General features: G+C 40.0%; 53 protein-coding genes, 3 tRNA genes and 1 riboswitch (2 of these 57 cut by a window edge). Of the genes, 33 read left to right on the plus strand and 23 right to left on the minus strand.

The window, feature by feature from the left end; translation table 11 throughout:
• A protein-coding gene (katG, locus tag V6R21_RS08115; protein ID WP_334242554.1) for a catalase/peroxidase HPI crosses the window boundary here: on the plus strand, window positions 1-408 show its 3' portion. It extends 1,788 nt beyond the left edge of the window; the window shows 408 of its 2,196 coding nt (coding positions 1,789-2,196); the start codon falls outside the window, past its left edge; its stop codon occupies window positions 406-408.
• Window positions 409-910: 502 nt separating this feature from the next.
• Here the strand turns inward: katG and V6R21_RS08120 are convergent.
• On the minus strand, window positions 911-1,645 hold the full coding sequence (locus tag V6R21_RS08120; RefSeq protein WP_334242556.1) for a carbon-nitrogen hydrolase family protein: 735 nt from the start codon (window positions 1,643-1,645) through the stop codon (window positions 911-913).
• A gap of 109 nt (window positions 1,646-1,754) precedes the next feature.
• Here V6R21_RS08120 and V6R21_RS08125 point away from each other — a divergent pair, with 109 nt between their 5' ends.
• Window positions 1,755-2,666, plus strand: coding sequence for an AraC family transcriptional regulator (locus V6R21_RS08125; protein WP_334242558.1), 912 nt, complete (start codon window positions 1,755-1,757; stop codon window positions 2,664-2,666).
• A gap of 82 nt (window positions 2,667-2,748) precedes the next feature.
• Window positions 2,749-3,894, plus strand: coding sequence for a chromate efflux transporter (gene chrA, locus V6R21_RS08130; protein ID WP_334242560.1), 1,146 nt, complete (start codon window positions 2,749-2,751; stop codon window positions 3,892-3,894).
• 768 nt (window positions 3,895-4,662) lie between these two features.
• On the opposite strand, the gene V6R21_RS08135 is transcribed toward chrA, so the two are convergent.
• Complete coding sequence (locus V6R21_RS08135; RefSeq protein ID WP_334242562.1) at window positions 4,663-5,430, minus strand: helix-turn-helix domain-containing protein; 768 nt, start codon at window positions 5,428-5,430, stop codon at window positions 4,663-4,665.
• A 385-nt stretch (window positions 5,431-5,815) separates the two neighbouring features.
• On the opposite strand from V6R21_RS08135, the gene V6R21_RS08140 reads away from it, so the two are divergent.
• Window positions 5,816-6,661, plus strand: coding sequence for an SIR2 family NAD-dependent protein deacylase (locus V6R21_RS08140; protein WP_334242564.1), 846 nt, complete (start codon window positions 5,816-5,818; stop codon window positions 6,659-6,661).
• Window positions 6,662-7,316: 655 nt separating this feature from the next.
• Window positions 7,317-8,054, plus strand: coding sequence for a CPBP family intramembrane glutamic endopeptidase (locus tag V6R21_RS08145; protein ID WP_334242567.1), 738 nt, complete (start codon window positions 7,317-7,319; stop codon window positions 8,052-8,054).
• Window positions 8,055-8,478: 424 nt separating this feature from the next.
• Here V6R21_RS08145 and V6R21_RS08150 read toward each other — a convergent pair whose 3' ends face one another.
• On the minus strand, window positions 8,479-8,604 hold the full coding sequence (locus V6R21_RS08150) for a hypothetical protein (RefSeq protein ID WP_334242570.1): 126 nt from the start codon (window positions 8,602-8,604) through the stop codon (window positions 8,479-8,481).
• Between the two features lie 243 nt (window positions 8,605-8,847).
• Here V6R21_RS08150 and V6R21_RS08155 point away from each other — a divergent pair, with 243 nt between their 5' ends.
• Both V6R21_RS08155 and V6R21_RS08160 read left to right on the plus strand, forming a co-directional pair.
• On the plus strand, window positions 8,848-9,480 hold the full coding sequence (locus tag V6R21_RS08155; protein ID WP_334242572.1) for a hypothetical protein: 633 nt from the start codon (window positions 8,848-8,850) through the stop codon (window positions 9,478-9,480).
• Between the two features lie 181 nt (window positions 9,481-9,661).
• Window positions 9,662-10,135, plus strand: coding sequence for a hypothetical protein (locus tag V6R21_RS08160; RefSeq protein WP_334242574.1), 474 nt, complete (start codon window positions 9,662-9,664; stop codon window positions 10,133-10,135).
• Here the strand turns inward: V6R21_RS08160 and V6R21_RS08165 are convergent.
• Window positions 10,122-11,228, minus strand: a complete 1,107-nt coding sequence (locus V6R21_RS08165) for an IS4 family transposase (RefSeq protein WP_334240753.1) — start codon at window positions 11,226-11,228, stop codon at window positions 10,122-10,124. The two genes, V6R21_RS08160 and V6R21_RS08165, sit on opposite strands and share 14 nt — an antisense overlap.
• 613 nt (window positions 11,229-11,841) lie before the next feature.
• Here V6R21_RS08165 and V6R21_RS08170 point away from each other — a divergent pair.
• The 4 genes from V6R21_RS08170 (at window position 11,842) to V6R21_RS08185 (ending at window position 15,168) form a co-directional block, all read left to right on the plus strand.
• Window positions 11,842-12,582, plus strand: coding sequence for a hypothetical protein (locus tag V6R21_RS08170; protein ID WP_334242576.1), 741 nt, complete (start codon window positions 11,842-11,844; stop codon window positions 12,580-12,582).
• 522 nt (window positions 12,583-13,104) lie between these two features.
• Window positions 13,105-13,515 (plus strand): hypothetical protein, encoded by a 411-nt coding sequence (locus V6R21_RS08175; RefSeq protein WP_334242578.1) that lies wholly within the window; start codon window positions 13,105-13,107, stop codon window positions 13,513-13,515.
• Window positions 13,516-13,914: 399 nt separating this feature from the next.
• Window positions 13,915-14,490, plus strand: a complete 576-nt coding sequence (locus tag V6R21_RS08180) for a hypothetical protein (RefSeq protein WP_334242580.1) — start codon at window positions 13,915-13,917, stop codon at window positions 14,488-14,490.
• Window positions 14,491-14,778: 288 nt separating this feature from the next.
• Window positions 14,779-15,168 carry a hypothetical protein gene (locus V6R21_RS08185; RefSeq protein WP_334242582.1) on the plus strand — a complete coding sequence of 130 codons (390 nt, stop codon included), beginning with the start codon at window positions 14,779-14,781 and terminating at the stop codon, window positions 15,166-15,168.
• Between the two features lie 80 nt (window positions 15,169-15,248).
• Here V6R21_RS08185 and V6R21_RS08190 read toward each other — a convergent pair whose 3' ends face one another.
• The 3 genes from V6R21_RS08190 to V6R21_RS08200 all read right to left on the minus strand — a co-directional run bounded on the left by V6R21_RS08190 (window position 15,249) and on the right by V6R21_RS08200 (window position 17,991).
• Window positions 15,249-16,223 carry an aldo/keto reductase gene (locus V6R21_RS08190; protein ID WP_334242584.1) on the minus strand — a complete coding sequence of 325 codons (975 nt, stop codon included), beginning with the start codon at window positions 16,221-16,223 and terminating at the stop codon, window positions 15,249-15,251.
• A 116-nt stretch (window positions 16,224-16,339) separates the two neighbouring features.
• Window positions 16,340-17,209 (minus strand): helix-turn-helix domain-containing protein, encoded by an 870-nt coding sequence (locus tag V6R21_RS08195; RefSeq protein ID WP_334242586.1) that lies wholly within the window; start codon window positions 17,207-17,209, stop codon window positions 16,340-16,342.
• Between the two features lie 17 nt (window positions 17,210-17,226).
• Window positions 17,227-17,991: an arylamine N-acetyltransferase family protein gene (locus V6R21_RS08200; protein WP_334242589.1), complete on the minus strand. Its 765-nt coding sequence runs from the start codon at window positions 17,989-17,991 to the stop codon at window positions 17,227-17,229.
• 256 nt (window positions 17,992-18,247) lie between these two features.
• Here V6R21_RS08200 and fabG point away from each other — a divergent pair, with 256 nt between their 5' ends.
• Window positions 18,248-19,000: a 3-oxoacyl-[acyl-carrier-protein] reductase gene (fabG, locus tag V6R21_RS08205; protein WP_334242591.1), complete on the plus strand. Its 753-nt coding sequence runs from the start codon at window positions 18,248-18,250 to the stop codon at window positions 18,998-19,000.
• A 76-nt stretch (window positions 19,001-19,076) separates the two neighbouring features.
• On the opposite strand, the gene V6R21_RS08210 is transcribed toward fabG, so the two are convergent.
• A complete protein-coding gene (locus V6R21_RS08210) occupies window positions 19,077-19,871 on the minus strand; it encodes an SDR family oxidoreductase (RefSeq protein ID WP_334242593.1) in 795 nt (264 codons plus the stop codon).
• Window positions 19,872-19,969: 98 nt separating this feature from the next.
• On the opposite strand from V6R21_RS08210, the gene V6R21_RS08215 reads away from it, so the two are divergent.
• The gene (locus V6R21_RS08215) at window positions 19,970-20,515 is read left to right on the plus strand and encodes a 2'-5' RNA ligase family protein (protein ID WP_334242596.1); all 546 of its coding nucleotides are present in this window, start codon (window positions 19,970-19,972) and stop codon (window positions 20,513-20,515) included.
• 38 nt (window positions 20,516-20,553) lie between these two features.
• Here the strand turns inward: V6R21_RS08215 and V6R21_RS08220 are convergent, their stop codons facing one another.
• The 3 genes from V6R21_RS08220 to V6R21_RS08230 all read right to left on the minus strand — a co-directional run bounded on the left by V6R21_RS08220 (window position 20,554) and on the right by V6R21_RS08230 (window position 21,508).
• Window positions 20,554-20,970 carry a gamma-glutamylcyclotransferase family protein gene (locus V6R21_RS08220; protein ID WP_334242598.1) on the minus strand — a complete coding sequence of 139 codons (417 nt, stop codon included), beginning with the start codon at window positions 20,968-20,970 and terminating at the stop codon, window positions 20,554-20,556.
• Between the two features lie 90 nt (window positions 20,971-21,060).
• Window positions 21,061-21,276, minus strand: a complete 216-nt coding sequence (locus V6R21_RS08225) for a hypothetical protein (RefSeq protein WP_334242600.1) — start codon at window positions 21,274-21,276, stop codon at window positions 21,061-21,063.
• Entirely contained in the window at window positions 21,257-21,508 is a 252-nt protein-coding gene (locus V6R21_RS08230; protein WP_334242602.1) for a YgjV family protein, read from the minus strand. The genes V6R21_RS08225 and V6R21_RS08230 overlap by 20 nt, the downstream gene beginning before the upstream one ends.
• A 175-nt stretch (window positions 21,509-21,683) precedes the next feature.
• Between V6R21_RS08230 and V6R21_RS08235 the strand changes: the two genes are divergently transcribed.
• The 5 genes from V6R21_RS08235 (at window position 21,684) to V6R21_RS08255 (ending at window position 26,176) form a co-directional block, all read left to right on the plus strand.
• On the plus strand, window positions 21,684-22,163 hold the full coding sequence (locus V6R21_RS08235; protein WP_334242605.1) for a thioredoxin family protein: 480 nt from the start codon (window positions 21,684-21,686) through the stop codon (window positions 22,161-22,163).
• A gap of 508 nt (window positions 22,164-22,671) precedes the next feature.
• On the plus strand, window positions 22,672-23,967 hold the full coding sequence (locus tag V6R21_RS08240) for a peptidoglycan DD-metalloendopeptidase family protein (RefSeq protein ID WP_334242607.1): 1,296 nt from the start codon (window positions 22,672-22,674) through the stop codon (window positions 23,965-23,967).
• 187 nt (window positions 23,968-24,154) lie between these two features.
• Window positions 24,155-24,607 carry a MarR family winged helix-turn-helix transcriptional regulator gene (locus V6R21_RS08245; RefSeq protein WP_334242608.1) on the plus strand — a complete coding sequence of 151 codons (453 nt, stop codon included), beginning with the start codon at window positions 24,155-24,157 and terminating at the stop codon, window positions 24,605-24,607.
• Window positions 24,608-24,832: 225 nt separating this feature from the next.
• Complete coding sequence (locus V6R21_RS08250) at window positions 24,833-25,444, plus strand: YceI family protein (RefSeq protein ID WP_334242610.1); 612 nt, start codon at window positions 24,833-24,835, stop codon at window positions 25,442-25,444.
• A 327-nt stretch (window positions 25,445-25,771) separates the two neighbouring features.
• The gene (locus tag V6R21_RS08255) at window positions 25,772-26,176 is read left to right on the plus strand and encodes a hypothetical protein (protein ID WP_334242612.1); all 405 of its coding nucleotides are present in this window, start codon (window positions 25,772-25,774) and stop codon (window positions 26,174-26,176) included.
• A gap of 63 nt (window positions 26,177-26,239) precedes the next feature.
• Here the strand turns inward: V6R21_RS08255 and V6R21_RS08260 are convergent, their stop codons facing one another.
• Window positions 26,240-28,645 carry a TonB-dependent receptor gene (locus tag V6R21_RS08260; protein ID WP_334242614.1) on the minus strand — a complete coding sequence of 802 codons (2,406 nt, stop codon included), beginning with the start codon at window positions 28,643-28,645 and terminating at the stop codon, window positions 26,240-26,242.
• A 122-nt stretch (window positions 28,646-28,767) separates the two neighbouring features.
• Window positions 28,768-28,857, minus strand: a riboswitch (TPP riboswitch).
• A gap of 174 nt (window positions 28,858-29,031) precedes the next feature.
• Here V6R21_RS08260 and porZ point away from each other — a divergent pair.
• Window positions 29,032-31,233, plus strand: a complete 2,202-nt coding sequence (gene porZ / locus V6R21_RS08265; RefSeq protein WP_334242616.1) for a type IX secretion system anionic LPS delivery protein PorZ — start codon at window positions 29,032-29,034, stop codon at window positions 31,231-31,233.
• Between the two features lie 131 nt (window positions 31,234-31,364).
• On the opposite strand, the gene V6R21_RS08270 is transcribed toward porZ, so the two are convergent.
• Window positions 31,365-31,721, minus strand: a complete 357-nt coding sequence (locus V6R21_RS08270) for a hypothetical protein (protein ID WP_334242618.1) — start codon at window positions 31,719-31,721, stop codon at window positions 31,365-31,367.
• 466 nt (window positions 31,722-32,187) lie between these two features.
• Between V6R21_RS08270 and V6R21_RS08275 the strand changes: the two genes are divergently transcribed.
• From V6R21_RS08275 to V6R21_RS08305, 7 genes are all read left to right on the plus strand, one after another.
• The gene (locus V6R21_RS08275; RefSeq protein ID WP_334242620.1) at window positions 32,188-33,543 is read left to right on the plus strand and encodes a Na(+)-translocating NADH-quinone reductase subunit A; all 1,356 of its coding nucleotides are present in this window, start codon (window positions 32,188-32,190) and stop codon (window positions 33,541-33,543) included.
• A 75-nt stretch (window positions 33,544-33,618) separates the two neighbouring features.
• A complete protein-coding gene (locus V6R21_RS08280) occupies window positions 33,619-34,809 on the plus strand; it encodes an NADH:ubiquinone reductase (Na(+)-transporting) subunit B (protein WP_334242621.1) in 1,191 nt (396 codons plus the stop codon).
• Window positions 34,796-35,524 (plus strand): NADH:ubiquinone reductase (Na(+)-transporting) subunit C, encoded by a 729-nt coding sequence (gene nqrC / locus V6R21_RS08285; RefSeq protein WP_334242623.1) that lies wholly within the window; start codon window positions 34,796-34,798, stop codon window positions 35,522-35,524. Before V6R21_RS08280 ends, nqrC begins: the two co-directional genes overlap by 14 nt.
• An 82-nt stretch (window positions 35,525-35,606) precedes the next feature.
• Window positions 35,607-36,254, plus strand: coding sequence for an NADH:ubiquinone reductase (Na(+)-transporting) subunit D (locus V6R21_RS08290; RefSeq protein WP_334242625.1), 648 nt, complete (start codon window positions 35,607-35,609; stop codon window positions 36,252-36,254).
• A 91-nt stretch (window positions 36,255-36,345) separates the two neighbouring features.
• Window positions 36,346-36,960, plus strand: coding sequence for an NADH:ubiquinone reductase (Na(+)-transporting) subunit E (nqrE, locus tag V6R21_RS08295; protein WP_334242627.1), 615 nt, complete (start codon window positions 36,346-36,348; stop codon window positions 36,958-36,960).
• Window positions 36,961-37,187: 227 nt separating this feature from the next.
• Window positions 37,188-38,030, plus strand: coding sequence for a hypothetical protein (locus V6R21_RS08300; protein WP_334242629.1), 843 nt, complete (start codon window positions 37,188-37,190; stop codon window positions 38,028-38,030).
• A 344-nt stretch (window positions 38,031-38,374) separates the two neighbouring features.
• The gene (locus V6R21_RS08305; RefSeq protein WP_334242631.1) at window positions 38,375-39,283 is read left to right on the plus strand and encodes a hypothetical protein; all 909 of its coding nucleotides are present in this window, start codon (window positions 38,375-38,377) and stop codon (window positions 39,281-39,283) included.
• 61 nt (window positions 39,284-39,344) lie between these two features.
• Here V6R21_RS08305 and V6R21_RS08310 read toward each other — a convergent pair whose 3' ends face one another.
• From V6R21_RS08310 to V6R21_RS08335, 6 genes are all read right to left on the minus strand, one after another.
• Window positions 39,345-39,605, minus strand: coding sequence for a hypothetical protein (locus V6R21_RS08310; RefSeq protein ID WP_334242633.1), 261 nt, complete (start codon window positions 39,603-39,605; stop codon window positions 39,345-39,347).
• Window positions 39,606-39,755: 150 nt separating this feature from the next.
• Complete coding sequence (locus tag V6R21_RS08315) at window positions 39,756-40,175, minus strand: T9SS type A sorting domain-containing protein (protein WP_334242635.1); 420 nt, start codon at window positions 40,173-40,175, stop codon at window positions 39,756-39,758.
• A gap of 163 nt (window positions 40,176-40,338) precedes the next feature.
• On the minus strand, window positions 40,339-40,836 hold the full coding sequence (locus V6R21_RS08320; RefSeq protein WP_334242637.1) for a hypothetical protein: 498 nt from the start codon (window positions 40,834-40,836) through the stop codon (window positions 40,339-40,341).
• 239 nt (window positions 40,837-41,075) lie between these two features.
• Entirely contained in the window at window positions 41,076-41,870 is a 795-nt protein-coding gene (locus V6R21_RS08325) for a (Fe-S)-binding protein (RefSeq protein WP_334242639.1), read from the minus strand.
• Window positions 41,871-41,948: 78 nt separating this feature from the next.
• The gene (locus V6R21_RS08330; RefSeq protein ID WP_334244917.1) at window positions 41,949-43,283 is read right to left on the minus strand and encodes a (Fe-S)-binding protein; all 1,335 of its coding nucleotides are present in this window, start codon (window positions 43,281-43,283) and stop codon (window positions 41,949-41,951) included.
• 453 nt (window positions 43,284-43,736) lie between these two features.
• Window positions 43,737-44,690, minus strand: coding sequence for a tryptophan 2,3-dioxygenase family protein (locus V6R21_RS08335; RefSeq protein WP_334242641.1), 954 nt, complete (start codon window positions 44,688-44,690; stop codon window positions 43,737-43,739).
• Between the two features lie 229 nt (window positions 44,691-44,919).
• Here V6R21_RS08335 and V6R21_RS08340 point away from each other — a divergent pair, with 229 nt between their 5' ends.
• Window positions 44,920-46,254 carry a type IX secretion system plug protein gene (locus V6R21_RS08340; RefSeq protein ID WP_334242642.1) on the plus strand — a complete coding sequence of 445 codons (1,335 nt, stop codon included), beginning with the start codon at window positions 44,920-44,922 and terminating at the stop codon, window positions 46,252-46,254.
• A 64-nt stretch (window positions 46,255-46,318) separates the two neighbouring features.
• Here V6R21_RS08340 and V6R21_RS08345 read toward each other — a convergent pair whose 3' ends face one another.
• Both V6R21_RS08345 and V6R21_RS08350 read right to left on the minus strand, forming a co-directional pair.
• Window positions 46,319-47,143 carry a BT1926 family outer membrane beta-barrel protein gene (locus tag V6R21_RS08345; RefSeq protein WP_334242644.1) on the minus strand — a complete coding sequence of 275 codons (825 nt, stop codon included), beginning with the start codon at window positions 47,141-47,143 and terminating at the stop codon, window positions 46,319-46,321.
• Between the two features lie 116 nt (window positions 47,144-47,259).
• Window positions 47,260-49,506 (minus strand): hypothetical protein, encoded by a 2,247-nt coding sequence (locus tag V6R21_RS08350; RefSeq protein WP_334242646.1) that lies wholly within the window; start codon window positions 49,504-49,506, stop codon window positions 47,260-47,262.
• Window positions 49,507-49,808: 302 nt separating this feature from the next.
• Here V6R21_RS08350 and V6R21_RS08355 point away from each other — a divergent pair, with 302 nt between their 5' ends.
• Window positions 49,809-50,528 carry a lysoplasmalogenase gene (locus tag V6R21_RS08355; RefSeq protein WP_334242648.1) on the plus strand — a complete coding sequence of 240 codons (720 nt, stop codon included), beginning with the start codon at window positions 49,809-49,811 and terminating at the stop codon, window positions 50,526-50,528.
• A 17-nt stretch (window positions 50,529-50,545) separates the two neighbouring features.
• Here V6R21_RS08355 and V6R21_RS08360 read toward each other — a convergent pair whose 3' ends face one another.
• Window positions 50,546-52,249 carry a caspase family protein gene (locus V6R21_RS08360; protein ID WP_334242650.1) on the minus strand — a complete coding sequence of 568 codons (1,704 nt, stop codon included), beginning with the start codon at window positions 52,247-52,249 and terminating at the stop codon, window positions 50,546-50,548.
• 290 nt (window positions 52,250-52,539) lie between these two features.
• Here V6R21_RS08360 and V6R21_RS08365 point away from each other — a divergent pair, with 290 nt between their 5' ends.
• From V6R21_RS08365 to V6R21_RS08385, 5 genes are all read left to right on the plus strand, one after another.
• Window positions 52,540-53,253 (plus strand): VC0807 family protein, encoded by a 714-nt coding sequence (locus tag V6R21_RS08365; protein WP_334242652.1) that lies wholly within the window; start codon window positions 52,540-52,542, stop codon window positions 53,251-53,253.
• Between the two features lie 273 nt (window positions 53,254-53,526).
• Window positions 53,527-53,599 (plus strand) — tRNA-Gly (locus tag V6R21_RS08370).
• A 233-nt stretch (window positions 53,600-53,832) separates the two neighbouring features.
• Window positions 53,833-53,905, plus strand: a tRNA-Gly gene (locus V6R21_RS08375).
• Window positions 53,906-54,033: 128 nt separating this feature from the next.
• Window positions 54,034-54,106, plus strand: a tRNA-Gly gene (locus tag V6R21_RS08380).
• A 275-nt stretch (window positions 54,107-54,381) separates the two neighbouring features.
• The gene (locus V6R21_RS08385; RefSeq protein ID WP_334242653.1) at window positions 54,382-55,032 is read left to right on the plus strand and encodes a CAP domain-containing protein; all 651 of its coding nucleotides are present in this window, start codon (window positions 54,382-54,384) and stop codon (window positions 55,030-55,032) included.
• Between the two features lie 529 nt (window positions 55,033-55,561).
• Here V6R21_RS08385 and V6R21_RS08390 read toward each other — a convergent pair.
• A protein-coding gene (locus V6R21_RS08390; protein WP_334242655.1) for a PD-(D/E)XK nuclease family protein crosses the window boundary here: on the minus strand, window positions 55,562-57,671 show its 3' portion. The gene runs 848 nt beyond the window's last position; the window shows 2,110 of its 2,958 coding nt (coding positions 849-2,958); its start codon lies off the right edge, out of view — the gene reads right to left on this strand; it ends in the stop codon at window positions 55,562-55,564.

Below are 57,671 nucleotides of genomic sequence, written 5' to 3' on the forward strand. Positions count from 1 at the left end.
GTTTCTGCTGAAGCACTGTTGATAGACAAAGCGCAGTTGCTGACCCTTTCTGCACCTGAGATGACAGTCCTTATCGGAGGTATGCGTATGTTGGGTGCCAACTTTGGAGGTACTAACTATGGGGTGTTTACAGGTAAAGAGAATACGCTGAGCAATGATTTCTTTGTCAACTTGCTTGATATGGGAGTTGAGTGGAAGAAAAGCGGGGATATCTATGAAGGGTATGACCGTGAAACAAACGAAAAGAAATGGAGAGCTACTCGTGTAGATCTCGTGTTTGGTTCCAACGCAGTTCTTAGGGCTATTGCAGAGGTGTATGGTTCTGCGGATGCTCAGGAGAAGTTTGTGAAGGACTTTGTAGCAGCATGGGCTAAGGTGATGAACCTTGACCGTTATGATTTAGCTTAGTCACAAAACCAGTAGCTGGTTTTATTTAGAAAGGGTGACCATCACAATGGTCACCCTTTTTTCGTCCTTTTAGGACTGAAAATATCATTTGCATGATGAAGGACTAAAGTCCATCGCTGATATATTTTGTTCCTTCAGGACTTTTGCCCTGAAAGGAAGGCATAATCCATAGTTCACGTTAAATAGAGAAGTTCATCTCCTTTGGAGTTGGATAAATGTGATTTACTTACACCACAGGCAAAAGCCTACGGTTACTATTGTTCAATCCCTTCGGGATTATTTTCTCTTACAGCAAACACCGTTTCTGAAGGAAACAAACAAAAATAGCCACAGGTGTGAGCCTGTGGTACATTGTTCCATGTCTTCCTAACCCCAATAGGGGTTGAATGGGTGATGCCTATTAATTAGGACAACTTAATTATCCCATTGTAAAGGAGCGAACCTTTTTTAAGTACTGAAAGGGAAAGGTATGGTAGCATTGAATCTCAATCCATTTCATCGGTTAGCGATTTTCAGCAACTATGTTAGCCTCTTTGGTTTCGGTATCAAATACAATCATCCCTTCCTCTTCAGTACCAAGCTGAGCCAGTAGCTGACCGTCCTTGTTCCAAACCGAAGACTTACCTGCACATGCATATCCACCAGACGTGCCAATAAAGTTTGCCATCATCGTGGTCATCTGGTATTGCTTGGCGATGTCACCCAACTTCTCCAGATCGGCGTCAACCCCGCTTACAGCGTTCAGTACACTGGCTACGTAGGCAGTAGCCTTGTTCTGTGCAGCCATTTCGTGGTGTTCCTTATTGGAAAGCTCATAGCAGATGGCAGGTGCAACGGTTTCAGCACCAAAGGGAAGCGCCAGTGGGTTATTGGCTGCTGTAAAAACGGAAGTTTCAGTCGGGTATAGGAACTGCTTTGAATAGGTGATGCGCGCCTGGCTAGGACGGAATATAATCATGCTGATAAACAAATTGTCTCCGTCTCTTGTTGGTAAGCCTGCTCCAACCGTAACCTGATATTCATTGCTTAACGCTTGAATAACATCCAGTCGCTTGTCGTCTTGGTTGGTGGCGATGGAACTGGCAAGTTCAGGCTCATACCCACTTAATGAAAGCTCAGGGAACACCACCATGTCGGCACCTTGTTGGGCTGCCTTTTTGATCCAGCTTACATGTTGGGTGATGTTTTTTTCAATGTCTCCTTTTACGGGCTCCAGTTGTACAATGGCAAGTTTCATTTTTGGCTTCTGTTAATTTAGTCTGATTGTGAAATCACATAATGGCTAGGAAGGTATAGGTCCCCCAAGCCGCTACGAAATTATCGAATGAAAGGGAATTAACACCAAGATGTTGAATGAATTATTCAGGTTGGTTTTACCTTTAGGTACTGATAATAGAGGGAGATGTATTTCAAAGCAGCAGACAGATAAAGCAATGGAGAAAGCGGTTAAGATAAATGACAAGTTGAGGCATGGGGCACCCCTGAAAGTGGCCCCATTCAGAAAGCATATCCGCAAGACGGAACCCCATAAGCACAATAGTTATTTCGAGATCATTTTCCTGTCAAAGGGAAGCGGTAGCCATACCATTGATGGACGTCAGTACCCAATCAATCCGCCTATGCTGTTTTATATCCGTAAAGAGCAGGTCCACTGTTGGGACATCACCACTGAGCCGGAAGGTTATGTGTTGTTGCTTAAGAAAAACTTTTTGGATCAGTGTCTTGATCGGGCATTGGATGAGCTGGTATTGAAAGCCAGTGCTGTTACAGCCGCTACAGTTACCAACCCAGACCCTATCGTAAAGCTGTTTGATTTTTTGATAGAAGCCAATAACGTTGAAAGCCCCTATCAACAGACCATATTGGAAGGATTGCTGAAAGCGTTGCTTGGCAGTTGCCTTAGCCATTCCCAAACAATTGACCCGCTTCAGGAAAGAAAAAACACGCTATTCAATGCTTTCAGAAAGGCATTGGAAGAAAACAGTTATGAGCAGCGAGATATTCAGTACTACGCCGAAAAGCTGAATACATCACCACAGAACCTGAACCATGCCTGCCGTTTGGCGGTAAATCAATCTGCCTCCGCATTTGTAGCAGAAACCATGATCAGTGAAGCCAAGCGCATGTTGCTCTACACAGACCAATCTGTAGCCCAGATCGCTTTCCAGCTTCACTTTGCAGACCCATCCCATTTTGGCAAGTATTTCAAAAGGCATACAGCGCTGACCCCATTGGCTTTCCGGAAGATGCATGCATAAGACCATTCTATTTTCAAATCGACCATAATACCTATAAAGCATGTTCTAAATTTGTAGCAATTGAGAATGAATAGAACAGGACATGTTAGAAGAAAGAATAGACAATAAGGAAAGACTGAAGGAAGTCGGGAAGTTATTTTTCAAGTTGGGATGTATCGCCTTTGGTGGTCCTGCTGCCCATATTGCCATGATGGAGGAAGAGGTGATCAGCAAAAGGAAATGGATGGACAGGCAACACTTTTTGGACTTGATGGGCGCAACCAACCTGATACCCGGACCCAACTCTACAGAGATGGTGATGCACTGTGGGCATGAAAGGGCAGGCTGGAAGGGAATGGTAGTGGCAGGGCTGGCTTTTATATTTCCGGCAGTTATGATAACCGCCGTATTTGCATGGCTATATCAGCAGTATGGTCAGTTGCCAGCCGTAGCACCTTTTATATATGGCATAAAGCCAGCGGTAATCGCCATTATCCTGTCTGCCATGCTCAAGCTGGGTCAGAAGGCATTGAAGCATACTCAGCTTTGGGTGCTGGCAGGGCTGACGGTATTGGCATGTGTACTGGGAGTCAATGAGATTGCCGCCATGTTTTCCTGTGGTGTGATAGGGGTGTTCCTGTATTATATACAAAGTTCCGGATCAGCCTCTCCCAAAAGTTTTGTTCCGTTGCTGGCAGTTCAGGCAGCCTATGCACTACAGGAAAGCATGACGCTGAAAGTATTTTGGCATTTCCTGAAGATCGGCAGCTTGCTATATGGAAGCGGTTATGTGCTGTTTGCTTTTCTGGATGCCGAGTTGGTTGCCAACGGATGGCTGACAAGGCAGGAGCTGATGGATGCCGTAGCGGTAGGACAGTTTACCCCCGGACCCGTACTTTCTACAGCGACATTTGTAGGTTGGCAAATGGGAGGCGGACCGGCAGGGGCATTGGCCGCAACGGTAGGAATCTTTGCACCATCTTTTATACTGGTGGCTATCCTTAATCCATTGATGGGAAAGGTAAGGAAGTCAAAACCCATTTCAGCATTCTTGGATGCCGTAAATGCCGCAGCAGTGGCGGTGATTGCAGCAGTAATGATAGAGATGGGGCAGGAGACGCTGACCGATTGGCGAACGATTGCAATTGCCCTGATCAGTATAGCCGTTACGCAGTATTGGAAATCACTGAACAGTGCCTATGTGGTAGTGGGAGGTGCATTAATAGGTTATGTACTTCATTTGATTTAGGTAAAGCAATACCCAATTTAATGTGTGATGTAGGATCACGGCTAGGTCGTGGTCTTGCAGACCATAACCAAATCCTGTTGGTATGATTGAATACAACCTAGCTGTGTTTTTACTTGATAACATTAGAGGTTTCGCTGCTACAGAGCTTGTCATCATAAGAAAGGACTCACTACAAAGGTTTTGCTGCTATGGAGCTGTTCTTTTATAATGTGAGTTATGGATTAGCATTATTTCGTCCTTTTAGGGTGTGGTGTTGTATTAGTTGTTATTACATGAAATCCTTTCAGGGCATAAGTCCTGAAGGGACAAAATATATTAGCGACGGGTTTTAACCCGTTGTCATAAAAAGATCCATTAGCCCTGAAAGGGCGGTATAAAAATGAGCTACTAAACCAAGTGTCCTGCATGCTGTCAAATGAAGGTTTCTGTCCTAGGCATAAATCCATCACACATATTAAACATCACTAAATCAAGCAGAAGCTCTGCCGCAAAAAATTTACTACGGAGAACCCCGCCCATTCAGAAGTAAACGCAACACTTCTGTAGGGATGACCCCATATGGTCAACCTAAAAATTATATAATTACCAAACGGTTGTGGAATTTCATTCAAAAAAGGGGAAAAGTTAGTTCAAAAAATTACAGCTGAGCATTTCGGCTGTGCTCAATATCCACATGTACAGTTACTGAGCATTTCGGATACGCTCAATGACCACACATATGGCTGCTGAACGGAGCCGAAGCACATAGATACTGAGCTTGCTAAAGCATCACGCAGCCCAACCTGGACCACTGCGGCACTTTACCTCCACAGCAGCAGTATCAACCGCTATTGGCTTAGGCTGCTGTATTTCCCTATACAGCAAGATGCCCTCGTCTTGTGCTTGCGCTTTAGGTATAGCTATCTTGACCTCAATAGCACACTCCTGCGGTTTTTTCTTATACAGCCACCACCAGTATTTGGGCATTCTGATATAAGGGCGCTCACGATAGGGCTTCTGCCTGATAGACTTGCCCGTTCCTGTAGGAAAAGAAAAGTAATTGTGCCGCCCAAACCGGTAACGCTCAGAATTCTCACAGTACATACCCCACCAGTCACGTTTGCGATGCAAATTGAGCCAAGCTTTCCTTACCTTATGGTTGTAGTCATAGCGGCTACGGTAGCTACGCATGTCATGCCACCACCAAACACGTTTGCGGGGCTTTCGTACCTCCAACCGATCCCTCCAAGTCCACTCAGCAACGCCTACAAACCGTAAACTCAAATGGTAGGAACGCTTATAAGTACTGATACCACCCTTGGGCATAGGCTGTGGCTGTCTGTTCCTGTAAGACTTTATACCTGCTTCCATCCTGCGCAGATGGGCTTTGCGGTTCGCTTGAAAAGCAAGATAGCGACCATCTGCCTCACTATTGCGCGCCACCTCACGACTTACCGTAGAACGGTGAACACCAAGCGCACGGGCAATGGCTGCCAATGACTTGCCAGCTTCCAGCATAAGACTGATCTGTCTGCGGTGTTCGTTGTGGAGACGCATTTATTCGTTGAGGATTGAGACGTTTAGATGAGTTTACAAAAAATTGTTGAGAATAGGAAGAAGGAGCTAACCGTTGATTATTCGTTTATTAAACGTTTAATCCACGGTTAGGTAAGCAGCTTTGATTATCTTATCAAATGGATAAAAGAAAGGATAGCCTTTAGAGATATAAAAGAACGCATCGTGTTACCGGTCTATAACCTTCTATATAAAGGTAATATGTCTGCAAAGAAGTTTTGTACAATATTGATATATGCTGTAGCTTAATGGAGTTTTTGACACAGTGTGTATATCAACCATGGTGCTTTTACCCCCTGATTTTACGGAATATATACCACTGTGCACTATATACAATTGTTATCATCAACTTGACTTATAAAACTGAATGGATTGGAGTAGGTTAGAAAATGATATAAAAGTCGCAATAGCTTCAAAACAGAAAATAAGCTTTTTAGTAGGTGCTGGCCTAAGTGCGGAAAGTGGTATTCCAACCTTTCGAGGAAAAGATGGCTTTTGGAAAGTCGGATCAAAAAACTATCAACCCGAAGAGATTGGAACTTACAGAATGTTCTGTTTGAACTCCGAGGAAGTTTGGAAGTGGTTTTTATTTAGAAAGACTATTTGCAAGAATGCTCAACCTAATGAAGGGCATTTGGCTCTAGTAGAAATCGAGGATTTATTGAATGATCAATTTGCTCTAATAACTCAGAATGTCGATGGATTACACAAGAAAGCTGGCAACTCTTTAGAAAGAACTTATTATGTACATGGTGATTTGGATTTTGTAAGATGTGGTGATGAGTGCACTTCAAATTTATACCCTTTTCCCCAAGGTATTTCCGACAAGAAAAGAGGAGATCGAATAACAGAACAAGAACAGAAATTACTGAAATGTCCAAATTGTGGTGAAGACCTCAGACCACATGTGCTATGGTTTGATGAAACGTACAACGAAAAATATTATAAGTTTCAAACAGTACGTGACATAGCTGACAACACGGCATTACTATTCATTATTGGAACTTCCGGTGCAACTTATCTTCCAACTGAGTTTGTGGATAGGGTTAGTTTCTTCAACGGTGGAATAGTTGATATTAATCTTGATGACAACAACTTCACTGAGTTTATCAAATCCTACGATAAAGGATACTTAGTAAGGGACTCTAGCAGTCAAGTGTTACCGAAAATTGTGGAGCTGATGAAAAAGATGATAACACTAGGTAAAAAGTAATAGCTGCGCAAAGCCTTGCGAGCAAAAGGCCAAGCTACTACTTTTACCAATGTACGTTATAAGCCATTCGGAAAGTCCTGCGTTTTGGTGGAGAGGTGGCAAGCAAGGAGATAAGTAATGGCAGCCGCAAGGTGGTTTTTAAAGAAAAAAATAAAGCTTAGCTTTTCTGCGCCAGACCCGAAGGGTTTGGTTTTTTACTTTCAGCCTGAGGCTTAGAGAAAACCTGTTTTCGGAAAGCGGAAGGTAGCAGGTGAAAAAAAGCTGATAACCTGTCAGCGTATGCAGAAAAGCTAACGTAATTAAAGGACAAAAACCACCTTACGCCGATAAATGAACAGCATCTCCTTAGCAAAGGTGTAGCCCCAAAACAGGTTTCGTGCCGGCTTGTCCATTGGAGAAACGGCCGATAGTTTAGCCACAGCCTCAAACTCCATCCGTTTCATTTTTTAATAACTCCCTACTAGCGTAAAGAAAAAGCCGGATCGAACAAAGTAGCAGGAGCAGGAATTCCCGACGGTATCTGTTTTACTTTCACACACTGTGCCTCACCAAAGAAGCGCTGTAAAACAGCTTATAACATGCGCCATCGGTTTATTAAATCTTGGATTAGTACTATCTTGAGAAAGATCAAGCTTGAACAAACGATAGCTTGTTGTTGGCGACAATACTGAAAATGACCATAGTATACAATACAATTATTACTTTAATATCCTGGCTAATTATTTATCTGATTGAAAAACGGAATATTTTTAAAGCATGGATAGAACCGACAAAAAAGCGATTTAAAGAATTCATTAAAGGGTTTTCCTTAATGGCTATTTTATGTGTGATTACGCAATTAATTCTCTCCATGTCAAGTAATATAACATGGAAATTGTCAAACGATTTAAACATTAAAAAACTATTATCTTCTATCTATTATGATATAAACTCAGTGCTGTTCGAAGAGTTTCTATTCCGAGGTGTACTGCTATATTTGCTAATTAAATACTTGAATAGTAGAAGTGGTGTTTTAATATCATCTATTGCTTTTGGTATTTATCACTGGTATGCGAACGGAGTTTTAGGCAACCTTCCTGCAATGACCCTAGTTTTTTTGGTAACAGGATTTATGGGTTATGTTTTCGCTACTTCGTATGACAAGACAAAATCGTTAATCTTGCCAATAGGATTGCACTTAGGCTGGAACTTGACTAATCACAACATCTTTTCAAACGGACCAAATGGAATAATGATCCTTCAGGTTAATGGACAGCTCGAAGTTTCAAATTCACATCAACTGATTTCATTTGGTCTATACATGATCACAATTACAGGAGCATTGCTTTTTGTAAAATCAAAATACATTACAAAACAAGAAAGAACTATCGCCAACAATGTATATAGCAAATAGGGCGTTCGGTGGTTACCCAAAGTTCAGTGCTATTTACAAACACCGCCAAATCGTTGATTTGGCTTTTAAGAATGAATAAGTTAAAAACAAAATACAACGCTTTGGCTCGGAGCTAGCTTGAAAGGACTTTGCTTTCTATAGCCCTACATGCCATATACTAATCGTTATAAGCCATTCGGAAAGTCCTGCGTTTTGGTGGAGAGGTAGCAAGCAAGGAGATAAGTAATGGCAGCCACAAGGAGGTTTTTGAGTAAAAAATAAAGCTTAGCTTTTCTGCGCCAGACCCGAAGGGTTTGGTTTTTTACTTTCCGCCTGAAGCCTTGAGAAAACGTGTTTTCAGAAAGTGGAAGGTAGCAGGTGAAAAAAGCTGATAACCTGTCAGCGTATGCAGAAAAGCTAACGTAATTAAAGGACAAAAACCACCTTACTCCGATAAATGAACAGCATCTCCTTTGGCAGAAGAGTAGCCCCAAAACTGGTTTCGTACCGGCTTGTACATTGGAGAAACGGCCGATAGTTTAGCCACAGCCTCAAACTCCATCCGTTTCATTTTTTAATACTCCCTTCTAGCGTAAAGAAAAAGCCGGATCGAACAAAGTAGCAGGAGCAGGAATTCCCGACGGTACCTGTTTTACTTTCACACACTGTGTCTCGCCAAAGAAGCGCCGTAAAACGGCTTATAACATGCGCTATCAGTTTATTAAATCTTGGATTAGTACTATATTGAGAAGGATCAAGCTTGAACTAACAATAGCTTGGTGTTGGCAACAATAAGGAAAGAGAGACTTTTACCATGAGGAATATTTTAATTAGTGTACTTTTATTAACAACTATTCAGGTTTTTTCTCAGAATCTAACTACAGAAGATTATAGAATACTTGAGACTGTTATATGTAATGAATCAAGTAAAAAGATAAAAGTTGAGTCAATGTGCTTTTATTCTATTAGTAAGTTTGATTTTTATCAAGACAGCTCTTTTCTGGATAAGGAAAAACTAGAAGGAAAAATTAGAATAGGACATACTCCATTGATTGAAAAGTATGATAAGATACCTTATGTAACCATTTTGAATCATATAGATTTAGATACTTCTCAGATTAATAAGTATCTTGACATAAAAGTAGATGGAGTTTTTTGGGATGCACGGAAAATCAAATGTAAGAGATTAGTAATTAAGAATTCTCTACGATTTGAAAAATTAGGATATAAAGTGGTTCGACCTTTTAGAAATACATTTTCCTCAATAAAATTTAGAACAGTCGGCAGACCGATTTATTTGGATAAAAACAATGTACTGATTAATACAGCATATTTTAATGTAAAAAAAGGAAAAGGAGCTAAAGAGTATGAAGTTGATTTGTACTATCTTCAAAAGGTTGATAACAACTGGATTATAAAAGAAAGATTTAATTTTAATATACACTAGAAATATGAAATACTGTTGCCAACAAAGTGTCATAAGTAATAGCGGCAAAGTGCTGTATTTCAGCATTTGTGGTACGCATCAACATCATCAAAATTTGATGCATTCCACTACGCAAGTCGCTACTACTCATACACAAGGCCGTTGTGCGTCAGCTAAAAAAAACGACACCTGAGAATTAAAAATGGGATTTGGATTTAATTTATTCTTCATTTTCATTCTTGTCCCATTGACAGGAATTCTATTGATAGCTTGGCTTCTATCGAGGAAACTTTGGATTGGAAAAATACTTGGATTTATTTGGCTCGGAATTTTTGGACTTGCACTACTGTCAGGTATTGTTCGGTGGTTAACTTCAAAGACAGAATTGGACAAGGACGATTACTATGGAGAATATGTTATTAATCGAGGCTATTTCAAAGGCAAACAGACTGATTGGCAATACAACCATTTTCGTTTTGAAATAACTAACAAGGACTCAATTTTCTTCTATGTGACTGACAAAGAGAAAATATTGAAAACTTATCGTGGGACAATTAAAACAACAACACCATACAGTTCAGCTAGATTAATAATTGAAATGGAACAACCGATACACCACATTTTGACAAGTATTCCGACAACTCACTCTACGGTACACTTTTTTATAACCAACTAAAAACCAGTTTTTCAGATGGTGTTTTGGGACTAATTCCCCTCCAAAACTTCTTCCAAAGTCCTTTGATCTCATTACCTACTTGGCGGGATCTCGTACAGAAATGTTCCTGCAACAGATCTTTTCCCTTTCTGAAATAGCTGTTCTCCCTGTAACCGTGGTTCTTTACTTTTATGTTTTGTACTTTTTCATGGAAAGCCACGCCAAATAAGTGACAAACAGCAAAGGCCATACACACCACAGCAAAAAGTCTTTCAAGCCGATCCAATTTGGTCAGGTGAGTGGCTTCCAGGTTGAATCCCCGCCCTTTGAGCGACTGGAAGAACACCTCGATGCTCCACCGTTTTCTATAGCTTGACAGCAAGCCTCTTTTCATCAGGTTTGAGACTACGATCAGGTAGTCCTTTCGCCCGTTTTTATCCTTGGTCATCTGCATGGAAAGAGTCAGGTCCATTCCATAGATCGTCGCTCTTCGGTCAGTACAGCGAAAGCCTTCTTTGCTCCATACCTCTCCTGTTTTCTCCACACCATCGATGCTGATTTTGTGGTGTGATGGAATCCGAACGCAGAAGACAATCCCTTGCATGGTCATAAACCGAAGCCACTTTTTGCCGATAAACTCCCGGTCTGCAATCACTTTCCCGATCCGCTCGGGAGGTACAATCTGAAGCACTTCCTTCAGCAAATCAATACGCTCCTGCTGGTGGCTGTTTCCTTTTTTGTCCAGTAGCCGAAAAGCCAGTGGGAAACCCACGCCATGACTGTAGGCTGTCACGGCCAGAATATTCACTGCCTGCTTTCTGGACTGCCAGTTGGTTCGGTCAATGCAGAGGGTGATCTTTCCGGATGGCAGGCAGGAAAACAACCATGCCATCAGGGCCTGATAATTGAACACAGCTCCTGACATAAAGCGTTTGACTTGCTTGGTCCGAGAAGCTTTTTGCGCCTTGGATGGCAAGTTTTTGGCTATCTGATGAAATTGCACATTTTCATCTTCCACCAAGGCCGTAATTAGCTTGGCTAGTACCTGTTTGCTTGGTTTGCCTTTGACGATTTGGAAACCGCAGAGGATTTCAAGTATATTTGCAGTCAACATAAAGGTAAAGGTCTGGCTTGTGGTTTTGGCGAACGGCAAAGTTAGACCTTTGCTTTTTCTTGCCCCAATCAGCCCTTAAATAACCTGCAAATATCCTGTAATCCAGCATTACACCCTTAATTCACTTTGTTATTAAAACTGTACCGTAGAGTGCCGACAACTTACAGAAATGCTTGGGATTTCTATTTGGTGTTTAAGTCGCCAAAATTTTACAACGTATTTTTCGAAAAAGGAAAATGGAAGCCAATAGAATGAAAAAGAAAAAGCCGATCGCACAACATGGGCTAAATCAAACACGGTTTGACGATGAACTTGACACTTACTAACTTTCTAATAACTTTATCTCGGCCGATAGTTTAGCCACAGCCTCAAACTCTATCCGTTTCATTTTTTAATACTCCTTTCTATCGTAAAGAAAAAGCCGGATCGAACAAAGTAGCAGGAGCAGGAATTCCCGACGGTACCTGTTTTACTTTCACACACTGTGCCTCACCAAAGAAGCGCTGTAAAACAGCTTATAATATGCATTATCAGTTTATTAAATCTTAGATTAGTACTATATTGAGAAGGATCAAGCTTGAACAAACGATAGCTTGGTGTTAGCCTTAATAGAATGAAAATTCCTGAAAATTCAATATTACACCTATACCAAGGATCTCCAACGATAGAGCTATTGGAGAAAATAGGATGTGACGAACATGATATAAATGGGGCTAAAAATGAAGAAGTCTTTTGGTTAAATACGCCGGGACCAATCTATACCACACAAACTGATAATTGTGGAACAGGGCAACCAGAAGCCCCTAACAATGTAGGGGGAGATGAAAACTACTATGAGTTTATTTTCAAACAACCTCTTAGTACTATCGAATTAAACCAAATAAAGAATGCAGCTGATATTGATCCTTTTGGAGGTTATTATTTTGACGGGAATAACTATTGGACAAACGAACGAATTATTACATGGTGGTCAAAAATAGAGATAGTCATAGAGTATATGATTGACAGATATGAAGAAGAACTTCAATTGCCATTAAACGCTCATAATACACTGTTTGATTTTGGAAAAGGACCTGAAGAAGCTCATTTTTTTGGACCAGTCACTCCAATGCCCGAAAACTATAAAAGTGCACTTGATTTTTATCAAACCGAATTAAAAAATTACCTTGAATGGTATATGGTCACTAATAATAAATCAGCAGCTAAGTTAAACGAGCTAGATTTCAATTGGAGCGAGAAGGTTGAGCTCGATAAAAAATTAAAAAATTTCAATCCTCAAACAAGAGACTTAGTTAGAGAACTCCCAAAATCTAACCAAAATCAGTCAATTTTGAATAAGAAGAAAGGATTTTAGGATAGGGTAAGAGAATTAATAAAATAAGGCTAACAACACCTATGACGCCATGTCGTGCTAGTAGGTTACGACAGGTTTGTGGCTATTTACCAATCCCGCAAATCCTCTGAATTCGCTACTTAGATAAACGAAACGAAATACGAACTTAAACACGTCACGGTGCATAGCCATAGCCTCAAACTCCATCCGTTTCATTTTTTAATTCTCTCTCCTAGCGTAAAGAAAAAGCCGGATCGAACAAAGTAGCAGGAGCAGGACTTCCCTATGGTATCCGTTTTACTTTCACTCACTGTACCTCACCAAAGAAACGCTGTAAAACAGCTTATAACATGCGCTATCAGTTTATTAAACCTTGGATTAGTACTATATTGAGAAGGATCAAGCTTGAACAAACGATAGCTTGTTGTTATGTGTCCTTATATAACCAATAATTAAGTATTGCTTTGATGTGTAATCTTTATGGATGGGGTTTAATTGATTTTAATTCAAGAAGTGAATATGATGCGGAAAAAGAAAGTGTATGTGAATAAATTAATTGATTACTTAACTGAAGATAATGAATATAGATCAGTAGGGATAGTATTTATGCTATCATTTTTTATTTCTATTACTATGTCAATTCAGTCAGAAGATGAAATGGTGTCTGTTATTTTTTTAATGCCAGTAGGTGGGATTTTTGGGGGGATATTTTTAAATCTGTTAATGAGTATGCAAAGTGGTGTACTTAGTACCTTTATGAAAGGTGAGGATAAATCATCTGAATATAATTTTAGAGTGTTGATTTTGGCTTATTTGCCAGTGGTAGTGTTTATTGTTGTTTTTTATTCCCTCTTTGAATCTGGATTTGAATTAATTTTCATACCATCCATTGCTTTATCATCAATATTTTATGTGATTTTAATTAAATGGATTGAAAATATAGATGGTGAGTAATTAAGGTTGATTAGCTGTTTAAAGATAATAATTGATTCTCTTAAAGAATGTAGTCTATTCAAACGGAGTCTATAGTAGTGCTACTTTAAATAATGAAGTTTGGTGAGATTGTGTGTTGTAGTGAAAGGATTAATTGTCTATTCAATTTTAATGAACTCAAATAAATAAGAGAATGAATCAAATGTAAAGGAAGAGAATGCTTTTTAAACATTGTGAGAGGGGTTTTTATTTTTTTATTAAAACGATAAGCTATCTGTAAATCATTGAGCATTTTTTTATAGATATGTAGCTGAATGAATAGATAAAGAAAGGTGAATAACAATAACTATCACTCAAAGCAGATACACAAATAAGTGCTATTTGTAATATCTATAACGTTGAGTGTGTTTGAAATAAAAAATGATAGTTGAGAGCAAAGGCTTTGATTTGAATGGATTTTGGATTCCTGAGTTTCATCTTGATAAAGATGAAATGATAGGTATATGCTTGTATAGCGGAGCTCATTTCTTCGACTTAGAAAAATCACTAGTAGACCTTTTGACTAAAAAAAGTACTCATAAGTCTCTTGCTGTAATCCAGAAATTTGAGTTTGTAGAGCGTTTTATTGAGACCAATAAATTGAAGTCATTATTTTTCACAAAAACTATCGAAAATTATTTAGACAAGCATGTAAACAGTGATAGCATTTGGATTGAAAAATTATTCGAAATAGATGGAGTTCAACTAGAAACACGAATTAACACCTTAGCAGGGAACTATCGAAAGTGGTTAGAGCTTTTTGCAACATTCTCAACAACAAATAATATTGTGTTTGATATGGTGGGGCAAGATGTCCTTGGAGCAAAAAAGACATTAGAATATGTGAAAGATTTTGTTGATAGAGGAGGCTCTGCGATTATGTTGGATAACTTTGATGACCCACACTCAATTTTTGATAGATACTATAAACTTAAAAATAAAAACTACACAAAATAAGAGCCAAATGTCCATGCCTTGCGATTGCTTCTCCACGGCATTTAACAAGAACGTTTATCGTAATCAGATAAGAATGAGGAAGTATCTGCAATTTTATATGGTGGTTATTTTGTGCCTTTTCCTTGCATGCAGCAAAGGACAGCAAAGAAATGATCAGCTCGAAGACAGTACTGAACAGAGTGCAGGTGAATTGCTTGGGAGTACGCTCTCTGTTAAAGGAATTGATACTGTATTTATAGCGATAACTTCATTGCTGCTGTTGAATCAAATAGATAAAATAATAGGGCTATGCTGAAATGGTTTAGATCTCAATCAAGTGACTCTCGAGAAGATATTCTGAATAAAGGCTATAAAATGAGTCTTGAATTTGGGGGAAATTGGTTGAAGCCAATTAACGAGCGACTAGGTAAAAAATATCCAAAGCTGTCATCAAATGAACTAGATGAGTTTAGTGCTATTTGTGAAAGGCTAAGAGCTGAGGCTATTAATTTTATAAATAAGTATCTGGAAGCTAAAGCAGAAGGAAATCAACAAATCGTGGAAAAGGAACTACAGATAGCATTCACGAATTGGGCACTTGAATATTACCCTTGGTTATCCAAATCAAATATTAAAGGTACGGTCAGTCAAGGACTTTACTTTGCTTGGAAAGGTGGACTGGTTAAGCAAGTGAAATAATGAAATTTGAAATATCATTAAGTACAGCTCAAGCAGGAAGTTCTATTCCTACTTGAACTGACTTTTAGCTAAATTAAAACCTAGGAAGCAACCATTCTTTGTAATGCCTCAGGGTATCGGTCACCTTTGAGCGCACCAATCCCAAAAGCGTTATTTAAGTCGCTTATTTCATCAGGAGTGAATGTTACATTTAAGGTTTGAAGGTTGTCATCTACCCGATGAGGTTTGCTCATGCCGACGATCGGAATAATATCTTCACCTTGCTGTAGTAGCCATGCGAGTGCCAGTTGACTTGCAGATACATTTTTTTGGCTTGCCATATCCTTTAAGTAATCCACCTTTTTAAGATTGAATTCCAGATTGTCTCCCTGAAACCTTGGCAACATACTACGATAATCGCCTTTGGGCAATGGGAAAGACAGGTTACCAGTCAGTAAGCCGTAGCTCAGCACTGAATAAGGAACAATGCTGACTCCCAGTTCTCTGGCAGTGGGTAGGATCTCATTTTCAATAAACCTTGTCGCCAATGAGTATTCTATTTCCAAGGCTGAAACGGGGTGAACTTTATTGGCACGTTTAAGCTGTTCGGCATTGGCTTCTGATAGGCCTAGGTATCTAACCTTTCCTTCATCAATCAAATCCTTGATAGCACCGACTGTCTCTTCGATAGGAACATTGGGGTCTATGCGTGCAGGTTGGTAGAGGTCTATCTCATCAACTCCTAAGCGGGTGAGGGAATAGGAACAGAAATTTTTAATGGCATCCGGTCTACAGTCCAGCCCCAGAAATTGACCTTTGTGGTTTCTCAGTGTACCTGTTTTTACGCTTAGAAATACCTTGTCCCTTCTGCCTTTAATGGCTTCTCCTATAAGTAGCTCATTCATACCCATGCCGTAAAAGTCCGCCGTGTTCAAAAAGTTGATGCCTTTGTCTATGGCATACTGCAATGTTTCAATGATTTGCTGTTTGTCTGCCTTTTTTTCATTGACAGACCTTGAACCCATGGAGATGGCGGATACTTCAGGACCGTTTATGCCTAATTTTCTGGTTTGCATTTTCATCTGTTGTTTATCTGATTAGGATGATTAATTGAGATGATGCAAAGTTGAGGAGCTTAACGCTCAGATAGAAGGTCTGAATATCCGATAAAATGGTCTAGATGTCGGATGGGTTAGTGAAGGGACTTCCTGTATTGCAATGGACTCATTCCTGTAATGCGTTTGAAAAACTTGCCAAAAAAGGAAGGGTTGGGAAAGTTGAGCAATTCAGCAACCTCAGCTATATTCAATTGCTGAACCTGAAGCAATACTTTAGCCTCCAGACAGACCAAATCATCTATCAGTTCGCTGGCAGTTTTTCCTGTTTGTTCCTTCAGCGTTTGAGAAAGGTGCTTGGGAGAGATATGTAGTTGCTCGGCATAATACTGTACTTCCCGTTGTGCTTTAAAATGTTGGGTTAGCAGCTTCTTAAATTGGATGGTGATGTGTTGGGCTTGTGAAAATGAAGCAGGTTTGTTGTTGTCTTCCTGTAAACTTTCAACCTCAAATAACAGCACGTGGATAAGTGATCGGATACTTTCCATACGGTTAAAAGCAGTCGAGTGATCTTTTTGTGCTATCAATTCAAAGATGGCTTGCAGGTGTCGGAAGGTTTCATTGTTGAGCGGAATGTATTGCTTTCCTGTTGGTTTGTAAAAAGGAAAATGGGTTAGGAAAAGCGGGTCAGAAAGCCCTTCTACTGCAAAGCTTTCGGAGAAAAAGATACTGACTGTCTGAATGCTTTCATTGACTGTCCATTGTCTTACCTGCTCGGGACTGACAGCCAAGACAGCTGGCGCTTGTACTTCATATTGGTTTATGCCAACATGGAAGGTGGCTTTCCCCTCGACAATCAAACCGAGACTGTACATGGAAGAGCGATGCGGCTCATGCTGTCGGTTTGGTGTCATTTCCAGAGGCTTGAATATATAATTAGTGGAAGTTGTCTCAAGCCCGTACTTTTGGGAAAGCGCTAGGTTGTCAAGGCGTTTTATCTTTTTCATATTGCTTAAGGCAGCCTCTATTGATGTCCTTTGATCCCAAAGTATTCGGCAAGGTATCGGTTAAAGTCCGCTTCACTTTCAAATGGCAACTGAGTGGTTTCTTTTCCATTTTCACTAATCTTCAGGTAGTCATCAGAAAGGGTAATTCTGCCATTTGGCGTAGGTTTACTGATTACTTTCTTTTGGGTAAAATGTGATGCCGGATTGCTTTGATGGTATGTACACATCCCGCCAAATTCTGTAAATGCTCTGGGAGTTGTTGTGAAGATATAGTTGAACTCCTTTTGGTCTCCGTTCAGTTTAGACACACGGTAATATCCGTCTTCGGTTTTTTCAATCACAAATGCACCATTTGGATCGTGTTGCACTTCATTCAGTACAAGCTTCAAGGGCTTTATGGTAAACTCTCCAAAACCGACATCTACCAGATACTGCTCCTGATTGATTGTGGCAACGATTGCCATATGGTCGAATTCTGCTCCGTAGTTACCATTCTTGCTGTCAAATACACGGGCTGAAATTCTGATAACATCGAATCCCAAATGCTTTAAAAGCTCGAAGAACAATCCATTCAGTTCATAACAGAAACCACCTCTTTGATGGTTAATCAGCTTGGTATAGATTTTTTCGGTGTCAAGTAGGATAGGGTTGCCATAGTGAATGTCCAGGTTCTCGAAGGGAATATGCAGCAGGTGATGGGTTTGCAGCGCTTCCAATACTTCAATCGTTGTCTCAAGTTGTCCTTTGTATTGGATTCTTTCTAGGTACTTGTTTTTGTCCATTTTTATTAGTGTTAGTTTATCAGCATTGTATTAACCTACACATAATTTGTTTTGTTTGAACGCCTTCAGGCGCTTTAGTTCAAGTGTTAGTAAGTTTAATCCGTAAGCCTTTGAGACTGAATTTATAAGCATTTGCTTATCTGTTCTTTAGATGGTTTTGATTCATTTTCTTACCTTTGGACAGTTTTATCACAATAAAGTACCAAGTAAGGGAATCGTCCCTTATCATTATCCATCAAGTTTTATTCAAGAAAAAATGAAACTATTAGAAGGTAAGAACATTCTGATTACAGGCGGCGCTAGAGGCATCGGTAGATCTATTGTATTGAAGTTTGCTGAAATGGGCGCAAATGTAGCGTTTACATACGTTTCTGAGTCATCTGCAGCTAAAGCTGAAGAACTTGCGAAAGAAGTAGAAGCACTAGGCGTAAAAGCAAAAGCATTCCGCTCTGACGCTTCTATTATGGCTGATGCAGAGCAGCTGATCAAAGACTATTCTGCAGAGTTTGATACATTGGATGCATTGGTAAACAATGCTGGTATCACTAAGGATACGCTGTTGATGCGTATGTCTGAGGAGCAGTTTGACAAAGTAATTGAGGTGAACCTGAAGTCAGTATTTAACCTGACTAAGGCAGCTATGAGAACGCTGTTGAAGCAGAAGTTCGGTTCAGTGATAAACATGTCATCGGTAGTAGGTGTACGTGGTAACGCTGGACAGGCTAACTATGCGGCTTCAAAAGCTGGTATCATCGGTTTCTCTAAGTCGGTAGCGTTGGAGTTGGGTGCAAGAAACATCCGTTGTAACGTAATTGCGCCGGGCTTTATCGAAACTGAGATGACTGATGCATTGGATCAGGATCAGATCGCTGCTTGGGTAGAAAACATTCCAATGAAGCGTGGTGGTAAGGCAGATGAGGTTGCTGACCTGACTGCATTCCTTGCTTCTGATATGTCGACTTACATCACTGGTCAAGTGATTGAGATCAACGGTGGTATGAATACCTAAGATAGATGCTAGATATTAGATGCTAGAAGCTAGACAGAATTCTAGTTTCTAGCATCTAACTTCTAGTTTCTTAAAATTACAGATCGTAACTGTTACGGATTATTTTTTCAGCCAGCTTGTCCGGCAGCAATCTCTTCACAAACTTCAGTAATCCTGCATTTCCGCCTGCCACATATACTGGTTTGGTGTCACGCTTTTCAATTGCATTCACAACGGCATTCACAATTATCTGAGGGCTTTCAGCATGTGCCATATTGGCTTTTACCTTTTCTCTCACCTTGTTAGCCATAGGATAGTACTCAGCCTCATTGCGGCAAAGGAATTCCGGAACGATAGAGGTTCCGATATCATTTGGCTCTATCAACACGACTTTAACCCCAAAGTCCATCATTTCACTTCTTAGTGACTGGGTAAAGCCCGAAAGTGCAAACTTGGTCGCACAATAGCTAGAGTAGTAAGGCAGTGCAAAACGCCCTGTCAGTGAACCGATATTGATGATGGTACCGCTCTTGCGCTCTCGCATTTGAGGTAGGATATATTTGGTCAGCTTTAGTAGTCCAAAGAAGTTAACCTCAAAAAGGTAACGGTATTTCTCCATATCACTTTCCTCTACAGGGCCCAGTTGGGATTGTCCTGCATTGTTGACCAGAATATCGATGCGGGTATCCTTGATGTGCTCGTATAGCTCCTCTACACTTTGTTCATTGGAGAGGTCAAGTGGCAGGTAAGTGGCGCCTTCTAGTTTGTCTTTTACTGTTTCCGGATTACGGGCAGTTCCGATAACATGGTAGCCTTTCTGAAGCATGGTTTGTCCGATGGCTTTTCCGATACCACGTGACATGCCCGTGATCAGTACTGTTTGCTTGCTCATATGGATAATTGGATAATTTTTTCTCAGGAAAATGCTAATATAGTAAAGTCAATAGACAGAGAGGTAAGAAACAGTACAATTCCACAAATCGACCAGCAATGAAACTGTATTTTATAGCCGTTGTACCACCAGAACCAGTCAGAAGTGAAGTCTGGGATATGAAGCATTATATGGCGGATCATTTTGAGACGAGAGGGGCGCTCAAATCACCTCCTCATATAACTTTACAGCCTCCTTTCAAATGGGAAGAAGCGAGAGAAGGAGAACTTATGCGAGCACTTAAGACACATTTGGAAACCACAAAACCATTTGAGCTTAACCTAAAAGGGTATAGCTGTTTCAAGCCAAAGGTCATTTTTGTAGATATGGAAGAAAGTGAACCTTTATTGGCTTTACAGGCAGGAATCAAAGAGATGGTGCAGCAAGATTGGGGTATTATGGAAGAACGGTATGGAGACAAGCCTTTTCATCCACATATGACCATTGCCTTTAAGGATTTGAGAAAGGAGATGTTTGGTTTGGCTTGGGATGAGTTTAAGGAGAAAATGTATGATCGGCTAATTGAAATAGGAAGTGTCTGTCTGTTGAAGCACGATGGCAAAAAATGGCATATTGCCCGAGAGATTCCTTTTGGAACTTTATAGAAGCTGGATGACTTGGTCCAGCTTCCTGACATTGGTGGTTACATCACCCATTCGAGGTAATCCCCAGATGTAATCCGTTTTTTCTCTTCAATATCCCAGTTATATAGGTAAACCCAGCAGTGGTAGTTCTTGCGGGGAGTGTGAATTTCAACCAATTCCCGAGTATATTCATTCTTGTGTTCACCCTCGCCGGTTACGCCTTCATAGCGGTCAAGCTCCAACAGTACTTCCTCCTTGTTTTCTCCTAACTTGAAGATGCTGCCATATACCTTGTGTTCTGAGTCGTTACTTACTCGGGCACCTGGATAGCCGTCAATTTCATAAAGTTTTCCATTGAAATATCCGCGAGCAAGGTAGGCTCCATTTTTTCGTAAAAAGTCAGCCATAGGCTCCCTTTCTTCTTGTATTAGGGTGCCGTAAGCGAATAACAGGTCTGAGTCTTGATGAGTTTTCATATCATTGATCTTATTTAGCGCAGTTGTAAAAAAATAAGATCAGAAATTAGGAAACTGTTTGTCAATTTCCTTGTAAAATATGATGATTTTTTACTGGAAGCCTGTCGGTTGGTTGTCTAGCAGGTCCATGAGGTGGGAATAAAGCGCCGCTTTCTGATGCTCCTCAAAATAGTATAATTGGCAGTTTGCTTTTACGATGAAGGTTTCTGATTCATAGCGGATACATCCGAAAGGTGTAAACCAGTAATCTTGCCCTTCATTGTCAGTTGCTTCTTGTATGATATCATCAAGCTGTTGGTCCATCATCTGCGTAATGCCTTCTGTTGATTTTTGAAATCTGATAAAAGTTAACCACAATTATAACACTGTTGGTTAATATAACAGGCAAATAGCCTCCCATAAAACCATAAATTACAAAAAATGCACAGCCTAGAATATTGATCATTCTCAGAAGTTGGATGTCCTTCATCAGAAAAGAAGCCATTACAAGGGCAGAAGCTAAGTAACCCAGTATTTCAGTGAGCATTTCGAGGTTCATAGTTAGTTCAGTTATGAGCGAATGTAATTTTTAAACACCTTTATAAAGAAGAAAACGGGTGGAGTTTGTTCCTTTTCCGCCGTTAACAAGCTCCAACAAAGGTGAAGGAAGTTTTACAATCACAGTACAGCGTGTACTTTTGTGTTTTGAATATTTGAGACTAAACAGACTGCAAATGAAAAATTTACTAACAATGGTGCTACTGCTTTGGGCTGCAGTAGGATTTAGTCAGGGAAAGCTTTATCACCCAGAAGCTGATGCCCGCCAACAGCTTGAAAAGGCAGTGGCTGAGGCGAAACAAGAAGGAAAACATGTATTGGTACAGGTAGGGGGAAACTGGTGTTCGTGGTGTATCAAGTTCAATAAGTTTGTACATAGTGATGAGGAAGTAGCAAATTACTTGGACAGTAACTATGTAGTGGTTCACTTGAACTATAGCCCTGAAAATAAGAATGAGGAAATATTGGCTGAATTGAGCTATCCACAGCGTTTCGGCTTTCCGGTATTTGTTGTGTTGGATGGGGAAGGCAGAAATATCCATATCCAAAACTCAGCTTATCTGGAGCAGGACAAAGGGTATAGCAAAAAGAAGGTAATTGGCTTTTTCAAAGGTTGGGCTCCTGCTGCACTTGACCCAAAGACATACAGTCATTAGCCTGTAAGAATATAAGTTTGCCTTGTAAGGAAACCATCTGATCAAAGATGGTTTTTTTATTATATCAATATAAAATATTGTTTTTTGAATAAATACTTAATATTAAATATAACTATGTTGTTAAATGTTTTTGCGGTGTATATATTCGTTAGGAGATAATTGTTATAGAATAAAATTTTGTCTCTAAGAGACTCCTTAAGATATAATAAGCAATTTAGCAGGAAACTAAAACCACCCCTCAGGGGGTGAGATTTGAAAATCACCATCTTTAATAACTCAAAAAAAATATTGCCTGCTGGCAAGGAATTGCTAACAACCCTATTAATCAATCATTTTTATTAAGGCCTGAGAGCAATGCTCTACAGGCCTTTTGCTTTTTTTATATATTTGCGGAACTATTATGCTACAGTTTTTGTATAGAGATACGCAAGAGTGTGTGAATCTTCATTTACCACAATCTTTTCTATAATTTATCACATTACAACGCTATTCAACCGAACTCTGACAGATGCAGAAGAAAATCACAATCACTATTATTGGCCTAATTATCTTATTGGTAGGAGGACTGTCATTTTTTTACACCACACAGGAGGACTTAGCGATCAGCTATTCAGCCGCAGATGAAGCACTTAAGGATTCTTTGCAGGTAGACATCAAGAAAGCCAAAGAAATACGCTATGGCATTGAGGTTGACTCCCTTGAAGTACTGGACAAGAAAATCAATAGGAATGAGACATTGGCAGATATTCTCTTGCCTTACAATGTTTCTTTTGAGGCGATCAACCAGATTGCCGCTAACTCACGAGAGGTCTTTGATGTAAGAAAGTTTCGTGCAGGAGGTAGTTATACCATGATTTCTGAGAGAGACTCTATCGAGACAGGTAAATACCTTATATACCATGTAAACCCAGTAGATTATGTGGTATATGAGTTGTCCGATTCTCTGAAGGTATATGAGGGACACCATGAGGTAGAGATCCATGAAAAAGTGATTACTGCTGAAATCAACTCCTCTCTGTATCAGGCAATGATAGATGCAGGGGCAACGCCATTGTTGGCGAATAACCTGTCAGACATTTTTGCTTGGCAGATTGACTTCTTCCATATTCAGAAAGGGGACCGTTTCAAGGTGGTTTATGAAGAGCAGAGCGTTAAAGACAAGTTTGTAGGGGTCGGAGAGATTAAGTCTGCCTTCTTCCTTCATGCTGGCGAAGAGTTCTATGCATTCCTTTACCAACGTCCTGACCATGAGGGAATGGAGTATTTTGATGAAAAAGGAAATAGCTTGAGAAAAGCTTTCTTGAAGGCTCCATTGAACTATGCGAGAATCAGCTCAAGATTTAATAGAAACCGTTTTCACCCAGTACTGAAGCGTGTCAAACCACACTTGGGTACTGATTATGCTGCTCCAACAGGTACGCCAATCCAATCAGTGGGTGATGGTGTTGTAATTGCGAAGGGTTATACCAGAGGCAATGGTAACTATGTGAAGATTCGCCATAATGGTACTTATACCACGCAATACCTTCATATGTCTAAATTTGCAAAAGGCATGAAACAAGGTAAAGCCGTAAAACAAGGGGATGTGATCGGTTATGTAGGTAGTACGGGACTGGCAACGGGACCTCACTTGTGCTTCAGGTTCTGGAAAAATGGCAGACAGGTAGACTGGCTAAGAGAAAAGATGCCAGCATCTGAACCAATTGAAAAAGCATATGAGCTGGATTACCTGCACCATATGGATACGTTAAAGCAGCATTTGGATAACCTGTTGTATGAAGACAATTCAGATCAGGTCATGTGATAGATAAAGCATCGTAGAGATATATTAAAGAGCCCATTATACCTTGGCGTATAGTGGGCTTTTTATATGTTCTAGCCCGAATTAACATTTATTCTGAGGGCTTGCAGTAAAAAAAAGTAGAATCACTTGTAAATAATTTACATGTAAACTATATTTGCGTCATAATCATTGAACAAGAAGAAAAACGATGAGGATAGAGGACGAAATAAAACAATCGAAATTTAAGGATCCACAAATAAAGGCAATGCTTAATATTGTTTTCACTGCAAACTGGTGGAATGCCAAGACTGCAGCAGTAATGAAGCCTTTCGGTATTTCGCCTCAACAGTACAATATCTTGCGTATTCTGAGAGGTTCACATCCCACAAAATTATCTGTTCTTTCCATTAAGGAACGAATGCTTGATAAGACACCCAATACAACAAGGCTTGTTGATAAATTGCTAGCCAAGGATCTTGTTGGGAGAAAGCGTTGTGAAAATGACAGGCGAGTGGTTTATATCAGTATTACTGAAGCAGGACTTCAGTTGTTAAAAGAAATCGATGAGAACGTCAAAGAGATGGATGCTAAGAGTTCGATGGACCTGACTGATGAGGAGGCGGAGACGTTGAGTAGACTGCTTGACAAAATGAGAAAATAGCGAAGGCTATTTTTTTGAATAAATATTTTACATGTAAAACAATTTTAAGTAAACTAATGTTATAACGATATTGTTATATCTAAAATAGAAAAAGTGCAAGCTCCAATGAGCAGTTTCATATTAAAATAAATAAAGTTTTATCCGGTAGTGGCATTAAGGTAGTGTCCTGCTAGTATTAAATACATATCAGAAAGATTTATCCATTTACTAGAAAATTTAGAAATCATGAAAAACACAAAAGTAGTTTCAATCGTTCTTGCAGCTATTGCATTGTTAAGCTTCTCATTCAAAGCAGCTGATTTGGCTGATGTATTTACAGTTAGCACTCAGAAAAGTACGCTGAAGTGGGTTGGTAAAAAAGTAACAGGTGAGCATAGCGGTACTATCCAACTGAAGAGTGGTGCACTGGAAGTGAAAAACGGAAAGCTGACAGGTGGTTCATTTGAGATCGATATGAACTCAATTATTTGTGAAGACCTTGAGGATGAAGGTTACAATGCAAAACTGATCGGTCACTTGAAGTCTGATGATTTCTTCTCAGTAGACAAGTTCCCTGTAGCGAAATTTGATATCAAGAAAGCTAAAGCTCAGGGTGGTGGCAAATACCAGATTACAGGTGATTTGACCATCAAAGGAATCAAAAATGAAATCACTTTCCCTGCAGAGGTTAATGTAGAGGGTAATACAGTTGAAGCAAACGCTGATATCAAGGTTGACCGTACAAAATGGAATATCCGTTACGGTTCAGGTAGTTTCTTCGACAACCTTGGCGATAAAACAATTGATGACAACTTTGAACTGTCATTGGCTTTTGTAGCATCAAAAAGCAACAACTAAGCATTATATCTTAACTGACGAGTTGAATACATTATCTTTTAACACCAATGGGTCATATGACTCATTGGTGTTTTTTTGTTTTAAATCAGGTTGTGGTTGAAATGTTAAAATGGGTTTCGATAAAACACGGTGCATCAGTTGTCGGAGGGGGGAGGTTGTATTAATTTCATTTTCAGTATGAAAATTCCATACTGATTATATCTATGATACACTAACTTTTTAGGATGAATATCCTGGTGGTGGAATATCTATCTATTCTTGATTGTGTGTCGCCAAGGATTGAAACTAACTTGACTAAAACGACGGAACAGTTTAACCTTCTCGAAAATGAAAATCTTTGAAAGTAAGTACCTCAAACTCTACTTTTTTGAAGAATGCCGGATAATGGAATGGGTGTTTACACAGGAAAGCGTGTTGATGAAAGAATCAGACTTTAAACATGATATAAGAACAGTACATAACCTTGCGAGAGAAGTGGACCCTGTGAGTCACTTGATTGACTTTTCGCAGTTTGGTTATATACTGAATGATGATGAAAAAGGATGGTTGAGCAGCCAGTTTTCTGCATGTGTTAGGAAGGGTGATATTTTGAGTATTGCCAGTACCGTATCGACATTTCTTTATGCACAGATAGCGATAGAAGATTTTTTTGAACGATTTCTGAGTGTCCCTTGTGAATACTTTGAAGCAAAGGAAGCTGCACGTGAGTGGCTGATGAAAGATGCAGATTGAGCTATAAGCAAAAAAGTCCGGAAAACGATTTTTCCGGACTTTTTTGGTTGTATAAGGTAGGTGTTAAATCTTGAATCGTACCGCAATCAGGAAGTTTCTACCTGCCTGTGGGTAGTAGTAGTTCTGTCTGACTGTTTCACCTCCCCATATGTAGCCATAGGTATAGCCGTTGGATTCATACAACTCATCAAAGATGTTGTTGAACAGTGCACTGATACCAATTTCCTTGAAAACGCCTGCCGAGAAAGTGTAGTTTAGGCGAATGTCATTGGTAAGGTACGCCTCTATCTTGCGACTATCGGTTTGGGTGTTGTCAAGGTATTGCTCACCTACATACTTGGTTAGCAAGGCTACTTTCAAGCCGTTGGTAGGTCTGTAAGCAAGTTGGCTACCAGCTATCAGGTTTGGCGAGAAGGCAATGTCAGTATCTTTATAAGTGATCGCCTGCTGCTCTCCGCTATCATAATTGTCCAGAAACTCTGTGAATTCCTTGATCTTGTTTTGGCTTAACGTCATGTTGGCATCCCAAGATACCTGATCCGTGATATTCCATTTACCTTGCAACTCAATGCCCATACGGTAACTGTCCTTGACATTTTCACGGATATAAGCTCCTACATCATTGATTTTACCTGTTGAAATTAATTGGTTGTCATAATCCATCAGGTAATAGTTGGCAGCAAATGCCAGTTTTGAACCCGCAAAACTGTAGCCTACTTCAAGGTTTCTTAACTCTTCCGCTTCAGGCCAGTTCTGTTCTACAGCGCCTGTGAAGTCATCCCTGTTAGGTTCCTTGTGTCCAATCCCGAATGAAGAATAGATAGTGCTTTTACCTAGCTTGTAGGTAATGCCAGTTTTTGGGTTGAAGAAACTTAAATCTGTTTGTTGAGGCAACTCTGTAAATACAGGTTGTCCAGTTTCGGGATTGGTAGTTTGTGTAGGGCCAAGGAAATTGTATTGCACTTTTCTTAATTGCAGGTCACCAAATACAAACAGGTTTTCAACTACTTGATAGTTCGCTTTTGCATAGATATTGAAATCCTTTTTTGTGGCATTATTGTCATAGTAACGGTGACGGATATTGCCATTGCTCATGTACTGAGCCCAAATCACTTCTCCAAAGTGCTGACCTTCATAGCGGTTCCAACCACCACCAACGGTTACATCCAATACAGGAGCACCTTTCAGCATTTCAGGACTTTGGTAGTTGATAGAGAAAATACCACCATAAAAGTCGTTGTCCAGCCATCTTCTGCGGATCAGGTCAGTATTCGAAATGGTTGTGTCTCCAATTACCAGCGTTTCCAATCCATACTCCGTCAGCGACTGGTCAGCTTTATACTGCTCAAAGTAGCCACGACCTTTGGTGTAGTGCAAGGCTGCATTCAGGAACCATTGTGAACCTATTTGCTTGTCGTATAGAAACTGTAGGTGGTCTTGTTGGTAGTTGTCGACCTCGTTGTCATAACCCGCCAACTCATTGAAAGTGCGGTCACCTTCTGCTATCTTTTGCTCCGATACACCGTTCCAGGCCTGGAATGTAACCTCTTTTCCTGAGAACACATTTGCGGTAAAGTTACCGGCTTTGCTTTCGTATTTCCCTGAAAGGTAGAATGACTTTAAGTCAACCCATGCATTATCGATATAGCCATCCGATTCTGTTTTGGAAAGTCTGCCATACAAGCTGAAGTGGTCATTCAGTTTTCCTGTTGAAAACTCTGTGTTGACCTTCCATGTGCCAAATGAGCCAACAGTAGTACCAACCTGCGCATATGGTTTGTCAGCAGGGGCTTCAGTCGTAAGGTTTACTGATGCGCCAAATGCACCAGCACCATTTACTGAAGTACCGACACCACGCTGGATCGCAATATTGTCTACAGAAGAAGCAAAATCAGGCATATTGACCCAGAATACTCCTTGAGATTCTGCATCGTTGAGAGGAATACCGTTGATGGTGACGTTGATACGGGTTGGGTCCGAACCTCTGATACGCATGCCTGTATAACCGATGCCAGCTCCTGCATCAGAAGTAGTGACGATAGAAGGTTGGAAGTTCAGTAATACAGGAAGGTCCTGCCCGAGGTTTTGAGGTGCAATCTCTTCCGCTGTCAGTTCTGTTACAGTAACAGGGTAGTCCTTTTTGGCATAAATGATGGCTGTTCCCAACTCTTTGAAGTCTTCCTTGAGGGGGATGTCCAATATTACATCCTGCTTCAGGGTAATTGGTTGAGAGAAAGGCACAAAGCCAAGGAAAGAAACAGATAGTGTGTAGTTACCTTCCGGTAGTCCACTTATCTTATAAGCACCAGAAGCATCTGTAATGATACCTTTATTAAGTTCTTCTATTGAGACAGTCGCACCGAATAGTGCTTCTTGATTAGAGGCTTGTGTTACTTTGCCCGAAATGGAATATTGTCCGAAAGACAATACGGGTAACATCAGCAACATGGAAAATAAAACAGCTCTCATCTTTACTTTTAGTTTGTAGTGATTAAAACTTAAAGCGTATGATGAGTGCGAAAAAAGAGATTACGGGAAACGGATGCATACTGTACGCTTACAGTATGGTTGATTTCAGACAACTATAAAAACAAAGGCTGTCTTTTGCTCCCTTCGCAGGAATTACCCTGTTCAGGTTCTATGGGTATAATCTCAGCTTTTCAGCACCCCAGCATACTATACCGGCACTTGCCAGTACAATCATTTTGCGAGCCACCCTTTTGGATGGCGCTGCAAAGATATGCCGATTTATATTTTATTTACAAATTGTCCTATTCTTTTCTTTATTTTCGAATCTTGATAAAGATGAAATGAAAACAACGGGGCAATACCTTTACCCCAAAAACAATATTGGAATGAAAATTCTTTTAGGGACGCTATTTTTTCTCAGCAGCCTTTGCGCAATGGGGCAGGATATTCCTGTAGGCAGCTGGCGGACACACCTGACTTATCACAATACCCATATTGTAGAATTTGGAGAAAACAAGGTTTATGCAGCTTCTGCCAATGGACTCTTTTTTCTTGACTTGGAAACCAATGAGCTTCAGCCAATCACCAAGGTGGATGGCTTGAGTGATAGTGATGTGGGTGCCTTATCTTACAGGGCTGCTAATGGTCAGTTGCTGATTGCCTATCGCAATGGGAATATCGATGTTCTGGAACAGGATGGTATCGTCAATATTAGGACAATACTAAACGCTGATTACCCTGACAAGACACTTTATGATGCAGAGAATGTTGGAATGTTTACTTACATCTCCTCGGAGTTTGGGATTGTCAGGTTGGATATGGATACCTATAATATACGGGATACTTATGCTGAGATTGGCATTGATGGAGAGCAGGTAGCCGTCTATGATTTACAGGTAATTCGTGATACCATTTTTGCGGCAACTGCGGAAGGGTTAAAAGCGGCTCCAATTGATGAGTCTGTCAATAAACAGGATTTTAGAAATTGGACTTTGCTGAGAAGCTCCAACAGTATTAGAAAAGTGGCAGGTGGAGATGATAAGGTATATTTTTGGGAAGAAACATCAGGTGTTTGGGAATATGCCGCTGACACAGCGCTTCTGATAACTGATACTGAACTTTCATCCATAAATGGTATTGCTTACGGAGATGAGGCATTGCTTGTCTTGCGAAATGAGCAGATTGAGAAAATAGGTTCAGAGGTGACTACTTTAGAAGGATCGCAAATTGTTTCTCCACAAGATGCGACCTTTGGAGATGATGGAACACTTTGGGTAGCAGATAAGGCTACCGGACTGACAACATTAGGAGATGATATAACGGAAAGTTTTTTCCCTTCAGGTACTTATGCACCAGAGGTGTACAGGCTATTTTACTTTGAGGACCGAATAGTCGCAGTAAGAGGAGGGTATGCAAATGGTTCAGCGCAAGGACTTCCTGCTTCCTTTTATCTTTTTGAAGAAGGAAAGTGGACAAATTTTACAGCAGAGTCAAACAATGTTGGGGCTGTAAATTTACCTGACATTAATGATTTAACAGGGTTTGTTTATAACCCATTTGATGGGAAAGGCTACTTTACAAGTTATGGGGGTGGTCTATTGGTATGGAATATTGAGGAGAATACTTTTGAAGTCATTAAAAGTGGTTTTGAGCAGGATACACAAGGTAATGTAAACCTTCACAGTATTGTGGTGGATGGAGTAGGCGACCTTTGGATGGGTGCCAATAGAAATGTTTATACGCTTCCGCTAAATGGAACAGTGAACAAGATAGCTGTCAATGGTTTGACCTCGCCACTGGATATGGCCATTGATGATTTTGCCCAATTATGGTTCAGGAAGTCAACAGGTGGGTTGTTGGTATATCAGAATGGTGTTTCAAGATCATTATCTGAGGGGAGTAATAATGGAGGTTTGCCAAGCCAGACAGTGCTTTCCCTTTCAAATGATAGAGAAGGGAGCATTTGGGTAGGAACAGCTGAGGGCGTTGCAGAGTTTTTCAGTCCGTCAACGGCATTGTCAAGTTCACCTGAAGATGCTGTACTGCCACGTTTTGAAGGCAGACCAATCCTTCAGGAAGATCAGGTGACTGCTATTGCTGTAGATGGAGGCAACCGTAAGTGGTTGGGTACCAATAATGGCTTGTGGCTGTTTGGTCCTGACGGCAGTAGTATGATTCAGCAGTTTACTGCTGAGAACAGTCCTTTACTTTCCAATCGTATTACTTCATTGGTTGTCCATCCGAAAACAGGAGAGGTTTTTATAGGGACAGATAAAGGCTTAGTCTCATACAGGAGTGATGCTACAGTAGCAAGCCAACAACATGCTGATGTGAAAGTCTTTCCAAATCCTGTAAGACCTAATTACAGTGGTGTGGTGAGTATTTCCGGACTGGCAGAAGATGTAGAGGTCAAGATCACGGATATTTCAGGTGAATTGGTTTGGGAAACACAGGCAGCTGGTGGTACAGCCACTTGGAATATACGTGACTATAATGGAAAAAGAGTCAAGACAGGTGTTTACCTGATATTCAGCAGTAGTGAAGATGGAGAGGAGACCTTTGTGACAAAAGTCGCAGTGGTTGAATAGAAAGATAACAAAAGCACTTCTGGAAGTGACAGTTTCCTGAAGTGCTTTATGTATCCTTTTGAAGTAGGTTATTAAAGAATATCTTGTCTATATACAAACAAACTTGTGTTAGAACAGCGACTGCTGTTTGCTTAGAGATATAATACATCCAGCTTTTTTACACTAGCTTTTGGATGGAAAATAAGCTCAGCGTGGAGCTTCTGAAGCGCTGAGTCCACTGTGATTTTTAGCAGTACCTGTTCCTGAATGTCTTTGTGCTTCAGCATCACGTAGTTGAAACCACTGATGTCTATCGGTTCATCATCTACGTTACAGACATGCTGTACCTTTGAGATTTTAATTCTATCCTGATATGAATCCCAAACAATCAGGAATATTGCCGGAATTTCCGGTGTTGTTACCTTCAAATAATGCAAGTCCGACACAGCCAACATGTCTTCTCTCTGTGTCAGTTCTTGCCAGATTGCTGCAATTTGTGCCTCACTCATTAACACTTCCATTTCTGAATATTTTGTTTTAAGCCGATAGGCCTTAGTCTGATACTAATGTAACGGTAAATGCTGATATATTGTATTAAGAATTGAAAAAATATAAACATTTCGATTGTCAAACAAGGAATTGTAAACGAAAGCAAGGTAAGGATAAAGCCGGTTTATGACTGAAGTGAAGTATGGTTGTTTGGCTTGACCAAAAACGAAGGAAACAAAAAAATAACACAGTTTGTTCTGCGGTTAAATCCATTTTTTGGAAGTGAAGTTAGGATAAAACGGTCTTTGATATCAGTGAAGTTAATGAGTCAAATTTGGATTTAAGTGTTTGAAATACAATTACTGGATATTCCAAAATGGGAGTGTTGTATTGTTTTTTTAATAAAATTTCGTGTTTTATCCTAAATCTTTATTTAGTAGTTTTGCACCAAAATTTTGGAGCGTTAAAATTCTCACAGTATATCCAATGTCTAAAAACATTCAACTGAAGAAAGGGTTTGACATCAAGCTGGTAGGGCAAGCGCAACCAAGCGTAGCCACCATTGAGCAACCCGAAACATTCGCAGTAAAGCCTACTGATTTTGCAGGCTTTCAGAGACCAAAGGTATTGGTGAAGGAAGGAGATACCGTAAAAGCTGGTGACGTACTCTTCTTTGACAGAAAGCAAGAAGATGTAATGTACACAGCTCCTGTAAGCGGTGAAGTTGTTGAGATCAAGAGAGGTGCACAGCGTAAGCTATTGGAAGTAATTATCTTGGCTGACAAACAAATCGAGTACAAGCAGTTTTCTGTTCCTTCTATTGCCGACCTGAGCCTTGAGCAGGCAAAAGCTACCATGCTGGAGTCTGGTGTATGGCCACAGATCGTGCAAAGACCATTTGCCGTTGTTGCAAACTCTGAAGTAACACCTAGAGCAGTCTTCATTTCAGGCTTTGATTCTCATCCACTGGCACCGGACTTCGAGTTCCTTTACAAAGGACAAGAGAAGTACCTGCAGGCTGGTATCGACGTATTGAAGAAATTCACTAGCGACGTTCATGTGAACATTAACAGTGCAGCTTCTTCATCGATCTTTGCTAACCTGAATGGTGTAACAGTAAACAAGGTTAGCGGACCTCACCCTGCGGGTAACGTAGGTGTGCAGATTCACCACATTGCACCTATTGCTGGCGCAGAAGACGTGGTTTGGACGCTGAACCCAACTGGTCTGGCTCAGATTGGTAAACTGTTCACTGAAGGTATCTACGACACGAAGAAACTGGTAGCAATTGCTGGTTCGGAGGTAGAAAGCCCTGAGTATGTAGAAACTTATGGAGGTGCTCGCCTGAACAAGGTTGTAGCAGCTAAAGTGAAAAACAGTCACGTACGTATCATCTCAGGAAACGTACTGACAGGTGAATCAGTAGGTAAAGATGGTTACTTGGGTTACTATGACCAGCTTGTAACTGTGCTTCCAGAAGGCGATAAGCCAAGGTTCTTCCTGACTGATGGTTGGTTAGGCTTTATCACGGACCGTTTGAGCTTCCACAGAGCATTTGGTCTGTTGGGTGGTAAGAACAAGACTTACAAACTGGATACTTCACTGAACGGTGAGGAAAGAGCGTTTGTAATGACTGGTGCGTTTGAAAAAGTATTGCCAATGGATATTTACCCTACTTACCTGCTGAAAGCAATCATGGCAGGTGACTATGAGGAGATGGAAGCATTGGGTATTTACGAGGTCGCAGAGGAAGATCTGGCGCTTTGTGAGTTTATCGACGTGTCGAAGCATGACGTACAGGCAATGATCAGAGAAGGCATTGAAATGCTGAGATTGTCATAATTGCATTGTACAGACTTACTAATACAAGTTGGTTGAAACCGATTCGGTTTCAATAGTTTAAATATTAAAGAATAAATGAAATTCTTACACGAAATACTGGAAAAACAAAAGCCAATGTTCGAGAAGGGAGGTAAGCTAGAGAAGTTCTACTACCTTTTCGAGGCTGGTGAAACATTCCTGTTTACCCCTTCTACGGTAACGAAGAACAAGGGTGTTCAGGTAAGGGACGCCATTGACCTGAAGCGTATGATGATCACAGTAGTGATTGCCATGGTTCCTGCGCTGCTGTTCGGTATGTGGAACGTGGGTAACCTACACTATCAGGCAATTGGTGAAGCTGCAAGCTTTATGGAAAAGTTCCTGATTGGTTTGAAAGTTACTTTACCAATCATCTTGGTATCATATGCTGCGGGTGGTGCTGTTGAGGCTATCTTCGCAATTATGAGAAGACACCCAATCAACGAGGGCTTCCTGGTAACAGGTATGCTTGTTCCATTGGTGATGCCTCCAACCATTCCTTTGTGGCAAGTGGCTTTTGCGACTATCTTCGCTGTACTGATCGCTAAAGAGATCTTTGGTGGTACAGGTATGAACATCTTGAACGTAGCACTTACTGCTCGTGCTTTCCTTTACTTTGCTTACCCTCAGCAGATCTCAGGCGATAACGTTTGGGTTTACTTTGGTGATGCAGTGGCACAGGATGGTTACTCTGGTGCGACATTCTTGGGTCTTGCTCAAGCGGCAATCGGTTCAGGAACTGACGTGGTAGATTATGTAGCAAAAGGTTCATTTGACTTCAGTGCTATGAGCTTGTTCTTGGGTACAATCCCTGGTTCAATTGGTGAGACATCTACACTGATGTGTCTGATTGGTGCTGTTATTCTGATCGCAACTGGTGTAGGTAGTGCAAGAATCATCATTGGTACTTTCACAGGTGCAGTTTTGATGGGTCTTATCATGAATGCATTCGGTGATGTGAACGAATACATGAATATGCCATTCTGGTATCACCTGATCATTGGTGGTTTTGCATTTGGTGCGGTATTTATGGCAACAGACCCAGTTTCTGCGTCACACACTGGCACAGGTAAGTGGATCTACGGTATCCTAATCGGTATCATGACAGTGATCATCCGTGTTTGGAACCCTGCATATCCAGAAGGTATCATGCTGGCAATCCTGCTGATGAACGTATTGGCACCACTGATCGATTTCTATGTAGTACAAGCAAACAAAAACAGAAGATTAAAACGTGCAACAGTCTAACGGATATATCATCGGTTTCGCAGTGGCAATGACAGTAATCCTTGGCGGTTTGCTTTCATTCACTGCTGTATCGCTCAAGCCAAGACAGCAACATGAGATTGAGCTGGATACGAAAAAACAAATTCTGGCGTCAGTAGGCATTACTGGTGAAGACAAGATGAAGCTTTCAAACCTTTTCGATGAGAAGGTAGAGGCAGTTGTTGTTAACGCCGCAGGTGAGCAGGTTGACTACTCAGGCAATGTGCTTAAGCTGAACGTTCAGAAAGAGTGGAAAAAGAAAAACGCTGCTGAAAAACTTCTGCCTGTTTACAAGGTGAAAGGTGATGACGGCAAAGTTTCATCATATATTTTCCCTGTTTACGGTTACGGACTTTGGAATGAAATCTGGGGTTACGTTGCTTTGGAAGCTGACCTGAACACTGTAAAAGGTGTTGTGTTTGACCACAAAGGTGAAACGCCAGGTTTGGGTGCTAGAATCGCTTCAGAGCAGATTCAGGACCGTTACGTAGGCAAGAAAATTAAAGACAACAGTGACTTGAAAGGTGTAGTAATGCTGAAAGGTGAAGGTAATGCTAACGTTGACGATTACCACGTTGACGGTATGTCAGGTGCTACCCTTACAGCCAACGGTCTGAACAAGATGGTTGTGAACTACATGGAGCTTTACAAGTCATACATGTCAAAAGCTAAAGGAACTGCTGCAGTTCTGAACTAATTTCAGCAGCCTTGTTCCCAATATTTACTTTCTGAAATTATTTCGGGGTAACCGGAATCATTTAGTAAAAGAATTTGAAAAAATGAGTACAGAAACTGCAGAAGTAAAAAAGTCTGAGGCGTTGCTGTCAAAGAGAAGAAAAGGGATCATCACTGACCCTCTCGATGATAACAACCCCGTAACGGTACAGGTACTTGGTATCTGTTCTGCCCTGGCGGTAACTTCAAAGTTGGAGCCGACGCTGGTTATGTCAATTTCCGTAATGTTCGTGGTTGTATTCTCCAACCTGATCATTTCATTGCTGAGAAACGCAATTCCTCAGCGTATCCGTATCATCGTTCAGTTGGGTATTGTAGCCTCTCTGGTAATTATCGTAGACCAGGTGCTGAAAGCTTATCTTTACGATGTATCTAAAATTGTAGGTGTTTACGTAGGTCTGATCATTACCAACTGTATTGTAATGGGGCGTCTGGAAGCATTTGCAATGGGTAATAAGCCTTATGACTCAATCCTTGATGGATTTGGTTCTTCATTTGGTTATGCTTGGGTGATCTTGGTAGTTGCCTTCTTCAGGGAACTATTGGGTAACGGTACCCTGTTTGATTTCCAAGTAATGCCTGATGCTTTCCCTAAAGTAGGTCTGATGACATCTCCAGTAGGTGCATTTATCATCATCGGTCTGCTGATCTGGGTACAGCGTTGGAGAAACGGATATGTAGAAGCGGAGTAAGAAAACTTAGATAAGAGATAGGAGATATAAGGCGTGAGAAAAGCGTCTCATGTCTAGAATCTCAAGTCTCAAATCTCAAAAAATAGAAACAATGGATTTAATAAACCTCGGTATAAAGTCGATTTTTATCGAAAACATGATCTTCGCTTACTTCCTGGGTATGTGTTCATACTTGGCAGTATCGAAGAAGGTGTCGACGGCGATGGGTCTAGGTCTTGCGGTAACATTCGTATTGACACTGACTGTACCTATCAACTGGGCGATCAACGAGTACGTACTGAAAGAAGGTGCTTTGGCTTGGATCGGTCCTCAGTTTGCAAACGTTGACCTGACATTCCTGCAATTCATCATGTTTATTGCAGTAATTGCTTCATTCGTACAGTTGGTAGAGATGATCGTTGAGAAAGTATCTCCAGCACTTTACGGGTCGTTGGGTATCTTCCTTCCACTGATTGCAGTAAACTGTTCAATCTTGGGTGCTTCATTCTTTATGGTACCTAAAGACTACACAACTCCAGTTGAGCCTATCGTTTACGGTTTCTCTTCAGGTATTGGTTGGTTATTGGCAATCATCGCGTTGGCGGCTATCCGTGAGAAGATGAAGTATTCTAACGTACCAGGTCCTTTGAAAGGCTTGGGCATTACGTTCATCATCACAGGTCTTATGGGCCTTGCATTTATGTCATTCATGGGTATTTCTCTGTAAGAAGTACTTTAAGACATATATTTTCTAAACCGCTATCTGATTTTCGAATCGGGTAGCGGTTTTTTTATGTCCAATACAGAAGTAAGAATGTTATTCGCTACGCATTTACCAAATAGTACAAATAATAAGCGGAGTGTGCTTGTAGTATGTCTGTTTATCAATACCTTATATAGGTAGAATTACATTTTAACCTATTCATTGTTAGAAAACTAAAACCCAAACCCAAAATGAGAAAACTAACATTATTATTGCTGTACTGGTGTGTTCCGCTGTTTATAGGTTGCTCTGATGAATTCCCTCCCAAAGGTGCTGATGAAACAGAAATAGTCCCTCCCTTGACGTTAAAAACTTTGACTTTAGGAGACGTAGGTGGTGATATTACCTTAACCCATCAGTACGCATTTGACGAAGGATTGCTTATAGGTGTGAGAGTGACGGATTTTGAAGATGGGGTGTCTGTATATGAAGTCAATTATGCGCTTGAATACAAGGAAGAGCAGTTAGTGAAAGTCATCAAGTTTGAGGGAAATGAAGCTTTTGTTTTTGAAATAACCTACGGTGAAGAGCAAATTGAAGTGAATGCAAAAGATTATCAGGATGTGATGGTGTACGACCTTTCCAATGGTTATATATCAAGAATCGCGTACTATTACCAGATCGGTGGTGTATTGACTAAGAGGAGTTATGAAGAGACTTTTAGTTATGATGGGAAAGGGAATCTTCTTGAGAAGACGCTTGATTATTCATCTGATAAGTATGTTACGACCTATACTTATGATGATATGATAAATCCATTTCTGGTTTTGGGGAAAGACCATATTACCCGTTTTATGGTCAATCAGATATTGGGATATGATGGGTTGATAGTCCCTTTAGGTAAAAATAATATTCTGGAGCATGTAGAAAGCCATATTGTTGAAGGGGTGGATAATACTACAGCAGAAAGTTACCGATTTCGCTTTAACTACCTTTATAACGAAGAAGGATTACCCTCCAAGCTTATTTTTAGTGACATGTATGATGTGACTGAAATCATGTACCTGTATAGTAGGAATGAACTCAACCTGTAAAGTTTGGGGACACTATAAGGTTTTCTGGGCAATGTAATAAATCTGTTGAAGGATACAGGTAAAACCACTTTTAGGGTATATTTCTTAAAAGTGGTTTTTACTTTTTCTATTAAAACAGCTGAATATAAGGACCGCTTTATACAAACAGAATCTGTAAGAAATACATAAGAGGTGTTGGTTTGTTTTTTAGAAACAGCGTGTTAAGGACTTGAACTTACCTGCAAGATACTATTGGTTTTTAGGGACTTTTTGGGCATTGAATCAGGTTTGGTTAGACTTGAATAGTTGGCGAAGGGAATTCATCCTGCCATCAAATATTCGTAAAAAACAAAACCCAACCTGAAATGAAAAAGCTTTATTATTTATTAATGATATTGGGCATCCTGTCCTTTACAGCATGTTCGGAAGATGACTCATCTGATGGAGGAGGATCAAATGTGACACCATCCCTGACAATAAGTGAGATCGAAGAAGAGGAAGAGTATAAGGAAGTTTACAGTTACTCAAATGACAAGCTTGTCTCCATTGGGTATTATTATTTTGATAATGCATATGTTCTGGAAGAAGAAATCTCATTCGAGTATGATAATGAGAACAGGATTTCAAAGATCACTTCTAATGATGAGGAAGAGGAAATGATTACAATCTTGACAGTGTCCTATGATGGTGATAAAATCAAGGATGTAACCATGGAAATAGAAACCCAAAGCATTACAGCTGAAGTGTTTGAAGAGAAGAAAAGGAAAAACTTTTTAATGACTCACCTTAAACCAATTCCATCGAATTATAGAGTAGCTGAAAGTGTATTGACAGGAACAGCAACTTTTGTTTATTCAGGTAACCTAATCACTAAAATGACTTTTACTCCAAGTGAAGATTTTGCTGAATTTATTGATCCAATAGAGCAAGTCTTAAGTTATGATGGTGATGAGAACTTGAAAAAGGTTGTGATTACTGATGAAGAGTCTACTTCTAGTTTGGAAATGACTTACGATACAAAAGTGAGCCCTTACTTGGTCTTTGGTTCTTATAATAACCGTTTCCTTGCTGGAATGGTTGCTGGTGAAAGCAGTGCCTCTTTTTACATGAGTAAGCACAATGTAACCTCTATTAATACCAAGTATGAAGAAACGGGATATTCTGAAGAGTTTAATACCACTTTTGAATACAGCTTTAATGAGGAAGAGCTTCCTGTACAGCTGAGTTGGTCTGATGATGCTGATGATACAGGAACAGTTGTGATAAGGTACTAAGCAACCATAGTACAAAAGAGCCCTGATACGAATTTAAGTGTGTATCAGGGCTCCTTTGTGATTAAAGCTGTACTTTCAGTGTATTGATCGTTTCTATGGCTTTTTGCTTGTTCTTTTCAGCTTGAGCATTGCCATCTACATTCATGTCAGATAATGCCGTCTCAACCTTGCTTACAATATCCTTTAATACTTCAGGAGTAATAGCATCGTTCATTTTCAGGAAAGCAAAGGCCTGCTGAATTAGCATGGCAATGTTGTTTTCGTTTTCGGCAGTCATGATCTGTGCCTTGAACTGTTCGGCAATTGCTTTTTCGTCAAACATATTATCTTTTTTGTCGGTTGAAAATATTCTGAATCTTGAAAAGGCGTAAAAATAGTAGTTTACACCATAAAATGCTGTTGAAGGACAACAAAAAATCCCTGTTGCGGTATAGGCAACAGGGATTTGTTTGTAGTAACCGTCATAGTCTTATTACTTGACGATAAATTTCTTGGTCACTCTCTCAGCCCCGTTCTTTAAGGTGAGGAAGTACAGTCCTTGTTTCAGTTCTTCTTTTGGCGTAATAACGAATGCCATATTGTTGGTCACGCTTTTGAGAAGTGTTCTGTAGACTACATTCCCAATTGAGTTGTAGACAGTTATTTCAAGGAAATGATTCAAATTAGCGCCAGTGATATTAACTTTTACCTCTTTGGTTGTAGTTGGATTTGGAGTGACGCTGAAATCCAGCGATTTGTCCAATGGCGTTATATCTGTACTCTCATCCACCTCGATCATCCCAAACTCATCATAATGGAGAGTGCTAGAAGCATGGGTGTACCCCGACATAAGCGTTATGCAGAGTAGGCAAATGCCAAGGCACTTCACATAGATCGAGTGAAGTTTCATCATGATATTAATGTATTTGTATAGCTTATAGAGATTGTTTTTTTGTTAAAAAATGGATACTTACGATACAATATTCTCAAAAAAAGGAAGGATTGCAAAAGTTTAACTACGTTTAACAGAGTATTTTATGCAATTTTTTCCTTCCTTTATTTCGGTGTTTAGACCGTTAGGAAGCTACCTGTTTGAGGTATCGCTTGAGCCATGTATTTTCCATTTCCACTTGCCAGCGAGACCTAAATTCTGACAGATTCTGAACAGTATTGTCAAATGTGATGGAAGTTCCTTCTAACTCACCATCAGCTACGGCTTGTTTGATAGCAGTCATAGGAAGTGTAAAGACTTTGCCTTCTGTTTGGAATGCAATATCCGTTCTGCTAAATAAGCTGATGCTTAAGCTCTGTTCTATTCCTCTTATTAGGTCCACAGACTTGTCTATAGAGCATCCGGTTGGCGAGTGGTGGTCTTGGTCCACTGCTAGAATAATAAACCGATTATAGGCTACCAAAAAGCTTGCAGCAAGAGGAGCACCATGTGCTTCCCAGTTTTCTGTAAACTTTTCCAGTAAAACGGAAATATCTGCAACTTCGCTATCTGTTAGTTCCCTATCTGATTGGTAAATCCATACCCTGGCACTGTCAGGCAGTGTATCAAATGGTTTGTACATATAGTTATTCTTTTTTGTGTTGAAATCTTGCTTGATGTAATTATACAACGGTATAATCACATGAAAGTTCTGAACACAAAGGTGCAATATATTTTGAATAGGATAATTAGTGGATAGGACATTTTAACAAGGATCTCAAAAATGTGGGATAGTGGAGGTTTGAATCAAAAAAAAGTCCACCCAAACATAAGGATAACCCTATGTCAGGTGAGACTTTTCCACTTATTAACAAATCAAAGTTAGTTCTTGTCTTGTGAGATGGCGATCAGTTCTGCAAGGTCCAGTACTTTTACATCATTTTCTTTTTCCTTGTTTTTCACACCATCGGTCATCATTGTCATACAGAATGGGCAAGCTGATGCAATTACATTGGCTCCAGTCGCCAAAGCCTCTTCAGTACGCTCGATATTAATCTCCTTGTCACCACTCTCAGCTTCCTTGAACATCTGTGCGCCACCTGCTCCACAGCAAAGCCCTTTGGTACGGCAACGTTTCATTTCTACAAGGTCAGCATCCAATGCTTCCAGCACTTTTCTTGGCGCTTCATAAACATCATTAGCCCTACCAAGGTAGCAAGAGTCATGGTAAGTGATTTTCTTTCCTTTAAACTCACCGCCTTCCTTCATTTTGACCTTGCCATTGTTGATCAGTTGCTGAAGGTAAGTGGAATGGTGAATCACCTCATAGTTACCACCTAGAGCAGGGTACTCGTTTTTAATCGTATTGAAGCAGTGAGGGCATGCCGTTACAATAGTCTTGACATTATAGCCATTCAGCACTTCAATGTTGGTCATTGCCTGCATCTGGAACAGGAATTCGTTACCAGCTCTTCTTGCAGGGTCTCCTGTACAAGATTCCTCAGGTCCCAACACAGCAAAGCTAATACCTGCCGCATTCAGGATTTTGATAAATGAAATGGTTACTCTTTTATATCTATCGTCAAATGAGCCGGCACAGCCAACCCAGAAAAGTACTTCAGGTTCTTTGCCTTCGGCAGCCATATCTGCCATGGTAGGCACTTTCAACATATCCATAGTATAGTGTTGTTTTTCTATTTGGTAGGCTGTTCTGGCAGACTGTATTATAGGAGTCTGTCAGAACAGCCGTAAAATCTATTCTTTAACTTTCAGGTCATCAGCCCATTTGAAACGGTCTGTTGGAGGGAAAGCCCAAGGAGCTTGGTTGTTTTCTATATTTTGGAACATAGCATTCCATTCCATTGGAGTTCCTGACTCTTCCATTGCAACATACCTTCTCATCTCAAGAATGATAGAAAGTGGGTCAATGTTAACAGGACAGGCTTGTGTACAGGCATTACATGAAGTACAAGCCATCAATTCCTCCTTAGTGATATGGTCACCATACAAAGACTTGCCATCTTCGTGGTCAGCACCATGTTTGTCAATATTATGTCCTACTTCTTCAGCTCTATCACGGGTATCCATCATGATCTTACGAGGAGACAGCTTCTTACCTGTGATATTGGCAGGACATTCTGAAGTACAGCGTCCACATTCGGTACAACTGTAGGCATTCATGATATTGACCCATGAAAGATCCTTTACATCTTTAGCTCCAAATGTACCTACTTCTTCCTCTTCACCACTTTCATCTACAGGTTCTCCCAACATGATTTTCACCTCTTTGGTTACTGCATCCATGTTGTCCATTTCACCTTTTGGTCTCAGCTTAGAGTAATAGGTGTTAGGGAAGGCCAAGAAAATATGCAAGTGCTTGGAATAAGTGATATATACAGCAAATGACAGGATACCAATAATGTGTACCCACCATGCACTTCTTTCAAGGGCAACTAGTGCCGAATCCGATAGACCATTATAGATAGGAATCAGGAACTGGCTGACAGCAAAACCATCAGGACCTACGACAGGGTAGTGAGCAATGCCTCTTGATTGAAGGATGCTGTCCGTAGCGTTCATCGTATAAAGCGCAAACATTAGGGCAATCTCCCAAATCAGGATAATGTTGGCATCCGAAGTAGGCCAGCCTTTCATTTCTGGCTTGTGGAAGCGTGCAATTCTTAGGATATTTCTGCGTACCAAAAACAGTACACATGAGATTACCACCAGTAAAGCGACTACTTCAAAGAAGTTGATCAGGAACGAATAGAATTCACCAAGAGTTGATGAAAAAAGTCTGTGAGTCCCTAAAAGTCCGTCCAAAACAATTTCAAGTACTTCAATATTGATTAGCAGGAAGCCTGCATAGATCATGAAGTGCATAAAACCCACCATTGGGCGTGCAAACATTTTTTTCTGACCGAAAGCGATCAGCATAGTGGTTTTCAGACGTTCACTTTTTTCCTCAGGATTAAGTTTGACGTCTTTACCAAGCGTGATATTGCGCCAGATAAAGCTTCCCCTTTTGAACAGCAGGTAGCCGATAGCGCCCAGTGCTACCACGAACAGCACTTGCTGGATAATTTGTATCGGGTTTTCCATTGTCTATATAATCTGTGTTGTTGTTTATAGTAGTTGGTCAAGGATTCTTCAGGAAATAGTATTGGTTAAAACCATTCCTGACGGTAGCATTTCAATAGCGAACCCCTCGCTTCTTTATTTGTCTAAATTCCTATCTGCTTTCCCTAATAGCAACTACTCGTTAAAAAATTTGTTATGCATGCAGAGTATTTTGTTGCTAAATAAAAATTTTTCTTAAATCTATCCAAATACAGAAGTATTATTTGTATCGCTTTTAAATAGCAGTAATATATGATGTATAAATAATAAAAGCAGAAAGTATTAAGAATTAAGCGTTTATATCACAATTAAGTGGAGTACTTAAAGTGAATTTATTACTCAAAATATTGTAAATGAGTATCGTCAACACTAAAAGTTGATTTTCGCTTCTTAATACTTTCTGCTTTGTAAGAAAGGACAGCCTTATTTTTTGGTATGCTTACCCCAATCTTCTTTTTCTTCCGATTCCCAAAGCTCAGGGAAGAAGATTCTTCTTTGGAATCTTGGAGGTAGGTACTTTTGCCAGTTTGTGCCACCTGTAGCTGCAATTTCTTTCGGTTTAGCATCAAGGTAACGTACCGCCGATTTGTAGTGAGACAGAGGCCAAAGTACATTGGCAAGCAGGTCAAACTCTCTCATCGTTACTATAATTTCCTCTTTCAAAGGATCATTTTGCAGATGCTTGCTGAATAGTGACCATAGGTTGGTAGCTTCCATTTTCTTGCCTAACTCGATCAGTTCAGGCTTGTACTTTTTCATGAACATCTTTAGCGTAAGGGTTTTGTTGCCAGTCGCTAATTCAGTAGCCCCCTGTTGCCAGTAGATGTGCAGGAACTTCTCTTCAATAGTTGTATGCTCCTTCAGCATCTCTATGTAATTGTGGTCAACTAGATTGAGGAAATCTGTAGCCATAATTTCGATCTTACGATACTGTACAGACTGAAAGCCACTTGCTGGAAGAAGGGCCATGCGGTACTTCAGGAACTGTTCCTTATCCATTCCATCAATCATGATTTCGAATGAGTCACACAAGTGTTGGAAGTAACGGTTGACACGCTGTAACCTTTTTAGGAAAAAGGCCCCTTCTACAGCTTCCTGAGAAGAGATTTGATCCATTTCGTGCAGTATAAGCTTAAAGTACAGCTCTGTGATTTGGTGATACATGATGAAGATTTCTTCATCAGGGAAGTCTGTTCTAGGGTTCTGCAAACTGAGCAGTGTATCCAAGTGGATATAATCCCAATATGTCAAGTAGTTGGAGTAAAGTAGACCATCAAGGTAAGAAGAAAGATCCTGTCCCATGGCTTCATATTTGAGTTGAAGCTTTTCAAGTTGTTCCAATACCTTCGGATCGATGTCGTGATTGATGTCAGCCATTTTATACTAAATTTATGCGTTTGTCCTGATAAGTGTATAGCAACGAGACACCATTGGTGGTGGCTACATGTACTAGTTATCGGTTAGTTATTTAAGTAGTTATATATTTTTGGATTGGAAAAGTACAAAATCAAAATATTATATTGAACATTTGAGTCAAATCATGTTTGTTAAATCTGATATGTGGAAGCATTCCAAACTTCGCGTCAATCAAAACACCAAATATAAAATGTCCCTAAACCTGTTCTTCAAGACCAGTACCGCTTTATTACTGTTACTTACATTTCGAGTATACGCCTACTCACAAGAAGTACCGAGATGGGTTGTGGCTGATGATAAATTTAGGCAGCAGAAGAAGTTTATGCCTATAAACTTTATATATGAACCACAGATAAAGTCTGTTCAACTATATTATTCAGATGGTACATCACAGGCACAAATGAATGATCCTGTGGTACCAATTGGACTTACCTCAAGACTTATACTGGAGTTTGATGAGATAGGGGACAATGCCGATTACTATATGGCTAAACTGGTACACTGTAACCATGACTGGACCGTATCGGATTTGTCTGAACTTGAATATTTGAAGAGCTATAATGAATTCCGTATCCAGAATTATGAGTACTCAATTAATACACCAACACCTTATACACATTTCAGTCTTCAGCTTCCTGCCATAAGGCGTTCAGGGAACTATATACTGAAAGTATTTAGGGAAGGTGATGAGGATGACCTGATCTTAACGAGAAGACTTGTAGCCTATGAGGAGCGGGCACACATCATGGCGGAACTGAAAGTGCCTGTGGGTGTCGGAGCTGCTAATGAGCTACATCAGGTCAACTTTTCTGTAAACTATAAAGGTTTGGATATTCCTTTTCCTGATAGAAATGTATGGGTGACTCTACGACAGAATGAAAGATGGGACAATGCTATTATGGCACTGAAACCACGGTTTATCAGAAGTACAGACTATACTTTGGATTACAATTATTTTGACTTTGAGAATGCCTTTTTAGCTGGAAACGAATTCAGGACATTCGGTTTCAGAAATCTTTCAGGTGCAGGTCTCAACGTTAAAACCATTACAGACGGAAGTGAGAGTAGTATGGATCGGGTTGTACTTTACCATGATATTAAAAGAGGAGACAAGGCCTTTAATCAACAGCAGCAAGACTTGAATGGAAGTTTCTTTGTCCAGTTGAGTGGAAGGCAAAACAGTGAGATAGAAGCTGATTATAAGGAAGTGGTTTTTACATTGAAGATGGATAAAGTACAGGGAGATATCTATCTGCTAGGTAAGTTTACGGATTGGCAATTGCAGGATGAGTTTAGGATGACTTACCTTCCTGATCAAGGAGTGTATATGGGCAGTGCCATATTGAAGCAAGGGTTGTACGACTATATGTATACCATCCTAAAGCCTGATGGAAAACGTGATGACCAGCGAGTTGAAGGAAGTTTCCGTTTGACAAAGAACCTGTATGATATCATTGTCTATTATCGGAAAATAGGAGAAAGAGGGGATCGGGTAATTGGCTATAAAAGATTAAGAAGTGAATAAAGTAAAAAGGCTGAATATCTCGGTGTAGAGATTCAGCCTTTTTTTATGATACTAAATATAACTTTTAGAAAGTAAACCCAACTCTGATACTCGGTTGTGAGATAAAGTCAAGTTGCTCTGTATAGGCTTCGGCAGTAGATGCACCAGGCATAGGTAAGGCATCAGACTTGTACACCATAAAATTACCAGCTTTAAACTCTGCACCTACGAAAAACCCCTCTGCAAAGTAGTAGTCAGCACCAGCTACAATACTACCACCCCAACCCATAACGCTTAGTGCACGGGTACCGAAGTCAGGTTCTTCCATTACGATTTCTGTACCATCATAATAGAAGCCAGGTACTTCAGTGATATCCATATTGTTATAAGTGAAGTTAAACGAAGCACCTACATATGGAACCAGTCTGCTGACACTGGTTGTAAAGTTGTACTCTGCACCACCTTCAAAGATAAAGTTGCGAGAGAAATGCTCATCAGTTGAAGCAATGTTTGGGATAAGTGTCTGTCCATCTGTGAAAACACCTGCCATACCATCATTGCCGGGTACATGTGTCATAGAGTAAGCCAAATTTACACGAGCAGCAATACGGTCTTGCACATAATAACGTCCTCTTACACTAAAGACATCAGATGCCTGATCAAGGTTTACGCCAACAGGGTAGGGCATGACCCATCTTTGAGCAGTCTCGTTACCATTGGTTACGCTTACAGGAACATAATCGTAATCAAGCATGACAGTATTAGTCTTACCGTAGCTAACTTCTACAGAGAACATGCCAGCTCCAGGTCGGAAGGCAGTAGCAGTACCGCTACCTGATTCCTGAGCAGACAGTTCACCAAAGCAGCAGAGCAAGGCAATAACTGTCAGCCAGGTGAATATTTTCTTCATATTCTGATCATTTTTAAGTCGAATAATTGGTGTGAAGTGGAGTCGCTTTTAAAAGCTTTACCAAAAGAGGTAACAAGGCAAAGCTTGTTACCTCTTGATTGATCTAGATTGAGGTCTTATTGGTTGCCACCAGACAATTCAAGAATAGTTTGCTTATATGTCTCTGCTTCAGATTGCTTCAGTACTTTTCTTTCTTCAAGTTCTGCTTTTACCATATCGCTCAAGCTTATTTCAGTTTCAAGCTCGCTCGCTATACTTTCATGCAGTTTCTCAGCTTTCTGCTTAACTTTACCAAGCTGTTCCACTTGATGTGCATTTTGCATCTGTAAGAGCTTGATACCTTTGATACCAACCAGGTCCATGTCGATTTCGTCATCTCCATCAAGTGCAAACCACTTAAAGTCGACATTTTCAGTCATAAGTGATAGCATGCTTATTTCAATATCATAATCATCATCTTCCAATTCTCTTGTAGCGATGTAATTATCAACCAACTGGACATTAGTGATCCAAGAATCGTTGTTGTCAGCAAGAGCATCAACTCCATCTTCTAGATTCATTAGTGTTTCTTCTATTTCTTCCAATGCCACAATTTTTTGAGATACCAAATTCAACTCATTCTGAAGAGGAGCAATAATATTGTCTTCAAAGTCAAAATATGCATCTTCAGCATCTTCATAACCTGTTTCACCTTCTTTTACGATATCTTCCAAGGCTTTTAGTGCATCAACAGCTGCATCATATTCAGATTTGATAGTAGTAAAATTTGCGTTGTATTCCCATGTGTCATCATATTCAGTTTCAGCTGTAGAAATAGCACTCTCATACTGAGTTGAAACAGTTTCAATAAAGCCTGTTAGACCGTCATATTCTACTTTTGCTTCAGATAGTTGCTCTAATTTGTCAAGTAGAATATCCTGTGGGATATCTGAAACGTTGGCATTAGCATAAGCAGGGACAGCATCTGTATAATCAATTGAGCGGAATGTAATGTCTGTACCATTATCAATCACAAGAATGTAGTCTTTGTCAGTTGGGTCAACTGTAGAAGAACCGATCTCAGCTTTAATAGCTGTAATCATTGAAGAGATATTATCTCTAAAGTCCTGCAATTCTGTAAGGTTGGCAATATCGAGTCCATCGTCAGCATCATCTGGGTCGGAGTCAGAGAATGATTCACTGAATGCACCTCCAAAATCATTTTCTAAAATAGATTTTAGCTCGTATAACCCCATATCACTTTCAAAGCCGTCAATGTAACCGCTGTTATCAAGATCTAGGTAGCCATATACTTTGCCTGGTAACGTTTCTGCATCATAGTAGAATCCTTCAGATCCCCAATAACCATAGTCACCATAGCCACCAGTAAGACCGTTATTGAATATATTATTAAAAGCTTCGATTACGTCATCATAATAAACGTATTTCGCAAGTGTCTCCGCTGATGAACCTTCAAAATCTGAGCTTGATTTTGACCAATCTGACTCAATTGAGAAGCCATCTTCATCATCTACTTCAACCATTTTATAAGTATAATCAGATAAGTCTTCAACTAGTATCTCTCCTTTAGCTTCGTAGTATGCAGTCAGTGCATCATTATATGAGCTTACTGTTGTTTTCACATCATCAACTAGAGACAGTTTATTCGCTTCCTCTTTATCCATTTCAACTTCTAAGTCTCTAGCTTGCTCTCTTAATGCAGCAAGTTCGGTTAGCTGGTCAGCAAAGTCAGAGTTAACAAGTTCTTCTAATCTGCTTTCAGCATCTTCTAACATTTTTACTAGCATAGGAGCATCTACATCATTAAGGGTAGTGATGACATCATCAATTTTGGAAATTTCATCATCTAGTTCTATTTCTGCAGCTCCTAGCTTGATCGAAATTTCAGCTTCTTTTAGTATTCTTCTAGTTATTCCTGCTAACTCATCAAGAGCCATTTCATAGTTTTCATAAGCAGCTATCAGTTGGTCATTCTTCGCTTTTTCAGCTTCAGCTTTTGCTTTGGCAATTATCTCATCAGCTTCAATTTTGGCAGCTTCTAAGTCATTAAGAGCTTCTTGCAATGCAGCTGCTGCTTCAGCCGCAGCTTTAGCAGCTTCAGCTTGGAGTTTTGCAATTTCTTCCGCTTGAGCCCCTTCTTTTATAGCATTAGCAAGCTCTTGAGCCTTGGCTAGAGCTGCAGCTTGAGCTGCTTGAGCTGCTGCTACTGCAGCATTAGCTTCTGTAAGAGCTGCATCAGCCAAAACTTTTTCTACCATTGCCGCACGCATCTCGGCAACGTCCTCAGATTCCTCGTACTTACACGAAGTAGCAATCAGGGTGCTGGCTGCGAACAATGCAGCCAATAATAGTTTTTTGATCATGGTTGAATAAATGATTTGTTTTGTGAAGAAATAAGTGATTGGAAAGCATCAGTTAAGTGCTTTTATCTTGCTATTGTCTGGGTTGGGGCAACGGCAAAATAATTGACTTACCTATGCCAATTGATTTGATATGCATTGTTCCGGTTGAACTTGCTATACAAAGATGCGGAGGTTTTATAGACTTGGAAATACTCAATTTTGAGTATTTTTTTACAGTTGTTAAGAAATAGAAAAATTGATTTTGTATTATTATCAGACGTTGTTAGAATATTTTCACCAATCACTTTTTTGATCTGATTATTATGCAAAAAGTCGTTGAAGCTAATAAGTCAACTGCTGTTATATGGTATTTGACAGGTGCTGTTATTGTTGCTGGAGATTTGACAGGAAGGGTACTGGAGTTGCCTCTGTTGGATTATATTTTTAAGCCACTGATAATGGTTTGGATAATCCTTTTCACAGTTAAGCATTGGACTGTAGAAAAGGCAACTGTTTATAAGTTATTGTTGGGTGCTTTCGTATTTTCTTGGCTGGGAGATGTCTTACTGATGTTTACAGATAAAGGGGAACATTTCTTTACAGCGGGCTTAGCGGCATTTTTGGTAGCCCAATGTGCTTATGTGATTACTTTTTGGAATGCTGGTGGATCTTTTACTAAAAGTAGCTTGCTTAGCAGGCAGCCTTGGTGGATTGGCATATTTATATTGTATGGAGTAGGATTGTATTGGCTATTACTCCCCTCTTTGGGTGTGGTATTAAAGGTCGCTGTACCGCTGTATGAAATATCAATCTTGGGAATGGCTGTTATGGCGCTTAACCGATTGGGAAAAGTAAGCAGTAGCAGTTTTAGCTACACTTTTAGTGGAGCATTGCTGTTTATGCTATCAGATAGCTGTATTGCTGTGAGTCGATTTATAGAACCTTTTCCATATGCATCTTTAGTTATTATGGTGACTTATATGGCTGCACAATTTTTGATTATGAAAGGAATAATAGGTTATAAAAAAGAGGGGCAATATTAATTGTCCCTCTTCCTTTTTTACTTTTTGATAAAGATGAAATCCCCACCTTCGTCTCCGGTATCGTGTATGACACCAAATTGAGGAACGTTAGGGCTATTGTTACTAACCGCAATCTTAAAACTACTGAAAAGTACTTCTGCCGGTAAGTATTTTTCTTTGTTGTCTTCCAAGCGTTTGAATAGGTACTTAACAAAGACACTCTCATCAGGGACTTCTTTCAAGGCACCACTTGTCATGGCTTTTCGGCTTGGTAATTCGTATAATTTTCTGACTGCATTATCTGCTTCAGCAAAAAGGTCTTCACTTTCATCAAATGCAGCACGTGTCTTGAATATACCACCACTAAAACAGGCATCTGAAACCAGAAGTGTATGCTTTGCCTGAATACGGCCAATGTATTCTTTCAGTGTTGTATTCCTGAACCAATTGGCGGTGCTTTTTTTCTTTGCGTCTGACGGTAACCAGTACCCAACTCCATTTGATCCGCCACCACTGGAAACCCAATGACCATGTCCTGCATAAAAGATCAAAAGGTTATCATTGAAACTTACTTTTTCAGCCAGTGCATCCAAAGCGTCAACCATATCTGCACGGGTTGGATTGGTAAGCAAGGTTACATTTGATTCTTCAAAGAGGTAATATTTGGTCAGGATTTCCTTAAGCTTCGTGGCATCATGAACGGGTTTGTCCAAGGACTTGATTTTACGATCCTGATACTCATCAACACCAATCAGTAATGCGAAGTACCTAGGCTTTTTTACAAATTGCTTTACATCAAAGTCCAAGTCTCCCATATCCCAAGCATCTTCCTCCGTGACATTACGGGTTTGTACCTTGGAATTGTTGGCGATAGCAACTGGAATTTCAACTGGAGATGTGGTCGGAAGCTCTCCTTCTGGGATTGAAAATGAAACCAAGTCATCATTCAAAGAATAAATGGCTGTATAGCTTTGTAAGTCTATAGCAGGTGGCAGGTCATCCTCTTGGGTATTGATAAAGGTAAGCTCTTGTGGCGTGCTCCAAGTGCCGCCATCTTGCTTAACAGTAGCATAGACGTCAAAATCTTTGTTGCCAGTACTACTCTCTGCTGAAAACAGGAGCGTTTTGTTATCCGCTAATATTCGGGGAGCCTTTTCATTATGGATGTTGACAGGAGCTGGTAGTTTGACAGGCTCTTGCCATTTTCCATCTTGGTCTTTTTCTGAAACATAGATGGAGTATGTGATATTTAGGTAATCGGCACCTGCATCTACTCGGGCAAAGTAAAGGCTTTTGCCGTCAGCTGATAGAGAAGGAAACATTTCATGCCCATCTGTATTGATAGGTAAATCAAATGGCTGGACTTTACCCAAGCGTTTTCCATACTTCTCTATGTAATAAAGGTCCGAGTTTGTTCCTGTCCGTGTTTCCTTGGTCGCCGAAAAAACAATCATCTTTCCATCATAGCTTACAAATGGAGCTGTAATGTTGTCCAATGAGCTTGTAGGAATGAGTTCTTCTGGTTCGCTCCAAGAGCCTCTTTTGTTTTGGCTTAAAAAGAATGAGAGTTTACCATTGCGATCAGAGGCAAAAAACAGGTTTTTGCCATCGTCAGTAATGCTAGGGAACATCTCACGCTTTTGGGTGTTAAGAGGAAGTTTTACTGTCTTGGAGTCGGATTGTGCCCAAGTTGCAGTACCTGTCATCAGGTAGATAGCAAATAGCAACAAGTACCTTTTCATGGTTTTAGTTGTTTAAATAATGATGTTACTGTCAATTATAATGTTAGTACAGCTAACTGTCAGTAGGTATATGGAGTAGTGGAACTTAATCCCTATCTATTTACCTTATAAGAAAAAGTAAAATAAAAATTTATATAATTAAATAACTAGCTTAGTGAAGGATTCATATAGGAGTGTCCCAAAATTGAGTTCAAATTTCTACAGGTTCCTGTATAACAGGGATTTTTCTTAATTTTGTACGCTCACTTCAATTTTTGCATGAGCTTAGCGTAAACACAATCAACATAAATATGACATCACAAAAGACAGCCAAGAAGGAAAGCCCATTTATGAACCTGGTGGTTAATATCCTGATTCCTGCCATTATTCTATCAAAATTCAGTGATGAGGGGAGCTTGGGCCCTGAAAAAGGACTAATAGTCGCTCTAGCATTTCCTGTATGCTATGGTATTTATGACTTTGCCACGAACAAGAAAGTTAACTTTGTGGCTATTTTAGGTTTTATCAGTGTCTTATTGACTGGAGCGATTGGATTATTTCAATTGCCAAAAGAATGGGTTGCTATCAAAGAAGCAGCTGTACCATTGCTAATTGGACTGGTTATTATCATTTCAATATTCACTCCTTATCCATTGGTGGAGAAAATGCTTTATAATGATCAACTTCTGAAAGTTGACCTGATTAATAACCTGTTGGACAAAAATGGCACCAGAGAATTATTCAGAAAGAAACTGGTGGTTACTTCTTGGTTATTGGGACTTTCATTTTTCTTATCGGCAATACTCAACTTTGTTTTGGCTGAAGTATTGATCAAAAGTGAACCAGGATCTGTAGCATTTAATGAAGAGTTAGGTCAGATGACAGCTTTGAGTTGGCCTGTGATCGTATTGCCAGCAATGTTGGTAATGGCATTAGCACTTTGGTATTTGGTTAAAAGCATTAAGCTGTGTACAGGTTTGGGGATGCAGGAAGTGTTACAAGGTGTCGAAGAAAGTGAATCTTAAATATTGTAATATTTTCATATGATATATAGGCAGGGGAGGAGACTCTTCTGCCTTTTTTGTGTAGAATGAAACCAACCTGAAAGATTGAAAATGTGGGTTACAATGGGTTGGAGATCAATTGAATCTAAAAATAACCGTGACATTAACAATTGTTGAATTCGCTCGTTTATAGCAGGTTAATTTAAAATATAATTTTATTAATATTTATTTGAAATCTCAATGTAGGGATGATCAAAGTATGATTGTATATTTGATGTAAGCAATTGAAAAAAAGCGAGAGTAGCTCAGCTGGTAGAGCACAACCTTGCCAAGGTTGGGGTCGCGAGTTCGAATCTCGTCTCCCGCTCATCTAAAATTCATAGTAGAAAGTAGCAATGAGAAATGTGAAAGGAGTGCTGGTTTCCGGTACTCTTTTTTTGTGCCCAAAAATAGGGTGACCTTTTGGAGGAGCTTTCTTATTAAGGTTTGTTTAGATAAAACATCATATGAAAGATATTGCTAGTATTTGCTTTGTAATATTTAGTCGTATATTTGCACCCCGTTAAGGCAGAATAGATGGCCTAACATCAAAAAATATAAGCGAGAGTAGCTCAGCTGGTAGAGCACAACCTTGCCAAGGTTGGGGTCGCGAGTTCGAATCTCGTCTCCCGCTCAGATAACAGTTAGAAGACTGTAAAACGATCTTTTTGATTTGCAATTATTTAGGAGATTTGTACAAAAAACTAGTAGGGTAACACTGTATTAAATTGTATAAATACTGCTGACCAAGGAATATAAAAAGCGAGAGTAGCTCAGCTGGTAGAGCACAACCTTGCCAAGGTTGGGGTCGCGAGTTCGAATCTCGTCTCCCGCTCTAAAGGGTTCATAGTAGAAAGTAGCAATGAGAAATAGTTAGTTTTTGGGTTACTAACTAAGATTTAAAGGGGCTTCGCTTTGCGTTGCCCTTTTCTTTTGTCTTTTTCATACGTTTGATATGCGTTTGTACGTTAGGGGGGTATATACCAAAAAGTGCAGCCCAACACGAGATTTCACAAATAACTAGATTTTTTATTGAGGTCAATATTATCACGCTAAAGCAATTAGGCGATTAGAGTGCTGCATTAATCCTCAACCCAAGCATTGATTTCTATGATAAGAAACATGTCTTCTTCACTTTTCACACTCTTTTTTCTGCTGAGTTCTGTAAAGGCACTTGGTCAGTGGAGTGAGAAACAGTACCAGGATTTTAAAGACTCGGATGTAGTGTCACATCCATTTTTTCAGGAAAAATTTAATATCAAACAAATTGATTACGGAAGGTTAAGTGCCGCTATGTTTTTTCTGACCAATATGGAAAGGGAAAAATTAGGGCTTTCGAAGTTAGCCTATTCAGTAGAGCTGGAAGCAGCAGCCTTTCTGCATACCAAAGAAATGGGGGATAAAAACTTTTATGCCCACATCAATCCTTTTGATTCAAAACGTAGAGAGCCTGCTGATCGGGCGAGAATGGCGGGAGTACAAAACCCTCACACAGCAGAAAATATCTTATATGAGTTTGGCTATATCCATGTACAAGACACGTACCTGTCAGTAGCTAAGCGATGTGTCCAAAATTGGATGAATTCAAAGGGGCACAGGGATAATATCCTATCCAAAGATGGGCAAGCGTTGGGGTGTGGAGTTTACTTTGACGGTGTTCGTCTGTTATGTGCTCAAAGCTTTCAGTGGTATGAGCCAATCAAGCGAGGTGATGCGGTTGATAAATTACCGAAGGACTATAGTAAGTTATACTCTCATTGAAGGAAAAGGTAGGCCTGATAAACAAGAAAGCCTCTCAGATTTGAGAGGCTTTCTTGTTTCACAATGTGAATAGTTTCACGCGGCTACATTTAGCGTTTGTTTAGTCTTTCCATGTTTTCTTTTACACGTGCTAAATAGGCTAGGTCTTCTCTAAGAATTTCTTCTCTTGTCATAGTTTACTTGGTTAATAACGTTAATAGTTTTTGTTAAGCTTCTGATTTATGCAACCGGTTGCACTAGTGTGCCAAAAAAATAAAGCTGCAAGGAATAATTTGGAAAATCCGAATACAAAATGTTGTCAACCATTGGGCTTATGGATTGTGTTCGAATTTTAATATAATTTATTCGTTTTTTGTGAAATTACCATTTGGTAAATGCAGGAAATGTGAAAAGTTATAATAGGGTTCATATTGCCTTAGTAACGAGTTCATTGTAAAAGACAACCCCTTGAAAAACGAGTGGCTTTTCAAGGGGCTAGAAGTACAATTCATGTACTAAAAATACAATATTTTAACCAGCGTCAGATTCTTTAAAAATTACTATTCGCTAATTGTTCAAATGGAGGCGTTTCAGTAAAGTCTTTCTGACTGTCAAGCATATCACGGATGACAGTTCCGAAGAATTGTTCTGCAAAAGCGATAAACTCTTTTCTGTCAGTAGGTTCATCTGCTAATTTATATTGGACAAAACCGTCTGAAAGCTTTCTGAAGAAATAGAATCCTGCCTGAACCTGACAGTTTTTGGTGTCAAACCCTACTGGTAATTTCATATGTTGAAGATTCCCATGTTCAAGGTTCTGAATCAGAATGTATTTATACGCCAGTAGCTGTACAATTTTCTCTTTCTCGGGATCATGAAGGAGGTCACTCCAAGTATTGGCATTGAGCTTTTCTTTCAGGTATGAACCTGTCTTGTAATCCACGACACGGATGGTGTGGTTGCCAATAATGTCAATACGGTCAGCCATACCTGCAAGCCTGAAAGGGATAGAAGTTCCATCAGGAAGAGGAATGTGGATCGTATGGTCATGGAATGTCTCTTGTGCTACCAAGTAGAACCCAGCTTCTTTATCTCGTTGTAAGGACATGAAATTAAAGACTAGACGCTCAGCCACTTTTTTCAAAAGATAGTTTTTGCCGTAACTCATATCTTTATTCCTCACATCCTTGTCATGGCTATTGGCAGAAACGTAGCTGAGGGCATCTGAAATGGTCTTCCCTTTGGTCATGGCATCGAGGTCTTCACGGCTAATGACCTGTCCTACCTGATGCTTGAAAAGCTGCTCGATAGTCTCGTGCAACAAGGTACCAAAAGTTCTATAATCCAAACTTTCTTCAAGTTCCTCGCCTTCCTGTATGCCTAATACCCTCATCTCCAAAAACTCCAATGGATTACGGATGTATCGGTTGATAAGTGATGGGCTAAAGCCTTTTCTTATCTGTTCTTTCAATAGTTCAACAATGGCAGCATCCTTTTCAATGCGATACCCTTCCTGTTCAGTGAGGTCAGGAAGTTCAAGCTCCAGTAATTTCTTTTCAACAGAAATCTTGTATTCAGGGAAGCAAGCCAATTCTTCCTGTAACTGTACCAAGAATCGGCTGATTTCCCCACCATCCTTATTGGCGGTAGGGTCAGTGTGAATCAGGGTAATCTTTTTGGCTCTGTGAAAGAGTCTATAGAAGGTGTAGGCGAAAGCAATGTCATTGTGTTTGTAAGTAGGCATACCTGACTGTACCCTTAAGTCATAAGGAATGATAGATTCTGCCACCTTTTTCATAGGCAATTTGCCCTCATTGCATGAAAGGATAATAACGTGCTCAAAGTCCAATGCACGGCTTTCGAGCATACCCATTATTTGAAGAGGAGCGATAGGTCTGCCTGTAAACGGAATGCTGACATTTTTCAGCAATTCCATCATCAGAAGCCTGAAGGTTTGAATAGAAAGCTGTTCCTTTCGTGCAGACAGAATATCCTGAAGGCGTGTAAGGGTTGTAAAGAACTTCATCAATAGCTCATTCTCGAAGCTTTGCCCTTCTTCCTTATCATATAATTTGAGTGGGTCTTCTCTTCTTCTGAATACATCCACAAGAGCTTCTGTTAATGCCATTAGTTGGTCAATCGCCTTGCGGTAATTTTTATTCCATGATTGGAAAATGGCTTCATAAAGTGGCATGCTATCCCCCCAACTGACAACTTTACCAAGAGGCATAAAAATCAGTCCCTGTTCTGTGATTTCCTTTTGAATGCCTTCCGCAATTTCACGGTATTCTTTGGAGGTGTTGGAGTATTGGAAATAAGGGTGCCTTACGATGTTCAGTATATCTTTAAAATAAGCACACATTACGCCATCCTTTTCTTTCAAGCCATCCTGCATTTTGAAGATTGCTTGAATCAAATCAAAAAGAGGAGTGTGTTGAAACGCAATACCCATGGTGATGTTGGTCTTGTCGGCCAATTGCGTGCCATCAGGCATCTCTATATCAGGCAATGAATACAGTAGTGGGTTCAGCAAGCTTTCATCAGGTAATAGAATTCCTGTATGGTTGATGGTAGTGGAGAATCGTCGGCATTCATCCTGATCAGACAGGTTTTGCTGAAGTATTTGTCCAACTAACTTTGCTTGCGTTGGATTACTGCTG

It is taken from the genome of Limibacter armeniacum, assembly GCF_036880985.1.
Taxonomy (GTDB): Bacteria; Bacteroidota; Bacteroidia; order Cytophagales; family Flammeovirgaceae; genus Limibacter; species Limibacter armeniacum.

Bases quoted from the DNA above. Each gene is read 5' to 3' on its own strand.
- fabG (WP_334242591.1), top strand. From the start codon at position 18,248: ATGAAACTATTAGAAGGTAAGAACATTCTGATTACAGGCGGCGCTAGA.
- V6R21_RS08335 (WP_334242641.1), bottom strand. From the start codon at position 44,690: ATGGCTGACATCAATCACGACATCGATCCGAAGGTATTGGAACAACTT.
- V6R21_RS08160 (WP_334242574.1), top strand. From the start codon at position 9,662: ATGGGATTTGGATTTAATTTATTCTTCATTTTCATTCTTGTCCCATTG.
- V6R21_RS08120 (WP_334242556.1), bottom strand. From the start codon at position 1,645: ATGAAACTTGCCATTGTACAACTGGAGCCCGTAAAAGGAGACATTGAA.
- V6R21_RS08185 (WP_334242582.1), top strand. From the start codon at position 14,779: ATGCTGAAATGGTTTAGATCTCAATCAAGTGACTCTCGAGAAGATATT.
- V6R21_RS08340 (WP_334242642.1), top strand. From the start codon at position 44,920: ATGTCCCTAAACCTGTTCTTCAAGACCAGTACCGCTTTATTACTGTTA.
- V6R21_RS08150 (WP_334242570.1), bottom strand. From the start codon at position 8,604: ATGAAACGGATGGAGTTTGAGGCTGTGGCTAAACTATCGGCCGTTTCT.
- V6R21_RS08280 (WP_334242621.1), top strand. From the start codon at position 33,619: ATGAAATTCTTACACGAAATACTGGAAAAACAAAAGCCAATGTTCGAG.
- V6R21_RS08215 (WP_334242596.1), top strand. From the start codon at position 19,970: ATGAAACTGTATTTTATAGCCGTTGTACCACCAGAACCAGTCAGAAGT.
- V6R21_RS08365 (WP_334242652.1), top strand. From the start codon at position 52,540: ATGACATCACAAAAGACAGCCAAGAAGGAAAGCCCATTTATGAACCTG.
- V6R21_RS08190 (WP_334242584.1), bottom strand. From the start codon at position 16,223: ATGCAAACCAGAAAATTAGGCATAAACGGTCCTGAAGTATCCGCCATC.
- V6R21_RS08355 (WP_334242648.1), top strand. From the start codon at position 49,809: ATGCAAAAAGTCGTTGAAGCTAATAAGTCAACTGCTGTTATATGGTAT.
- V6R21_RS08225 (WP_334242600.1), bottom strand. From the start codon at position 21,276: ATGATGGACCAACAGCTTGATGATATCATACAAGAAGCAACTGACAAT.
- V6R21_RS08230 (WP_334242602.1), bottom strand. From the start codon at position 21,508: ATGAACCTCGAAATGCTCACTGAAATACTGGGTTACTTAGCTTCTGCC.
- V6R21_RS08260 (WP_334242614.1), bottom strand. From the start codon at position 28,645: ATGAGAGCTGTTTTATTTTCCATGTTGCTGATGTTACCCGTATTGTCT.
- V6R21_RS08350 (WP_334242646.1), bottom strand. From the start codon at position 49,506: ATGATCAAAAAACTATTATTGGCTGCATTGTTCGCAGCCAGCACCCTG.
- V6R21_RS08135 (WP_334242562.1), bottom strand. From the start codon at position 5,430: ATGCGTCTCCACAACGAACACCGCAGACAGATCAGTCTTATGCTGGAA.
- V6R21_RS08300 (WP_334242629.1), top strand. From the start codon at position 37,188: ATGAGAAAACTAACATTATTATTGCTGTACTGGTGTGTTCCGCTGTTT.
- V6R21_RS08155 (WP_334242572.1), top strand. From the start codon at position 8,848: ATGAGGAATATTTTAATTAGTGTACTTTTATTAACAACTATTCAGGTT.
- V6R21_RS08275 (WP_334242620.1), top strand. From the start codon at position 32,188: ATGTCTAAAAACATTCAACTGAAGAAAGGGTTTGACATCAAGCTGGTA.
- V6R21_RS08315 (WP_334242635.1), bottom strand. From the start codon at position 40,175: ATGATGAAACTTCACTCGATCTATGTGAAGTGCCTTGGCATTTGCCTA.
- V6R21_RS08345 (WP_334242644.1), bottom strand. From the start codon at position 47,143: ATGAAGAAAATATTCACCTGGCTGACAGTTATTGCCTTGCTCTGCTGC.
- V6R21_RS08245 (WP_334242608.1), top strand. From the start codon at position 24,155: ATGAGGATAGAGGACGAAATAAAACAATCGAAATTTAAGGATCCACAA.
- nqrE (WP_334242627.1), top strand. From the start codon at position 36,346: ATGGATTTAATAAACCTCGGTATAAAGTCGATTTTTATCGAAAACATG.
- V6R21_RS08360 (WP_334242650.1), bottom strand. From the start codon at position 52,249: ATGAAAAGGTACTTGTTGCTATTTGCTATCTACCTGATGACAGGTACT.
- V6R21_RS08250 (WP_334242610.1), top strand. From the start codon at position 24,833: ATGAAAAACACAAAAGTAGTTTCAATCGTTCTTGCAGCTATTGCATTG.
- V6R21_RS08200 (WP_334242589.1), bottom strand. From the start codon at position 17,991: ATGGACAAAAACAAGTACCTAGAAAGAATCCAATACAAAGGACAACTT.
- V6R21_RS08140 (WP_334242564.1), top strand. From the start codon at position 5,816: ATGGATTGGAGTAGGTTAGAAAATGATATAAAAGTCGCAATAGCTTCA.
- V6R21_RS08170 (WP_334242576.1), top strand. From the start codon at position 11,842: ATGAAAATTCCTGAAAATTCAATATTACACCTATACCAAGGATCTCCA.
- V6R21_RS08210 (WP_334242593.1), bottom strand. From the start codon at position 19,871: ATGAGCAAGCAAACAGTACTGATCACGGGCATGTCACGTGGTATCGGA.
- V6R21_RS08220 (WP_334242598.1), bottom strand. From the start codon at position 20,970: ATGAAAACTCATCAAGACTCAGACCTGTTATTCGCTTACGGCACCCTA.
- V6R21_RS08325 (WP_334242639.1), bottom strand. From the start codon at position 41,870: ATGGATATGTTGAAAGTGCCTACCATGGCAGATATGGCTGCCGAAGGC.
- V6R21_RS08195 (WP_334242586.1), bottom strand. From the start codon at position 17,209: ATGAAAAAGATAAAACGCCTTGACAACCTAGCGCTTTCCCAAAAGTAC.
- V6R21_RS08240 (WP_334242607.1), top strand. From the start codon at position 22,672: ATGCAGAAGAAAATCACAATCACTATTATTGGCCTAATTATCTTATTG.
- V6R21_RS08180 (WP_334242580.1), top strand. From the start codon at position 13,915: ATGATAGTTGAGAGCAAAGGCTTTGATTTGAATGGATTTTGGATTCCT.
- V6R21_RS08165 (WP_334240753.1), bottom strand. From the start codon at position 11,228: ATGTTGACTGCAAATATACTTGAAATCCTCTGCGGTTTCCAAATCGTC.
- V6R21_RS08125 (WP_334242558.1), top strand. From the start codon at position 1,755: ATGTTGAATGAATTATTCAGGTTGGTTTTACCTTTAGGTACTGATAAT.
- V6R21_RS08310 (WP_334242633.1), bottom strand. From the start codon at position 39,605: ATGTTTGACGAAAAAGCAATTGCCGAACAGTTCAAGGCACAGATCATG.
- V6R21_RS08270 (WP_334242618.1), bottom strand. From the start codon at position 31,721: ATGAGTGAGGCACAAATTGCAGCAATCTGGCAAGAACTGACACAGAGA.
- V6R21_RS08385 (WP_334242653.1), top strand. From the start codon at position 54,382: ATGATAAGAAACATGTCTTCTTCACTTTTCACACTCTTTTTTCTGCTG.
- V6R21_RS08290 (WP_334242625.1), top strand. From the start codon at position 35,607: ATGAGTACAGAAACTGCAGAAGTAAAAAAGTCTGAGGCGTTGCTGTCA.
- V6R21_RS08255 (WP_334242612.1), top strand. From the start codon at position 25,772: ATGAAAATCTTTGAAAGTAAGTACCTCAAACTCTACTTTTTTGAAGAA.
- V6R21_RS08305 (WP_334242631.1), top strand. From the start codon at position 38,375: ATGAAAAAGCTTTATTATTTATTAATGATATTGGGCATCCTGTCCTTT.
- V6R21_RS08235 (WP_334242605.1), top strand. From the start codon at position 21,684: ATGAAAAATTTACTAACAATGGTGCTACTGCTTTGGGCTGCAGTAGGA.
- porZ (WP_334242616.1), top strand. From the start codon at position 29,032: ATGAAAATTCTTTTAGGGACGCTATTTTTTCTCAGCAGCCTTTGCGCA.
- chrA (WP_334242560.1), top strand. From the start codon at position 2,749: ATGTTAGAAGAAAGAATAGACAATAAGGAAAGACTGAAGGAAGTCGGG.
- V6R21_RS08320 (WP_334242637.1), bottom strand. From the start codon at position 40,836: ATGTACAAACCATTTGATACACTGCCTGACAGTGCCAGGGTATGGATT.